Genomic DNA, 57,671 nt, shown 5'->3' with positions numbered 1-57,671 from the left:
GCAGAGGTTAGCGCAACACCCGCAATAACAAATGCCATACCAATGTGGCCCAACACCATGGCCCAATAACTAACACCTAAGCGTTTTAACCCTTCTTTTAATGAGCCATGCACTGCAGCTTTAGTCACAATGTCAATCAAGGTTGAAATGGCAACCCACACACCCAGCGTTGTTGCTAATAGCGTAAGTGGTGTGACTTCATCGTAAGCTGAAAATAACCATACACAAGTAATTGCCACACTGGCCAAAACACCCACTGCGATTTTATTTTGTAAAAACGCCCATTTGTTTTGCTTCCAGCGTAAAAAAGGGCCAATACCCATTAAAATAGCAAATGGCACCAGTAGTATTGCAAACATCTTATTAAAAAATGGTTCGCCTATAGAAATACTGCCTAAGCCCATTTCTTTATGCACCATAGGCAGCAGAGTACCTAGTAATACAATTAAGGTTGCCACAACTAAAAAGATATTGTTTAGCCATAATGCCACTTCGCGCGATACAAACTTGTATCGACCTTCGCTGTGAACCTGCGATACCCTAAGTGCATAAAGCGCTAAACCACCGCCAACAACTATTCCTAAAAAGGCAAGTATAAACAAACCTCTGTCTGGATCTGTTGCAAACGCATGAACAGATACAATAATGCCTGAACGCACGATAAACGTGCCTAGCAAGCTTAACGAAAATGCAGCAATTGCCAGTAAAACGGTCCACGATTTAAAAATACCGCGCTTTTCTGTCACGCTTAGCGAATGAAGCAAAGCGGTTGCAACAAGCCATGGCATTAGCGACGCGTTTTCTACTGGATCCCAAAACCACCAGCCACCCCAGCCAAGTTCTGCATAAGCCCACCAACTGCCAATTGTAATACCTAGGCTTAAAAAGCCCCACGCGGTCATTGTCCACGGGCGTGACCATTTAGCCCATGTATTGTCGAGTTTTCCAGTTAAAAGTGCTGCAATTGCAAACGAAAATGCAACCGATAAGCCAACATAGCCCATGTAAAGTAATGGCGGGTGAATAATCATACCGGGATCTTGTAAAAGCGGATTTAAATCTCGTCCTTCTACCGGAAAGTAAGGAAGTAAACGTTCAAATGGGCTTGATAGAAGTAAGGTATACATCATGAAGCCGACTCCTAAAAAGCCAAGTACACCTAAAACACGGGCACGTAAAACCCAAGGTAATGACTTTGAACGAGCAGCTACGACAGCAGTCCATCCAGCTTGCATCACTAACCAAAGCAAAATTGCTCCTTCATGGCCGCCCCAAGTCGATGTTATTTTGTAATACCAAGGCAGTGTGCTACTTGAATGATAAGCCACATATGACACGGTAAAATCATCAGTTAAACTTGCGTATATAAGCGCAGCAAACGAAATTAATACAAACGCAAACTGACCAATAGCTAAAGAGGGGGCTGCACGCATTAAGCGAAGATTACCTGTATGTGCGCCCCAAAGTGGAAAAATACATAATAAAACGCTCAGCACCATGGCGAGCGTTAAAGAAAAGTAACCAATTTCTGGGATCATAGCTAATTACCACTATCTAGGTTGTATTTTGGTTTTTCGTGCTTAATGCCTTTAACCGCCTCAGCAACTTCTGCCGGCATGTATTCTTCATCATGCTTGGCCAGTACTTCAAACGCTTCAATGACATTAGGTTCAATTAAAACACCTTGCGCAACAATGCCCTGCCCCTCGCGAAACAGATCAGGTAATATACCTTGGTACTTCACGGTAACTAATGGACCTGTATCAATTAATTTAAAGCTTACTTCTAAGCTTTTCTCGTTTCTATCAACAGACCCTGGGACGACCATGCCACCAATACGCAGTTTTTGGCCGATAAATGGTTTTTCTTTATTCGGGCCTTTGCCGTCAATCAATTCACTTGGGGTATAAAATAAGTTTATGTTTTCTTGTAAAGCGTAAAGCACTAAACCTATCGATGATCCCAAACCGAATAAAATAGCAACAATGACTAATAAGCGTTTTTTACGTCTGGGATTCATGATGCTTGCTCCTGCTTGGCTTGCTTAATACGCTCTTCGCGCACAATTTGTTGCTCTACTGAAGCCATAATACGTTTAGTATCTCTTAAAGAGCCCACTAAAATACCCAGTAAAATAAGTGCACATGTACCAAATGAAAGCCATACATAAAACCCATAGCCTCCCATTGCAATAAAATCAGAAAAAGAGTCAAACTGCATAATTACCCCCTATTAAGCAACTGGCGCACCCATGGGCGATGCTTTTCTCGTTGCAAAATTTCATTTTTAAGACGAATTAAAGTGACGGTGCCAACAAACGCTGCAAAGGCTAAAATATTTACCATTAATGGCCAAAACATGCTTGGGTCAACTGCATTGGTATTGAATTTAGTAATGCTTGCTCCTTGATGAAGGGTATTCCACCATTCAACCGAAAAGTGAATTATTGGTAAGTTAATCACCCCTACAATAGCCAAAATTGAAGCCGCGCGACCTGCCGCCTTTTTATCTTCAAAAGCGTGGTATAACGAAATGACGCCCAAATATAAAAATAATAAAATAAGCTCCGATGTGAGTCGTGCATCCCACACCCACCAAGCGCCCCACATAGGTTTACCCCATGCAGCCCCGGTTATCAGTGCTATTGCCGTCATACATGCGCCAACAGGGGCTATCGCAATTACGGCAAGTTCTGCATTTCTGAGTTGCCATACAAGTGCAACAATAGCTGCAATGGCCATAGAGGAATATGCCCCCATTGATAAAATGGCAGAAGGAACATGAATAAAAATGATACGGTAGCTGTCTTTTTGTTGGTAATCGGCAGGTGCAAAACCAAGCCCCCACACCCAACCAACGAGCATACTAACAACCGTAACTACGGCAAAATAAGGCAAGAACGTATTGCATAACTGGTATGCACGCTCTGCTTTAGCATAGGGATGTAACCACTTCCACATTAACTTATACTCACTTTTAAAGCTGACGATATGGCGATTGGTGCGCTAATAATAGCGATGACTAACATAGCACCAAGGATGGCAAGTTGCCCGCTATAATCCAGCGACATAACACTGGTATCGATAGCCGACGTTGCAAAAATTAGAACAGGAATGTACAAAGGCAGTACGAGTAAACTCATCAAAATACCCCCTTTTTGTAGCCCAACAGTCAGCCCAGCCCCTATTGCACCAATAAAGCTTAATAACGGTGTACCCAGTAATAACGTTAAAACAGTGGCCACCAGCGCATTACTGTCTAAGTTAAGTAACAACGCAAACAGTGGTGTCATGAGTACTAGGGGCAATCCCGTTACCACCCAATGGGCTGCTACTTTCGCAAGCACTGTGAGTGACAAAGGGTACGATGAGGCAATTAACTGCTCAAGAGATCCATCATTAAAATCATCTCTAAACAATTTATCTAAACCCAACATGGTAGAGAGTAAAGCGGCAACCCAAATAATACCGGGCGCCACTCTAGCAAGCAGACCGGGCTCAGGACCTATTGCTAACGGAAACAAAGAAATAACAATTAAAAAAAACAATATTGGGTTTACAATTTCAGCTCGCTGGCGAAAAGCAAGCTTCACATCTTTAATAAAAACCGCGCTAAATAGTAACCAATAAGAGTGTTGACGAGTCATCAGTGGCGATACTCCAATGTGACTGTTTGTAAATCACTAAAATGAGCGGTTAAATCTTGGTGAGTAGTTAATAGTATGGCGCCATTATTATTTAGATGTTGAGTAAATCGCTGCTGCAAAAATGCAACACCGCTTTTATCGAGTGCGGTAAATGGTTCGTCTAATACCCATAATTTTGCGTCGCTTAGCCACAGCCTAACTAATGCAACTCGTCGTTGCTGGCCTGCCGATAGCATTCTAACTGGCACGTCTTCAAGGCCCACCAAACCTAGCTTTGCCAAAATTGGATATAGGTCGGGCTCATTTGAATAGCCGTTGATGCGTAACCAAAAGCGTACATTTTCAACAGCGCTCAACTGTATGTTAACACCCGTTTTATGGCCTATAAAAAGTAAGTCGTGAGCAAACTCTTCATAGTATTTATTTATTGAGCGTTCTTGATACAAAACCTCGCCTTCATCAGGCGCAGAAAAACCGGCGATGATACGCAATAACGATGTTTTACCAGCCCCGTTAGGACCCGCTAATTGCATGATTTGACCGCTTTTAAGGCTAAAATTAAGGTCCGCAAACAAACAACGTTCTTGCTTGATGCAGGAGACGGACTTAATGTGTAACAAGATGACGATTCTCTCTGCCAAAAATTAGGCGTTAGTCTACCATAATGATAGGGTAATACGAATATTGCTTTAAAATCGATTCACTTAAAATAGAGAAAACTTGATTTAAAATAATGAATACGCCAACGCAAATAACATTATCTAATTCATTGGTTATCAATTCATCAACTAATAACCAAACCAATGAGTTACCACAATTACCAGGTGAAGTACTTGCGGCTAAAAACATTCAATTTTCTAAAGACTCCATCACTCTCGATGTACTTGTTAATAAGCATTGGCAAACTCTCAGGCTAGGTACAACCCATGCGCCTCAATCTTTAGACAAAATAGCCAGCGCTAATATTCAATTAAGTGCAGATGGTAAACAACTTGCTATTTTACCCAATGTAACAACACTCACAATTAACAAACCCGCTCAATTACAGCGCTTACTGAATTTTATTAGTACCGGAGCCGAGGTTGAAAGCAAACCACTTGCCGTTCAGGTTGCTTTAACGCCGGCACCCAAATTAATTATTGATAAGTTCAATGCCAGTATTGCCATTAATAAAGACGTGGCACAATTGCTCAGCACAGAGCAACCCTTAAAGCTCGTTATGAGCACCAGCAGTAAAGGGGCGCAGATTAATGTTATTAATCGCTTTGCTGATACTGTTCATACACAGCCGCTAAGCCAAACGAAGCTGGTTAAAATGCTAACAAGCTTGTTACCTAATGCACAACTACACGCAACACCAAAATTAGCCATTTTAACGCATCCTCAAAAATCAGGTTCTTTTACTACAACAGTATCGAACGCGCAGCTAGCTGAACTTCCTCGTTCGCCAGTAAAAGTAAGTCTAACAAATCAAGCAGACAAGCTAGTAATAAAAACACAAGCCGAAAACGTAAAAGTGATGCTAAGTAACTCTTTTTCCAAGCCCTTTAATGAATTACTGACTGCGCAACACGCTAATTTATCAACCTCACCCACACACAATAATAGCAGCATTAAAGTAAGCCCATTGGTGAGTACTCATAGCCCTATAAAATCGTGGCTTCAAACAAGTTTTAGTGATTTAAAAACACGAATTAATGATGCAGTTAGTTATTTTGAAAACAAATCGTTTGCAAACGAAAATAAAGCTCAATTCTCGCCATTACCCACTTTAAACAAGCAGTTAACAGCCGCCCCCCCCTTAACAAATAAAATTAATGTAATTGAGCATGCAGGTATACAAGTTGCTACTAATGCGCAAAAGCCCAGTGATGATCGTGCTAATATTTTACCTAAGCATTTCTCTCAAATGCCGCCTATTGTGCAGTTAACGCAGTTAATAAAAGCAAATGTCGCTGTTTGGCAATCTCCTAACGCCAAAGTTGTGAGTAGTCATTTGCAAATACCTAATGCAAAAACAACAAATACATCAGAAAATAAGCAGCCACAAATCGAAAAAGCCACTCAGCAAAGTAAAACAGCGGTAGGTACACAATCAGTTGCACCGTTAAGCACTCAAATAAAAGCAGAACACGCAGCCAAAAATACAGAGCAAGTATTAAAAAGCCCAACAGCCCAAGTTCAAACTACCTTGAATAACGAACTGCAAAAACAAACTAGAGTTAAAGAGCTAAATTCTCTGCCTCTAACAAAAGTGGGGCTTAGTCATATTGAACAAGCTAACACAGATAATAAACTGGCCACGCTGCCTATCACCAAACCTAATAGCCAAACAGCTCAGCAAACACACGTTGTATCTTTAACACCAACAAATGATAACCTTTTAAGTACAGTTTTTAATAACACAGCGACTATTGCTTCACAAAGCCAAATGCTTCAACCTATTGAAGCTAAAATATTAACACCGCTTTTAAAACTGCCACCATCGCATGACTCAACTCAAAAAATCTCAGAAGAAAACCCCCCATTGAGCAGTCAAATAGCCGATATTCAAGTTAAAGCCACTAAACAAACACCTGACCTTAATGCATTGGTTAATCAGGCTTTTAATCGGATGGTATCAAGCAGTAACGTCAGCCCGACTGCTGTGCAAAGAGAAATACTGGCGACATTGCAACCTCACACCTTAACGCATGACACCCTGCAAAGTAGCTTCACCAAAGGGCTTGAGCAGCTAGCCGTCAGTATTTTGGCCGCCCCTATTATTAACCAATCTGTAACCCCTATTACTTTTGAGTCAAAAACAGGTATTGATGCATTACTACAGGTGCTTATGCCTACATTTAAAACTGGCAAAACAAGTTCAAAAATACTCGAGCAACTGCAGCAATCACAAGTTCAAGCGCTTGCTGGAGAGCTTGTTCAGGTTAAAAACACGCTCACACAAGTTAATGCTTCAACACCTAACCAGCAACCTGAGAGTAACCCGCTGGCACAATTTTTATTGCCGATGAAATTACCGCCAGAAGCAGCCCAAACAGAAATAGCTCTTGGGCAATATAAAAAGCCATCGGCCGATAAACTAGAGCCGAAAAATGTATGGTTTGTTAGATTAAATTTTGATTATGCCGAGCTTGGACAACTGCAAATTACAGCCGAGCTAATGGACAAATCACTCGACTGTCAGTTACTCGCGTCAAGCCAAGAAGTGAGTGCTATTGCGCACCCTCACCTTGATAACTTGCGCTCAAAACTTGCTAAACACGGCTTACAAGTTGCCGAGCTAAACCTAAAACGAGGCGAAGCAACCCATGCTGCTTTTTATAAATCTCATGCAATTATTAATATTAAGGTGTAGTTATGAGTGCTCCCCCTAAAAGCAAATCGGCAATTGGCCTTTTATACGAAACCGGTAGCGCCCCCACTGTAAGTGCTAAAGGCTTTGGCGAATTAGCTGAAGAAATAATCGCGGCCGCCAAACAAAAAGGGATCATGATCCACGAAGACCCTGACTTAGCAAAAACCTTATCGCACCTCGAATTAGGTGAAGAAATTCCAAAAGAGCTTTATTTTGTGATTGCAGAACTGATTGCGTTTTCGTATGTATTACGTGGGCAATTTCCACCAGGATGGCAGGACTTTCAGGGTAAGTTGAATATAAAAGCTTAACATTAAGAAAGGCGCTAAGCGCCTTTAACGTTTACTTTGGTAAATTAGTCATTTTTTTCTGCTCAAGCATTTCTTTCCAATGCATTACTTCGCTTGGCAAAATAGGCGTTTTACCTTTAAAGCCAGCCACTTCAAGCATTTCTTCAATACTTATAACGCCTTTTTTGCTTTTAAATACACCACGCACGTAAGCTATAGCATGCAAACCTCGGTCAGAGTGGAATTTTTGCTCTATGTAAAAATACTTATGATCCCACCCTACTAACTTAGTGCTAATGGTGTATTTTTGCATCGGTTTTATATCACGAATATAAGTGATTGCTGTCGCATTAACGATAGGAAACCATCGGCGTTTCATTATTTGCTTAAGTAAACCAACCCGCTCGGTCATCCACGTTCGCGACAAGTCCATCATTGCCAAATAACGCGAATTAGTTAAATGCAGATTAATATCACAGTCAGTAGGGAGCGCTTTGTAGTCAATATCTACTGTATCGAGTAAATCTTGATAGTGTTTATTACGCTTAATCTTAAAAAATAATAATAGGAGTCGAATATATAAGTTCACAACAAAGGTCTTACCAGTAAAATTTAATTGAGTGTATCACAAGCACTTGCGAAGACGAATGTTCTCCCTTACTCTTAATTCACTCATATATATAAAAATAAAACGCTTATGAAACCTCTACTACATGTAATTACGTTTATTGGATTACTTCTACCAAGCTATTCGGCGCTAGCTGATTTTTCACTGCCAGGAAAAGGGACCATTACCTACTCCACTGGAATACAAAAAAACTTTGAATTTGGTTTTGCATGGCAGCAAAAAGCTGAACAATTTAAAATTGGCGCTAAAAGCTACGCTATGCAAAGCATTCCAAGTTCATACTCAGTGGCTATTACACTATCAAAAGATGAAAGCCAGGTATGGGTGCAAGAGTTTAACAATGGTTTTATTGAAGGGTTTAATTGGCAAATTGGCGAGCATACTGTGTTACTGAAAAAGCAAAAGTTTAGTGACCGAGTAAAAGGCGATTACGTTATAGAGTTAAATAACCGTAGTTACTTTTTTACCCGTAACAATGCCAGTATTGTTATAAACTTTAATGAAGACGGTATTGAAACTATTGCTATTGATGGTGTTACAAAAAATATGGGCACTAAAAACTAGTCCCATATTTTAATTTTAGAAAAATCTAAACCTTAACGGTTTTTCTATTAATACCGTAGTCGCGTAGCTTATTTGCCACTGCGGTATGACTAAGCCCTAAACGTTTAGCGAGCTGCCTTGAACTTGGGTAGGCAGGATAAAGCTTACGTAATAATGTGGCTTCAAAACGTTTTACTGCTTGATCAAGCGATCCCTCAAAGTCTGACTCCAAATACCCTAATTCATGGGTAAACGTAGGCAGTTGTAAATGCTCTAAACGTAACTCGCTGTCATCTAACAAGGACACTGCACGGTAAATCGCATTTTCAAGTTGGCGTACATTACCCGGCCATGGGTATTCTTGTAAAAAGCTTAAGCACTCTTGTGATAATAACGGAATGGCGTGGCCATTTTGCTGTGCGTATTTTTGAATAAAGTGCTCTGCGAGAGGCCCTACATCAGCTTTACGATCTCTTAATGGCGCAATTTCGAGTGTTAATACATTAATTCGGTAGTATAAATCTTCTCTAAAAACACCTTCTTGTACCATTGCGGGTAAATCTTTTTGAGTAGCAGCAACAATACGAACATTTACCTTTACTTCGTTCTCATCGCCTACTTTTCTGAAAGTCCCGTCTTGTAAAAAGCGCAAAAGTTTAGTTTGCAATTGGGTCGACATTTCACCCACTTCATCTAAAAATACAGTACCGCCATCGGCTTGCTCTAGTACACCGCGTTTAGGAGCTGCATTTTCTTCGTAACCTGCATAACCAAATAATTCAGACTCCGCTACATCGTCAGGTAACGACGCGCACGAAAGCGCAATAAACGGCTTAACTGATCGATTAGATGCATAATGACACGCTCGCGCAAGTAACTCTTTACCTGTGCCCGTTTCACCAGTAATGAGTATTGGGGCTTCTAGTTGCGCCATTTTTCGAGCTTCACGAACAACACGGCGCATTGCAGTACTAAAGTTATGAATGGTTGCAAAGCTCTCTTGTCCGTAGCGTCTGAATGCACTAACTTGCTGCCCTAAACGACTTTGCGACTTAATATTAATAACGGCACCAGCTAACACATCGCCTTCACTGCCTTGCGGCACAGCAATAGGCAGAATATCAGCAATAAAGTCTTCTCCAGCGACTTCAACTCGGGTGGTTTGCCCCAATACTTCTTTGCCTTCCAACCAACGAGTAAAGTTAAAGCCTTTGAGTAAGTTATTAATATTGGCACCAATTACTTCTTTTTCGCTTAACTGCAGGTCTTTACACGCAGCATCATTACATAAACGCACCCAGCCCTTAGCGTCAATAGAAATAACCCCATCAGGTAATGCACGTAATAAGGTATTTAATTCGTTATGCTCTCGTTCAGAAGGAAGAAATGCGGTAGTGCGTACATCATGCACACCATCAATAAGACGAATCGAAGGCATGATTTTTTGAAACTGCTCAAACTCAATTTCGGGAAAGCTCACATACATACGGCAATTAACAGAATCAACCTCAATACCTTTTAAATCAACACTGTAGTTAACTAAAATATTAAGGATTTCTTGGGCTATACCGATTCTATCAGCACAGTGAATATCTAGACGCATACATCCTCAAAGCAGGAAAAACTAAATTAGCCGAATAATACGCTAAGTCGCTTTGAGAAGGTAGCTTATTGTAAACATTTTTGGACAAACTTGCGTTTTAACTAAGGCGCAGGAATAACAGCCTAAATACGCTACGCAGCAGTGCTAGCCTACTGCATAGCTAAATTGTTTTTTAACCTTGAGGATAGGCAGACCATTCTTCGCCATCAAGTTGTATGTAAGGGCGTTTATTAACGTACATCATAATTGTACCCGCATTTTCGGCTACTTTTGATGCTTTAGGTAGGTTTTCTACTAAATTTGCAATGCTGTTGTTGCCACCAAAAACATTTGTTTCAAGTGCTTTAGCAACAATTTCAGACAGGGCAAAGTAGCTAGTCGATTCGTTAATCATAATTTGCGAGTAACTTTGAACATCCGGACCAATAAATTTAATAGCCGTCGGCACAGATACAATACTAGGGCTGGGTATTTCGCGAAGGCCAGCAAATTGAACTTTGTCACCTTTTAATGCTGCGCCATGCTCAGGCACTATCATTAACATGACGTTACGACCACGCTTTTCAAGGTTTTTAATAAAGCGGTTAATATCAGACAGTAAATTAGCGTGCCTGATTGGGTAACTTTCAAGGCTATTCATACGTTTTTGATTAGCTAACTGGTTACCGTCGTGCAAACTTGTTGTGTTGTAGTACATTGCACATGGCTTACAATCGTCAGCCTCATTTTCAAGCCAGTTGTTCAATACTGCCCCGTCAGAGTATATAGGGCTATTATCAAACCCATATTGAGCCACCGGCATTGAGCTGATATTAAGTGGTTTATTATTCAAACCACCAAATTGATCAATTAAACCTTTAAAGTTATCAAAATGCCCATCGTGGTTCATTACCACGCTACTTTGATACCCTAACTTTTCTAAGTTTTTGAATAAATAGCACTGCTCTGGTGCATCGTTAAATAAAGCGGTTTGACTGGTTTGCCCACAACTTGCTCGAAGCAACCTAATTGCGGCAGGCCCACTGTACGATGTAGCCGAATTAAAGTCTGAAAACACCACATCGAAGTCACTAAACATATCTTCAACACTGACACCAATGGCATTTAAATCATCAATTGCCATAGAGCAAATATTTAACACAATGACATCAAATAACTCACCATTTACCTGCGAAGGAAAGTGACTCACTAGGTGGCTTTGTTGCTGGTAAAAATCAGTGAGTTTTTGATCAGGTGTTTGAATGGCGCGAGTAATAACCTGTGTTTGTTGCTCAGGTTGATTATATGGGGTGGTATTCGCTGAGTTGTTTCCAGCAACAGTTGACGATTGTTCGCTATCTCCCTGCCAGCCAATAATAAGTAACCCCACAATGGTGATTGTTGTAAAGCGTAACCACTGCGATGTGTACCAAAAGCAGACTGTGATAACAAATAATGCTAATAACATATCAACACTAATTACGCGTGCTAAAAGCTCAATAAAATAGCCGAAGCTAAAATCTTGAACATTACCTGCTTGTTTAGTTAGTCTATTTAAAGGCGGTAACCACGAGTCTTGATATAATATTACAATTGCCAAAGAGCCGCCAAATACGTGCTTTGCTTTTTCGATTATTGTTTTTTTGAACTTGATTGCTAAAAAAGCAGCAAGTGCAGCATTGGTCAGTACATTAAAATCAATTGCACCATAGTAAAATAGGGCAAATTTAGCCAGAAAATAAAGGTTCCAAGCTCCTAAACCTGATAATTTCACTGCTCATCCTTTTTTTTGTTATTGGGTGTGTAAGGTTCAAGTACTTCATGTTTAAAAGTAAGCTTGTAATAATATTTTTTTACTCTGGCTAGTATGTAAGTTGCTGACATGCACAACATAATACCGACGAGCATAGCCAAAATAGCGGTAATAAAAAGCTGATCAATACTCATGGGTTAGGCCTTTAATCTCATCGCAAATGATACCGCATCGGGGCGCGCATCATTTGTAAACTCGGGCGTTTCTGATGCCTCTGTAATATTTTTTGACACACTGGGTTCAAATTTATAGCTGTCATTTTCGGTTAACTGCTTAGAATAATCAACAACGGGCTTACCGGCATAAAATCGTCTGAGTTGCTTACACTCTTGCTGTATATGAAAATGGTTTGAAATAACATTTTGCTGCACAAAAAAATCATTGGTTTGTAATTTAAACAAATGTTTAATTGCATTATTTACATCGTTTTCTCTACACGCATGCAAGTACAAATATACTGTGTTATCCGCAAGGCTAAAAACATCTCCTTCACGCTTAATATGGAACAAGTGTAAAGGATGAATCGGATCTATTCGTGGCAGTAACTCAAGCTTAACTAACACACCGCTTACCCCTAAATTAACCGCAGAGTCGCTATGAACTTCAACCTGGCGTGTAAACTCATCAAAAGGGAGATAGCCTTTAGAGAATGTGTTTTCAGTAAACTTTAAAACATGTTCAACAGATGGAGGTAATGGCCTCGAAAATTGAAAGCCTTGAATGGACTGGATCTGAGATAATAACCGCGAAGGCTCAGAAAAACTATACAAAATAAGATTTACGCCTAACGTTAAAAATAAGCATTCATCTTGGTGACGTATTACGCCATCTACATTTTGTATAACTAATTTTAACCAACGACCACAGCTTTTTCTGAGCTCAAAGCACTGTTTACCTAATTGCGCTAAATCAGTGTAGCGAGTAACGGCAAAAACAAGTGTTGCGGCTTTTAATTTTGGGCCTTTATCGAATAATTCATTGTTGTCTTTAGCGGTATAATAGTGTGTGGGTAATTTTGTGCCTATAGGCACCGCACTTTGCACTAACCATACGTCATCTTCATCGGGAAAATGACTGCCGTTTGGCATTTTTTGCTCGTTAATATTAGTCTCTGAAACAGCAAACTGATTGTTTTCAATTGCAAGCTGGAATTGTTTTTCAGCAAACACACCCGTGCTATGCAGCCAGTAATCATAATCTAAAACACGTGTGGCAGAGTCATTATCAACAAAAATTAAGCCATCAAAAATAGTATTTAAGCGCCTCATTAAAAATCGGTAATGTGTGACTTCTGGACCCGATATCAAAAACAACAAGGTCACCCCTGATTTTTTAGCAAACTCACTGTAATCACTCAGAATTACACCTATATTTTCTTCGCTCGTAGCACTGAGTAATTCAGTGTGCAGGTGAATAAACACAAGGGCATTTTTTAAATTTTTATAGGCGCTAATTTCTTTTATTATACCTTTATTTGTGCGCTCTGTTGAGTAGTGTTGGGTTTCAGATGAAAATGAAAACGGGTGAACCTTATTGCGTTTATAAGCGTTGTTAAGTGCAGCCGAATAGGGCGATTCAAAAAATGATTCAACTTCTTGAGAAACAATATAGATATCATTTGAGAGACTTTGGTTAACTGCATGTAAAGCAAGTTCAACAACAAAATTGTCTAAAGGCGCCAAAACAGCATAACTTGAAGCCGATTTTAACTCCTTTGCAGCTGGCTCTAATCCCGGGATGTTAAAGTTATGCACTTAAAAAGTCCTTAAAAAAAATACTTTTTTACTAGTTTTGCCCGCTATTCTATATATAATAGCTAAATATTGTCCACTTTTAATAAAATAAAAATTACGCTTACAAAGGTTGTGATGAACAATTTAGCTACAAAAAGCTCACAAATACTTACATCAAGTGACATAGAAAACCTAGCTCGCCGTTTTGGTGGGAAAAGCGATGACTACATTGAAATTATGAATACACAAAAAAACCAAAAAACAATAAACAAATACGCGCTATTAAAAGAAATTGATGACGCAATAAAAACAACCAACAATAAATAATATAAAGGTAGCATTCCATTGCAACGGATTTTTGTAAAAGGTATTAAAGGAGGAATTGGCAGCACATCGGTCGTTGCTAATCTTGCGTGCGTCTTAAAAAAATCAGATGTAGATGTTATTGCCATAGATTTAGATGCTAAAAGCGACCTTGGGTTGCATTTTGGTTTAAAGTGGACGAGCACTAAAGGCTGGAGTAACGAAAGTAATTTCGAAGATGCACTACTGCACTTTCGTAAAGACAGCGACGGCGTACTTTTTTTACCCTTTGGTGATAATGAGGCAACGTTAGAAGACATAGTCTCAACCATTAATCATTGTAATAAACTAGATTATAAATCATCAAGCTGGTTACTATTTGACTGCCCTGCTCATATTAATATTTCTCACTACCCGTTGGAAGAAGACGACATTGTGATTGAGCTTGTTACCTGCGATGCTATTTGCCATAGCCTTATATATAAACGCCTACAAACGTTAAAAACCGCCAAATCAACTTGGAAGCATTTTTTTGTAGTAAACCGCTACAACTCAGCCTCAGTGTTAGAGTTTGATCTATTTTCTCTTTGGCAATCTACACTGCCATTTATGGCGCCGTTTTTTATCAACAGCGATGAAGTTATTAAAGAAGCCACAGCAAACCGAAATGTTGCACTTAATTGTGCACCATACAGCGTTGCTAATGATGACTTTGAAACACTTGCCGGGTGGCTTGTAAGTAAAGCGGCGTTGTAACAATGAGCTTTTCTCTTTTTTACAAAAGACCCATACACAGTACTCTGTATTTACTACTGAGCATATTGTTTACTGATAAGCTTGTTCGCTATATTTTATTTAAATTTCATAGTTACTTTAATCAACACAAAGTTAATGTAATTGAAGCTTTTTTTATGCCTTTTATTACTTTGTTTAGCTCTTTATTTATAAATATAAGCAAAAACAGAGAGAGCTTTGAATTAACCTTATATAATTATTATCCCCACTTAAGGCTTCCTTACAGGACCTACATATACTCTAATATTGTGCGCTTTATAATTCAGACTATTTTTTTATTGTTTACCGTCAACAAACCTAAAAATAAATCTGTATCAATCAAAAAGCATGCAACAAATTATTTTTATGATTCGGTGAGCTACAGCCTAAGACAACTCCGCTGGTACGATCTTAAATTAGGTCGGTTAATAAGGCGCCTTTTTTCTAAAAACAGCAGCAGGCCTAAAAAGAGTGCTTTTAAAACAATGGCTGACGCTCGAATTTGGCAAAATAAGTTAATTAAGTACATTGTAGTTGCGCTTATATTATTTTTGCTCGCAATCTTTGTAACCATCCCATTTAGCCTTGAAGCGCAAGCCGTTTTTATTAGCTTTATATTACTGGTTGCTTACGCGCTAAAACGCGTAAAAGGTCATATGGCCACCATTATAATGGTCACGCTTTCTGTCACTACATCATCTCGTTACTTATGGTGGCGCTATACCGAAACACTCAACTGGGATGATCCACTCGCATTAACATTAGGTGCAGGTTTATTACTTGCAGAAACATATGCGTGGATGGTGCTTATTTTAGGTTTCTTTCAAACAATTAATCCACTTGAAAGAAAACCCGTAATGCTGCCAAAAAATACTGACTTATGGCCTACGGTAGATATTTACATTCCTACTTACAATGAGCCATTAAGTGTTGTAAGGCCCACTACCCTTGCTGCGTTGAGTATTGATTGGCCGGCAGATAAATTAAACGTATATATTTTAGATGACGGTAAACGCCCTGAATTTGGTGAATTTGCCAAACAAGTGGGTGCAGGTTATTTAACAAGGCCAGATAATAACCATGCAAAAGCGGGTAACATGAATAGTGCCATGCGCTATACCAACGGTGATTACATCGCTATTTTTGACTGTGATCACGTACCTGCTCGATCATTTTTGCAAATGACCATGGGGCAATTTTTAAAAGACAGTAAAGTATGTTTGGTGCAAACACCTCATCACTTTTTCTCAGCAGATCCATTTGAAAGAAACTTAAATAACCACAGTCAAATTCCAAACGAAAACATGCTATTTTACGGGCTTATTCAAGACGGTAACGATATGTGGGATGCCACGTTCTTTTGTGGTTCGTGTGCGGTACTAAAAAGAGAAGCGCTTGACGAAATTGGTGGGTTTGCTTTTGAAACCGTAACTGAGGATGCACACACTGCGCTGAGAATGCAACGCGCAGGTTACAAAACGGCTTACATAAATATTCCACAAGCGGCAGGACTTGCCACTGATAGTTTATCGGCTCATATCGGCCAGCGAATTCGTTGGGCCCGTGGTATGGCGCAAATATTTAGGCTTGATAACCCGCTTTTAGGCAAAGGCTTAAACATACCTCAGCGACTTTGTTACTTAAACGCTATGCTGCATTTCTTATCCGGCATTCCACGCATTGTGTTTTTAACTGCACCTCTGGCACTCATCTACTTTAATGCGTACATTATTTATGCGCCATTTTTAGCTATTTTTATCTATGTTGTACCGACACTTATTCAAATAAAAGCAACCAATTCGCGAATACAAGGTAAGTATCGCTATTCGTTTTGGGGCGAAGTTTACGAATCTGTGCTTGCTTGGTACATATTAAAGCCAACAACGGTTGCTTTATTTAACCCAAACAAGGGTAAATTTAACGTTACCGAAAAAGGCGGCTTAAACGACGAAGAGCATTATGACTGGGGAATCTCTAAGCCCTACCTTGTTTTACTCGCCATTAATTTATTAGGCATGTTGGTAGGTATTTTACGCCTGTTTTTTGGCGACCCTACACAGGTTGGTGTGTTGCTAATTAGTATGGGGTGGGCGCTTTATAACATTATTATTTTAGGGGCCGCCGTTGCGGTAGCTGCAGAAGCACGCCAAGTTAGGCACTCTCACCGTATTAAAGCAAACTTTCCAGCGGGCGTTCGTTTAGCAAATGGACATACGCTAAAAGTAAAAATTACAGATTACTCAGACAACGGCGTGGGTATAGAAACCGACCATGCGCATTCTTGTCGCGTAAACGATAAAATAGAATTATTAATGAGCCGTGGTAATAAGCAGTTTTCCTTCACTACCCATGTTTGTAACACTCGGGGTAACCAAATTGGCTTGACCATTAAAGATTTGTCTCTTGAAAAACAGCGCGCGTTTATACAATGTACATTTTCACGAGCAGATGCGTGGCTTGACTGGCAAAATAACTTTAGACATGATCGCCCATCTTACAGTTTTAAAGAAGTGCAGAAAACGAGCCTTAGAGGCTTTAGTAACCTGCTTTTCCATGCGCCAAGAGCGCTTCAACCTACTATTCAGTTCATAACTAATATAGTTATGTACGTAAACTCATTTACCCCAAAAAGACCAATAGTGCATAATAATTATGATTAAAAAGTTGCTAAATACACTCCTAACATTGTCACTTATTTGTAGTGTGCATATTGCACACGCGGTTGAGCCATTACAAAATAAATCAATGTTTATTAATGGCTATCCTGAAAGTGCTCAGGTATCGAGTTTACGTTTAGAGTTTGAAGCTTTAGGTTTTACTGGCTTTAAGCTCAACGGGGTAAATAACAATTCCCGCGTCGACTTCACAAACCGAATTGATAAATTAAGCACTAATTTAAAGCTGAATTTTTCGTATACAAACTCGCCTTCGTTAATCGCAAATGTATCGCATTTAAAAGTTTACTTTAATGATAATTTAGTGACTGTTTTGCCCATTAATGAGCAGCTAAGTATTGTGAAAAACACAGTGCAACATAGCCTCGACCTAAACGCTAAATATATCCAAGATTACAACCAAGTACGCTTTGAGTTAGTTGGTTATTATGACCTTCGTTGTCAAGATTATTTCAGCCGCACCATTTGGACTGAAATTAATAGGTCAAGCAACATTATGCTCGACCAAAAGCAGCTTGCTATTGATAGTCGTTTAGAATACCTTCCTGAACCGTTTTTTGATGAAAAAGATTACAATAAACTTAACCTACCATTTGTATTTGCTAAAACACCCAACACCCAAGCAATTGAAGCAGCAGCAACGCTATCAAGCTGGTTTGGCGCACAAGCAGACTGGCGCGGCTTTAATTTTCCAGTAACGCTAAATAAAGCACCAAACAAACATAGCGTGGTGTTTATTACTAATGATTCGAAACCTGATTTTTTAAAAGATTACCCAGATGTTGAAAAACCAACGATTGAAATCATTTCAAATCCATTTAATCGTTATTACAAGCTGCTGCTAATATTGGGTCGTGATGAGGCTGATTTAAAAACTGCGGTGACGGGTCTTGCATTTGGCCACAAAGTAATGACAGGCAGAAGTGCAAGCATTGAAGCCATTGATCAATTACCGCTGCGTAAAGCATATGATGCTCCGCGCTGGCTTAGAAGCGATCGCCCTGTGCATTTTGACGAACTTATTGACTACCCTACGCAATTACAGGCGCAAGGCCTTAATAATGGCCCTGTAAAACTAAATATTCGTTTTGCACCTGATTTGTTTACATGGCGTGAAAGAGGGATACCTATTACCCTACAATATCGTAGCACTCCAGAATCGGAAGCTATCGACTCTCGTTTAAATATGTTAATAAACCAAGAATTCATAAGCGGCTTTTTGTTAGACGAAAACAACGATTTATTACAAACAACACAAGCATTACTGCCGCTAGTAGGCAACACCGATACAACCCAAAGCACTGAAGGGTTTTCTGTGAACGGGATTAATTTAGCGAACAGAAATGAACTTAACTTTGATTTTAGATTTGGGGTCCTCAAAAAAGGGGAATGTGCTGTTGCACCTCCTGGCGGTGAATTTGGTGTTATTGATGGCGACTCAAGTATTGATGTAAGCGGTTTTGACCATTACATTGCTCTGCCAGACTTAAATGTATTTGCTAATAGTGGATTCCCATTTACCAAATACGCTGATTTACAGCAAACTCTTGTATTAATTGATAACAACCCAACACCTAGTGCACTTACCGTTTTGTTTAATTTAACTGGCGAATTTGGTGCAATTACTGGTTACCCGGCTCACAGAATGAGTGTGGCTCATTTAAATGAGGACGCTGATTTAGATGATAAAGACATACTTGTAATCGCAAAACCAAACAGTATTGCTAACGACTTAGACGAAGATGCACAAACAAACATTTTGCTTAATAATAATCAACGAGCAATAAAACAAGCTATTTATAATGGCGCTTATGATGAGCAAACTACCGAAAAAGTAGAAGTAAGCATTAAAAGTAGTGGTGATATGGCTGTAATCACGGGGTTTCAATCACCATTTGATTCAAACCGTTCAATTGTATCGTTAAGTGCGACAACTAATAATGCATTTACTCTGCTTGATGACGCATTGATGAACTCAGAAAAACGTGCCCTAATTAATGGCAGTGCAGCCGTTATTAATTCACAAGGTATTAAAACAATACAGGTAGATGAACAATATTATGTGGGGCATATTCCGGTCCATACTTTAGTGTGGTTCCACTTATCTGATCATCCATTTATATTGGCGTTACTGTCTATATTAACGCTGTTACTGATCTCATTTATTTTATGGCGATTATTACAAGCACTAACTTACAAGCGTTTAGCTGAAGGAGATAAATAATGAAATCACTCGTTAATGTATTTTTTACTGTGATTGCACTATTTGCTTTTAATGCAAACGCAAAAGCTGAACAATGTGGACCATGGCAGTCGTGGCAGGTATTTAAAAATCACTTTGTAAGCCAAGACGGACGTGTTATTGACTTAGGCAGTGAGGGAAGTATCACAACCTCTGAAGGTCAATCATATGCACTATTTTTTGCACTTATCGCCAACGATAAAGCCGCGTTTGACTCTGTTTTAAATTGGACTCAAGAGCACTTATCAGAAGGCGATTTAAGTACTCGTTTACCTGCATGGAAATGGGGCCTAAATAAAAACCGTGTAGGGGGTATTTTAGACTCAAACCCTGCGTCTGATTCTGATTTATGGATTGCATACAGCTTATCGCAAGCCGCTATTTTATGGGACGAGCGTCGCTATAGTATTTTAGCCGCTGTGCTTGCTCAGCGTATAATCAGAGAAGAAACAGCTTATATAACAGGCCTTGGTTTATCTTTATTGCCGGCACCTGCAGGCTTTGAGTTTGATAATGAGCGTTATAAGCTAAACCCTAGCTACTCGCCGCTATTTATTTATCAACAATTTAAAAAGCTTTACCCACATTCACCATGGCATCAACTTCATGAAGGCTCAGCAAAGCTTATTTTAGATACTGCTAAGCAAGGCGTAAGCCCTGATTGGGTTATGTTTGATTCAAACCGTGGATTTTACTTTGACAAAAAAACCACTGACATAGGCAACTATAACGCTATTCGAGTTTACCTTTGGGCCAGTATGATGGCAAACGACGCACCTTATAAACAAGAGCTGCTTACTCAATTTGCACCATTTATAGAGTCGATTAAAGAACGTGGCTATGTTCCTCTAAATACATATTCTCAATCAGGTAAATCTGATAAACGAGGCCCATTAGGATTTAACGCTGCATTACTCCCTTTATTAGCTGAGCAAGGTAACGATGAGTTAGTAATGGCTATTCAACAAAAATTGATGATTGATAAATCTTTTACACAAACACGTTATTACGACAGTGTATTAAATTTATTTGGTGAAAGTGCTGTAAATAAGCGCTTTAAAATCACGGCTGATGGAACGCTACAACCTACTTGGAGCACTGAATGTCGTTAAGGTTAGCCTTAGCTTGTACATTAGCACTAAGCGCTAGTTTAAACGCCAAAACCATAAATGACATTGATACACAATCTGTTGATTGGTTATTAAGTCAAATTAGTATTGGCGAAGCACAACAAAACAAAAAGCTAGTTGAAGACAGCCTGCAAAAGTTGGTTGCTATTGCCCCTTCTCGAATAGAAACACAATGTGCTTTGGCCCATTATGACTTTACAAATGGCAATGTAAATCAAGCAAACTTACTATTAAGCAAGCTTGATAACCAACTAATGCAACAAACACCTTGCGTAAAAAAACTCAAGGTGATGTCTCGTATACAAGGGCAAGATAAGGCTAGCGTTCAAGAGGCCAAGTTACTTGCTCGTGCTGGCAGGTATGAACAAGCACGTCAGATTTATAATAAAATTTTTAATAATATTTATCCGACCTTAAATTTTGAACTTGAGCATCTAAGCTGGTATGCCCAAGACACCGGCCAATGGCAAGGCGTTAAAAATAGATATAAGCAACTACTAAAGCGCTATGACAATATTGGCCAGGTAGAAGTTGCTTATGCAAGGCACTTACTCAGACGTAACCCACGTGATAAAACAGCTATGCGTATTTTGGGGAAGTATGGCTCAACATCTGGTTTTAGTGATGAAGTAGAAGGTATTTGGCTATCTGCATTAAGAAACATGCCGATAAACAGTAATACAGATAAACAGTTTCAGCAGTATTTTACGCTCTACCCTTTCAGTAACAAGGGTGAATTACAGTACCAAGATTTTAAAAAGCAATTAAAAGCACGACGAAAGTTGTTAGCCGATCCTGCTTATCAGCTTTGGTTAAAAGGTGAAAAGTTCCTTGAACAAGGAAAACTAAAATCAGCAGAGCCACACCTTTTAAACGCATTAAAAGGCCGCCCTACTGACGGTGCTATTATGAATAGCTTAGGCATACTTTATCTTCAACTAGGTGAAAATGGTAAAGCCTACAATTACTTTACACGTGCACAAAAATACACTGCCGACTTTGCAGAGCGAAATACCCTCAAAAGCATGGCCAAAACGGCTAAGTTTTGGTTTTATATTCGCCAAGCAAGAGACGCTATAGACAGCAGTGAATTTAGAGTTGCCAAATTAAAACTCGATTTAGCCGCCGCATTAGAAGAAGAACCGAACACTGTGTTAGCAAATCGTGGCACCTTACAATTTGCCCAAGGGTTATATTCACAGGCAGCACTTACCTATCAAGTTGTGCTTAAAAGCGAACCTTTAAACGAAGGCGCCCTATTTGGCTTATTTGAGATTGCAGAACTTGAGCAAAGTGAAAAAACCCTGACATCTTTTTTTAATCGACTTTCTTTTTCACAAAAAGAAATTTTAAGAGCGTCATATTTAAGTTCAATAAGTAGCGTGTATAGGGCTAAGGCAACAAAGCTTACCGAAGCAGGTGAATTAGAAGAGGCTGAAAAAATATTAAAAGAGGCTATTCAAGCAACACCTGAAGAGCCTTGGTTATATTACGACTTAGCATTTATATACCAACAAAAAGGGCTCACCGACAAAGCTCGCTCATTATTTAATAATGTATTGTGGCAATTTCCGCTAAATTCACAGCTTAGGTATAGCCATGCACTATTTTTGCGCGCGTTAGACGATTATCAAGGCGCGCTTGCTACACTTAAGTATATTCCTTTTAAATCTCGCGACGCTGATATTGTATCTCTTGAACAACAGTTGCAACTTAATGAGTCTTTAGCACAAAGCGAGCGTTTTATTAATTCTCAAAATAAAGCGGCAGCTATTTATCACTTAAGTGCGTTAGAGGCGCAAAATTTAACACCAGCAATGAAAGCTGAATTAGCACGAAGCTGGTTTAGCATAGATGAACAAAATCATGCCTTAAAACTAATGCGCAACGCGTTAGTTGAAGACCCCTCATTATCTGCCTATTGGCATATGTTATACGGCGAATGGCTTTTAGCACAAGACAATAAAGCACCAACTGTTGATTGGTTTAATCGTTATAGGCTTCCTGAAAATGCCTCTGAGAGTGAAATAAATCAGTTCGTGCAATTACAAAATGCTTATTATTCAGAGTATTTTAATGGCAGTGACCTTATTGCCAAGCTAAATCAGCTTGATCAAAAATACCCCAGCTCACCGGCTACAACGACTGCGCTAATAAATGCAAATTTAGCACTTGATCAAAACCAATCAGCCATTATTTTGTATGAACAAAAAGTAAAAAATAATCAGCTAATTGAACCCCAAGCTTTAATAGCAATATCTAAAGCCTACAGAGCACTTGGGGATGATTTCCAAGCGAAAGAAGTCACACAATTCGCCATTGAACAAAGCACAACGCAAGAAAGTTATTTTCAGCGTCAAATTATGGAATCGTTAAACGATTTTAACTACGCAGGTGATGCCCTTTACTTAGCTGAACAACTTATTCAAAAAGCACCTAATGATTTAGAGCTTCGTTATTTAGGCGCGCAAGTTGCTGCTAATTTTAATGAAACAGAGCAAGCACAAACGTGGTACGCACAAACGCTTTCACCTAATCGTCAACTAAATGAAAAAGAACTCTACGCATCACTTTCGCGCATTAATGAGAACGACCAGTGGTATATAAATGGTGCTAAACGAGAAATACTTAATCAGCAAAACAAAAACCAAGCCTACATTGCTGTTGGTGTTAATTTTAGTGGACAAGTAAGCACTGAAAGTGAAGCCACATTGGGCGCTGGTTTAGTCCCTATTGAAGCGTACTTTCCGCTTTGGCAAGGGCAAGGTTTTGTAAAAATAGACCCAACAAGCATTAGCGCTCAAACAACACGATTTGACGAACAATTTGCTGGTAGCCGATACGGACAAGGCGCTTTGTGTATATTTAACTGTGGTATTGATGAAGTAAGTCCTGAGCAAGATGGCGTTGATATTGGCATTGGTTGGCAAAACGAAAACTGGCGCGTAGATATTGGTACAACACCACTGGGCTTTTTAATCGAAGACATTGTATGGGGTGTTAATTACTCGGACGACTTTGGTGACTTTGGTTATAGCCTTGAGTTAGAAAAACGACCAGTAACTAGCTCAGTACTTGCCTATGCAGGTCTTGAAGACGTTAATACTGGTAAAATTTGGGGTGGTGTTCGTTCAACAGGTTTAACCGCTAATGTTTCCCACGATTTAGGCGGCGATTGGGGGTTTTGGTCTAGTGCTGACTTTACATTATATAAAGGTCAAAACGTAAAAGATAACCAACGCTACCGCTTGATGGGCGGCACCTATTATCGTGTAATAAGCAATCAAGAACGCGAATTTACAGTCGGTGCAAGTTTATTGCATTGGGCGTATAAGTTTAATTTAAGTGAGGAAACGTGGGGGCATGGCGGCTACTATAGCCCTCAAAACTATATTGGGTTATCGGTTCCCTTAACTTACGATGCACGTTGGGGTGATGACTTTGTGTACCGCGTAAAAACGGGCGTGTCGTATTCGCAAACTAAAACGCAAGCCATCGACTTTTTCCCTAATGATCCTGACCTTCAAGCAGAAGCCTTTACGCGCCAACTTGAAACCGGTGTAGACCCTGCCTTTGACTCAGATACCAGTGCAGGCGTATCGTACAATTTAGAAGGCAGTTTTGAATACAGAATAACGCCACATTGGTTCTTTGGTGGTTATTTAGCTATTGACCGCTCGGATTTTTACGAACCTAATTTTGGCCAGCTTTATATCCGCTATTACTTCAATCCCGTTTACGGAACACTCGAATTTCCGGGTACACCTATTATCCCTTATGCTGAGTTCTAACTTGGCATAAGGTGATACACCGCTCAGTACTTCCCCTCGCCTTGAGGTATATGTATACTTGAGCGCAATTGTAGCTAGGATAAGGGTGTGTCTCTTACCTTATGGTGTTATAGCCATACAGCAAATCATTATCTTAGCTACAAATAATATACTGATGGTCGAGCACTTTAACCTTATAAACGGGCTAACTTAGCTAAAGCAAAAAATTATAAGGCCATCACAACAATTCTTTAAGTTAGGAAGTAAATATGAGTTCAGCTCCAGATAGTGGCTGGTTTGGCCACCCTAAAGGACTTTCGACATTGTTCTTCACTGAAATGTGGGAACGAATGAGTTATTACGGTATGCGAGCTATGCTCGTATTATTCATGACAGCAAGCTTACAACAAGAAGGCCTTGGCTTTACTGTTGCATCAGCTGCTGCAATTTATGGTTTGTACACAGGTGCGGTATACTTTTTAGGTTTGCCAGGTGGCTGGCTTGCAGATAGATTATTCGGTGGCCAAAAAGCGGTTTGGTACGGCGGTATTATCATTATGTGTGGCCACATTATTTTGGCCGTCCCGCATGAATATTCGTTTTTTGTTGGTTTAATTTTTGTTGCTACAGGTACGGGCTTACTCAAGCCAAATATCAGTGCAATGGTAGGCCAACTATATAGCGATGCTGATGAGCGTCGTGATGGCGGTTACGCTATTTATTACATGGGTATCAACATGGGTTCTTTAATAGGTTACTACGTATGTGGTTACTTTATGGAGAACGTAGGCTGGCACTGGGCATTTGGTGCAGCAGCTGTTGGTATGGCCATTGGTTTAGTGCAATACAAAATTACACTTAATAACTTACCAGAGCACAGCGCTTTACCTGCTAACCCATTAAGCGCTAAAGGCACTTCACGTACATGGGGCGCTATCGCGTTGTTTGTGGCTGTTGTTGCGGGCGTTACCATAGCCGCTATGACGGGTGCCATTACTATAAACCCTTCGGTTGTAGCCGGTTATACAGCTGTTGCATTTACTATTATATTCTTTGTGTACTTTGGTCTTATTTATTTTAAAGGCAAATTAACTGGCGAAGAAAAACAAAGAATGTGGGCACTATTTTTAGTGTGTGTTGCGTCTGCGTGTTTTTGGTCTGGTTTTGAACAAGCCGGTTCTTCATTAAACCTATTTGCTCGTGATTACACCGACCGACTTATTGGTACTTTTGAAATTCCAACTACGTGGTTTCAATCTTTAAATTCACTATTTATTATTGTTTTATCGCCATTTTTTGCTGCGCTTTGGATAAACCTATCTAAAAAAATGATATCGCCTACTTACAGCGTAAAATGTGCATTTGGCTTGATCATCATGGCCTCAGGCTTTTTAGTCATGTTTATGGCAGCACATTATGCAGCTGAGGGCTTAAAAGTAGCGCCTTACTGGTTGGTTACTACGTACTTTTTACACACAGTGGGTGAGCTTTGTTTAAGCCCTGTTGCATTAAGTGCAGTAAGCAAGTTATCGCCTCGTCGCTATACGGGTCAAATGATGGGTGTGTTTGTTTTAACTTACTCTATTGGTAACATTATCGCAGGTTTACTTGCTGGTAACTTTGATCCAAATAACGTTCAAGAAATTCCTACCCTATACTTACAAATTGCATTATTTAGCATTGGTGTAGGTATTGTTTTAGTGCTTATGAGCTTTAAAGCGAAAATATGGGAAAAACAAGGATTAGAAACCTAATTCGGTTAATCCTTTTGTACTAATAATTATTTACTGCATATTCTAAATGTAGTAACAAATAAAAAATGCCCCCATAATTGTTTATGGGGGAATTTTTATACAGCTATGCTCCCATACTTTTAACTGATATTATGCATTAATAAATTGTTAAATTAGATACCCGAGGACTGCTGTATATGTTATTGGATAAGTTATTAAAAATAGCTGCAATACCATTTTTGCTCTTTGTATTAAGTGCATGTGGAGGTGCGAGTGATGCAGTAACAGTTAATCCAAATGATCCTGTTGAGCCCGAGCCTACCCTACTTTCTTTAACTGCTGCTAACGGCTTAAACTCAACGCTAGATAACGGGGGGTTTGAATTAATTATCCCTGCTAATACAGCCTCATCGAATAGCGAAATCACTTACGAAAAAACGACGTTGGATGACGCTAACGCACAGCTAAACATTATCTCTGATTTACATACTCTTATACCCGTTCCTGACATTACATTTTCAGATTCTATTACTATTAGAATAAAAATACCTGAAGACTACGTACTAGGTGGGCAATTATTTATAGCCAGGCAGTTGGGCCTAAATAGTTGGGAAACGATTACTAACTCAACCGTAAGCGATGATTACGTCAGTGCACAAGTGAATCAAGTAGGCACTTATGTAATTCAAATGCAGCGTAAAGAAGCATTCGCCGATATTGGCCCAACATGTGAGGCGAGCGCAACAACACAATCGGTACGGTTTGTTCATGTAGCAGACTTACATGCCCGTTTTGGGTATGAGGAACAATACTTTAGCCGCATTAAAGCGTATTTCAACCAAGTTGCCAACCAAACACCACATACCCTATTTACCAACGGTGGTGACGATTATGAAAAAGGCACGGTAGCAGAGCAACTTTCACAAGGCACAGCAACCGAAGAAGCCATTAAAGCGATGCAGTTTGATATCCGCGTTGTGGGAAACCACGACTATGCATGGGGCCCTGAAAAACTGCTGAGTTATTCGCAAGATGATAAAGCGATTGTGCTTGCAAGTAACACTCGCTATGAAGGGGAGCAACTTCAAGACTTTGCCGCTGTAAGCTTTGCAAAAGTGCAAGTTGGCTGTATTACTCTAGGTGTATTTGGCATGACGTCGGTGCCATGGAATGAATTAGATGAGCCACTTCAAGACGATCCAATTCCTGATTTTATCAAACAATTTAAAATGAGCTGGGAATGGCAACAAGTCGCACAAAGCATTGTAAGCCAATACCGTGATGATGTTGATTACATGGTAATGCTAAGCCATTTAGGCGTAGGCCTAGATACCGATATGGCAACTGACGTTGAAGGCATTGATTTAGTATTGGGGGGCCATACTCATGGCGGCGAAAGCTTTGATACACTAGAAAATGGCGCCATTGTTATTCAACCTGACTTTTATGCAAAAGGGATAACCGATTTAACGCTGGAGTTTAATTTAGCTGATAAAACATCCCCTGTTGTGAACTATCAAACAATTGCGACCGAAACAATTACAGAACGTGATGACCCAACAAAGCAAGCCATTGACGAAATTATGGGGCGTTACGCACCCGATGCGCAAACCGAAATAGCTATTTCAGAAAACTACCCAAGTGCAATTGAGTTAGCTGAAATAACAGCATTAGCCGCGCAGCACGCAAGCTCAATCACAGCTGCACTGTTAAACCCTGAACTGGTTCAAAAACGGTGGACACCCGGCACGCTTACACAAGAAGATTTCCACGAAGCATTTTATGTAGAAAGGCAACCTTCGAATACACCTGGCTTTAACGCCATATATAAAGTGACAGTTACGGGCACAGATTTAACATCTATGTATGCAAGCCAACCAGACTGGTTTTCACTCACACCCGATAACGTTCAAGCCACCAGCAATTATGATGTTGCCTTATTTAAAGGTGCAGCGCTTAATCCTGAGTTATTTTTTAATGGCGTAACATTTTCAAACGTAGAACCCATTGCTGAAGCATGGTGGTTACTAGATCAGTACGCCCGATTTAGAACAAGCCAGTGCTTATACCTCGATACCAACAATCAACTATTTTCATGTACAAACGAAGAAAACATAACGGTATGGAATTTTGATAATACAGCAAGCCCACTCACAGCAGATTTTGGACCTTCAGTGCTCAGTTACTTCGATCCTGAAGAAAAAGACTGGGGCCCAGAAGAAACTCAATATAAAACCACTACCGAACTCGGCATTAGCGATTTGAGTGACGGGCCGTCAGGTGTAATGGCATTTTCAAGGCATGCACCAACCGAAGGCCTACATATTAACTTAAACACCCCCGCTAACGGCGATTATGCCGCTGATGGCATGGTTTCAGACTACACACTTGTAATGGATTTATACTGGCCCGCTGAAGGCCAAGATATTTACCGTGCGGTTGTTCAAGCGGATACCGTTAACTACTTAACCGACGACGCCGACATATTTATAGACCCAAGTGGTGGTTATGGTAAATCAACCAGCGACAGTGGCTATTTTGGTAATACACAACCAGACACTTGGCACCGTGTCGCTTTAGTATTTTATACGGCACCTACCAATGGCGTATTTGAAGTATACATAGATGGCGAACTTGTAGGTGTAAAGGAAGATGGAGAAATAAACAACCGTTGGGCGCTCAAAAACGCCGTACTGTTATTTAACGATGACAATTTCGAAACCGAACCAGGCTACTTAAATGCCATGCTTTATGCCGGACGTGCGATGAGCCGCGACGAAATAAAAAGCTTAGGTAATGCGCAGCAAAAACTGACTTACGAGCAAGCAACACGCGTACTTAATCAAACTATTGAACGCCATTACCAAGCTGCCCCTGCAATAAAGCCTAATTTATGGTTACAACAGCGTAGCAAGTTTTTTGGTGAACACACCAAAAATGTAAACAATTAATTACACTTGCCACTATTTTATACCACTTCAAAAAAGAGAGTTTAACCACTTAAACTCTCTTTTTTATTATTTTAAATCATAAACTTAACTAAAAAAAAGTAACGTTAACCGCTTATTTTTACAGCGTAAATGTTCTCCTCTGTATGCACTAAAAGCAAGTTCACCTTAAACGTCCTATAAAATTTACACACAGCCTAAATACTAAATACAGCGCAACGCTTCCCCTAAACCTAATTCTGGTTAATTATCTTGCCATTAACACAACAACAAATAATCACAATGCTTACATTGTGGGAGTAACTAAAATGAGTGAAGTAACTAACTATTTAGGTTTAGTCGGTATTGAATTTACTGAATACGCCACGCCTGATGCAGATTACATGGACAAAGTATTTACTGACTTTGGCTTTTCAAAGCTTAAAAAGTTTAAAGGTAAAGACATTGTTTATTACAATCAAAACGACATTCACTTTTTACTGAACAACGAGCGTGAAGGTTTTTCAGCCGAATTTGCTAAAAGCCATGGCCCTGCAATTTGTTCAATGGGTTGGCGTGTTGAAGATGCCCAAAAAGCATTTGAAACTGCAGTAGAGCGCGGTGCAAAACCTGCAACCGATTCTACACACAAAAATCTTCCTTACCCTGCAATTTACGGTATTGGCGATAGCCTAATTTACTTTATTGACCAATTTGGCGATAAAGGCACCATTTACGAAAGTGACTTTGAAGATTTAGCAACGCAAACCATTGTTGAAGACAAAGGCTTTAAGCGTATCGATCACCTCACTAATAATGTTTATAAAGGCACTATGGAAACATGGGCAAACTTTTATAAAGATGTGTTTGGTTTTACAGAAGTACGTTACTTTGACATTAAAGGTCAAAAAACGGCGCTAATTTCATATGCGCTTAAATCTCCATGTGGCACCTTCTCAATTCCAATCAACGAAGGTAAAGGTAACGACAACAACCAAATTGACGAATACTTAGGTGAATACAATGGCCCAGGCGTTCAGCATTTAGCATTTTTAACTGACGATTTAGTTAGCTCGCTAGACAAACTAGATAAATCAACGATTGCTACGCTTGATATTATCCCTGAGTACTACGACACCATTTTTGACCGTGTACCGTGGGTTAAAGAAGATAAAGACAAAATTCGCGAACACCAAATACTGGTAGATAGCCAAAGCGAAAATTGTTACCTACTACAAATTTTCTCTAAAAACTTATTTGGCCCAATTTTTATTGAAATGATTCAACGTGTTGATGATGGCGGTTTTGGTGAAGGTAATTTCCAAGCGTTATTTGAATCAATTGAACGCGATCAAGAGCGCCGCGGCGTTTTATAACCTTTTTTGAGTAAATTAAAAGCAGCGACCTTCGCTGCTTTTTGTCGTTTTAATATTTAAAATGTATGGCTTAAAGTGCAAGTATGCTTAAATAAATACTCCATTGTTGCCATACAGTTAAACCAAAGGAAATGTAATGAGCCTAATTAACGAAACCCATGATATCAATTTAACAAGCTGGGTAGAGTCAGCAAATGTTGCCAATTGCGACTTTCCTATTCAAAACTTGCCATTTGCCGAGTTTCGTCGCAAAGGTACTAACGAAGAATTTCGTGGCGGTGTAGCGATAGGTGATCAGGTTATCGATCTTGCAAAACTAAGTGAGCTTAATGTATTTACAGGCGATGCTAAAACAGCACTCGATGCAGCTAGCGAGTCAACACTAAATGCATTTATGGGTTTGGGTCAGCAATTTTGGTCAGCACTTCGTATGGCTCTTTCTAAATCACTACGCGAAGGCGCTGATTGTCAAAAAGACATTGCAAACACATTAATAGCACAAGCTGATATTGAATTTGCATTGCCATGTCGTATTGGTGACTACACCGACTTTTACACTTCTATTTATCATGCAACAGCAGTCGGTAGTTTATTTCGCCCTGATAACCCACTATTACCAAACTATAAATGGGTACCAATTGGTTACCATGGCCGTTCTTCATCTATTGATGTGTCTGGGCAAACATTTCACCGCCCTAAAGGACAAACTAAAGCACCTGATGCTGAAGTACCATCATTCGGCCCATGTAAACGCCTTGATTACGAGCTAGAGCTTGGCATTTACTTAGGTAAAGGAAATGCGCTTGGCGATGCAATTGCAATCGAAAATGCAGAAAATCATGTATTTGGTTTTTGTGTGTTTAACGACTGGTCGGCCCGTGACTTACAAGCTTGGGAATATCAACCATTAGGTCCATTTTTAGCGAAAAACTTTGCATCAACAGTGTCGCCTTGGATTGTTACAACAGAAGCACTCGCACCGTACAGAACAAGTTGGACGCGTGATGAAAATGACCCACAACCAATGGAATACCTAGAGTCTGCAGCTAATCGCGAGCAAGGTGCATTTGACATTCAAATGGATGTAAAAATTCAAACCGAAAAAATGCGTAGCGAAGGACACTCTCCTACCCGCGTATCTACCTCTAGCTTTAAGCATTCGTACTGGACTGTAGCCCAAATGGTCACTCACCATACGGTTAACGGGTGTAACTTTATGCCGGGTGACATGTTGGGTTCGGGTACGCAATCGGGGCCTACACATGAAGAAGCGGGCTCTTTACTGGAGCTATCTCGTGGCGGTAAAGAAAAAATAACGCTAAGCAATGGCGAGCAACGCAGCTTTTTAGAAGATGGCGATAACGTTATTATGCGTGGCTGGTGTGAAAAAGAAGGCTTTGCACGTATTGGTTTTGGCTCAGTTGAGAGTACGGTTTTGGCCGCAAAATAATCTCAATCAAGCATAACCAAATGAAGAGGGTTGCTTTTAAAAGCAGCCCTTTTTTATTAATTTTTGAACAGTTACAATTTTTTTCTGGCTTTTTAAGCTCAGATTGATACATTATTCCGGTTAGTAGCCAGTGTTTATATGCCATGTCAGTATTTATAAAGTCTTACAAAAAACTTTTTCCAGCTCGCCAACTTCTTATTCGTCAAAATGGCGAGGTTAAGCATGTTGTTTTAGCGTCTTGGTTACAACTTTTCGCAATAATGCTTATTTTAGCAACAATTGCGTGGGTGAGCATTTCGAGCTTTCGTGTTTATACGCAAACTAATCATATCTCTGACATAGAAAAAAACCAGCTAAACAAACAAGCACTTTGGGAACAAAAAGTTACCGAGCAGCAACGTCTTCACGAACAGCAACTTAAGCAGCTTGTAACGCTTGAGCAAAAACAAGCGCTACTTCAAAGCATGATCGAATCTTTACCTGCTTCAATTAGCCAAGACGTTATTCAGTTAGGTGAAGAGCTTGAGTCCCCTATTAATGAAAATAAAAACGAATTCCATGAACCTTTAGTTGATGAAGATCCAAATGCTAAGCAAGTTAATTTAGGTCAACCTATTAGTTTTGAGGCGCGGTTGGCGCGTTTAAATGACCAATACGAACAAAGCTTTAACTACCTAGACACAAAAATAAACGAGCGACACAACGCCATTTTAGCCATGCTTAAAGGCGCAGGGCTTGATACCGCTTTAGAAAGCCACTTAGCAATTAACGCTTTGCACATTGCTCAAGGTGGGCCATTTGATGTGTTTGACGAAACAAATATACCCAGTCATTTTTTGGCAATAGTCGACAAATTAGTTGCGTTAAACAATCTAGAAAATTTATTAACTGAATTACCTAACACCCTACCTTTACCCGCTGCAAAATATTACATTTCAAGTAGCTTTGGTTTACGTAAAGACCCAATGAATAATCGTCGTGCATTTCACAAAGGCGTAGACTTAGCAGGTTGGCACAAAACCGAAATTTTTGCTCCTGCAGACGCTGTGGTTCTTCGTGCAGGGCGTAATGGCGGATACGGTAACTTTATTGAACTTGAACACAAAAATGGCTTAGTTACTCGCTTTGGCCACTTAAATAAAATAAAAGTAAAAAAAGGCCAGCATATCGCTAAGCACGATGTGATTGGTTTAATGGGGAGCACTGGAAGAAGTACCAGCACTCATTTACACTACGAAGTATTGGTTAATGGCGAACAAGTCAATCCTCTAAAAATAACAAAGGCGCTCTCTCGTGTTCGGTAAAAAAAAATCAGCAAGTACTAACCTAAGAAAGGTTAATCATACCCCCTCTATAATTTCTGAAGATGTGCGCCTTACTGGCACTTTAATAAGCCAAGGTGAAGTTCAACTTGATGGCCGAATAGATGGTGACATAAAAGCCGAACAATTAGTCATTGGTTCCTCCGGTGTTGTTGAAGGAATTGTCGAGGCCGTGGGTATTGTTGTTAAAGGCACGGTTATTGGCTCTATCAATGCAAGTGAAGTAAAAATACAAAGTGGTGCCCATGTTCATGGCGATGTGTTTCATGACTCATTGAGTATTGATGCTGGCGCTGTAATTGAAGGCAACTTAAAGCAACGCACTGAAAAAGAAACAGTAGAATTAACTGCTGAACCAATTGAAACAGAAGTAAAAACACTGATTGAAGAAGATGACAGCGGCTTGTCGTTTGTAAATAAACAAGCCACCGATAAAAGCTAGCGCTACACTAGCGGTAGGCTATTTTTTTTCAGTAATATACATTGTAATATCTGCAGTGAACACGAGTTCGTTGCGGGTATTATAAAGCTTCACGGGTACAACCAAGTCTTCTTTATCTATCCACTGGCGTGGTAAATCAATCTCAGCAATAGCCGTAACGTCTGTATCAACCTTTGCCAAATATTGTACTGTCATCCCCTTTGGGATCCAACGGTGGGTTTTTACCGGTACAGTCGCATCAACCATCACACCTGCACACAACTCAGCTAGGTTACACTGCGCAATTGCATGAATGGTTCCAATGTGGTTATGAACACTTCGGCGGTTTTTAACAACAGCACTGCAGTGCCCTTCTCGCAGGTCTAATACGTAAGGTTTCATAGAGCCAAAGTAAGGGGCTTTAAAACAAACAGCTTTAGTAAAAAGCCAATTTCCAAAGGGTAAGTTTTTAAATTTATGCCACGTTTTTACAAGTGGTGATTGATTTGCCATTATAGTTTTCCAGTTACAGTTACTTTATTAACGCTAACACATCAGACCAGTTTAAAAAAGCCGTTTTAATCGCTGCTTTTATCACGTGTTTAATAAAAAATACGAATGACGACGTATGCATAGGCCAAAAGCCCTTTCTTTTTTATGAGTGCCCCCCTAAAATACGCGAAAAAGGAGACTCAATGCATTCACAGCCCGCAAAACCTAATCTAACTTTATTACTTATCTTAGCGTTGCTTGTTATTTTTTGCCCTATGGCTATTGATATTTATCTGCCCGCCTTCCCTACCATAGCAGAGCAATTTTTGGTAACTGAGCAACAAGTGCAGCAAACCGTTGCCATTTTTATGTTAACTGTTGGATTAGGTCAATTAATAGCAGGGCCTTTAGCTGATAGATTTGGCCGAAAGCCTGTCGCATTAGTGGGTATTAGCTTATATGCAGGCTCTGCGCTACTTGCTTACTATGCCCCTTCGTTTGAAGTATTACTTTCTGCGCGTGCATTACAAGGGTTAGGCGCATGCGCCACATTTGTTGTTGCTTTTGCGATTGTAAGAGATAAATTTGGTAGCGAGCGCAGCGGCCAAATTATTACCTACTTAAATGGCATTGTGTGCTTTATTCCTGCGTTGGCGCCCATTTTAGGTGCTTGGTTAACGGTTAAGTTTGGCTGGGAAATGAACTTCTTATTTTTAACTGGGTTTGCATTAGTAGGCTTTATTTTAACGCTGTTCTTTTTTAGAGAAACACGACCAGCCGATAGCGTGTATCAGGGGCATATTCTCGACTTAAGACGCTTTATACCCATTATTTCTACGCCACTATTTTTATTTAATAGCTTACTTTGTATGGTCACAATGTCGGTTATTTTAGTATTTGTCACTTTAGCGCCAGGGTGGATCATTACTGAACTTGGCGGCAGCGTGGCTAACTTTACATTTTGGTTTTCACTTAATGCTATTTTAAGCATTATTGCCAGCTTTGTTATGCCGCTATACATAAAGCGCCACCCCAAACGTGCTTTGAAAATAGGGTTACTCCTATTGGTTAGCTCTGGTTTATTGATGCTCGTGTTTAGCCAATATAAATCGGCACTCGCGTTAATGATCCCCATGTTTGTTGCTGCATTTGGCTTTGCACTTACCCTTGGCTCTGCAGCAGGAAGAGCATTAAGCCTCTTTCCTAAGCAAGCAGGAACAGCTTCAGCGCTGCTTGGTGCAATGCAAATGAGTGGAGCAAGTTTGCTGGTGTTCATTACTCAATTTTTACAATTATCGACCCCGATATTAATTGGCGTCCACTTTTTATTATTGGTGCCTTTTAGCTATTTGTTGTTTCGCAAAGCACAGTTTTCATAACCCACCTTATTAGCACGAATTATTAGTGGGAAAATATTGCTTATTTTCCCACGCTTACTTTAATAACAATGCTTAAAAAGCGGCAGGTGAAACTGGCGTAATGAGAGGTTAATCAAGCGCTTCAACATTGATACAGTAAGCCATAGACTGCTTTTTATTTATCATTACGATTGGTATCATCCACTACCTTTAATTAATTCATGTATATGATGATTAACCCCGATTTTCTTTTCTCATTTTTAATTGCTAGTTTTTTAATGGCAGTGGCTCCTGGCCCTTCGAATGCATTTTTAATGGCACAAACATTTGCAAATGGCCGCACCGCAGGTATGCAAAGTGCATTTGGTTTTGCATTAGGTGGTGTTGTGCATACCTTTTTTGCTGTAATAGGTTTAAGTGCTATTTTAAAAGCATCCCCTACGGCCTATAGTGCTGTTCAATATGCTGGTGCCGCTTATTTGTGTTATTTGGGCTTTATGATGATTAAAAGCACGACAGCTGCCACACAACCCCAAAGTGAAGATAAGCCACACATAAGCACAGCTAAAAAGTCTAATGTGATGTTTCAAGCCATGATGACCGAAGTACTTAACCCCAAAGTCGCTTTATTTTTTATTGCTTTTATTCCACAGTTTGTAGATCCCAACTTATCATCAGCCACTTTTCAGCTCGCATTTTTTGGCCTGCTATACCCTATTTTTGCTTTTCCAATAGACTGCACGTATATTTATTTTGGCGACAAAATCGCACAGTTTTTTAGGCAGCATCCAAATAGTCAACTTTGGATTGATAGAGTAACGGGAATAATATTTATTGCCCTAGCTATTAATCTACTATTATAACTCTCCTAATTTTGCTAACAGTTGGTGTAACTATGAGCATTTAGGCACAAATAAAAAGAATTAATATGGAACAAAAAACACAATCTCTTCCTGCAAAAAAAAATATTGCCCTTGTTGCTCACGATGGCAAAAAAGCCGCGCTAAAGCTGTGGTGTGACAAACATAAAAGCACACTGAGTAAACACACCTTATATGGCACAGGTACAACGGGGCATTTAATTCAAAAAAGTACAGGGCTTGATGTTGTTCAGCTTTTAAGTGGCCCAATGGGTGGCGACCAGCAATTAGGCGCAAAAATAGCAGAACATGAAATTCATGTTTTAATATTTTTTTGGGACCCTTTAGCTTCACAGCCTCATGATCCTGATGTAAAAGCATTACTGCGTTTAGCCGCTGTTTGGAATATTCCCGTGGCGTGTAATGAGGTAAGTGCTGATATGCTACTAAGCTCTCCTTTAATGGACACCGAGCTTGAGCGCACTTTGCCAGATTACGAAAAATACCTCGCAACCCGACAAATAAGTCTATAAAGCCTTATAAGCTACTTATAAAGCATGCTGGCCCATTTTGTCAGGCCAGCAGTTACACTACCAAAGTGGTCACCATTAACCATATTAATATCACCTAAGTGCTCGCTAAGTGCTGCTTTAATTAGTGGAGATTGCGCACTGCCTCCCGTTAAATAAATAACGTCTGGAGTTGTTTGCGCGTCACTTATTGCTTGTTTTGCCAACGTGACTATTTGGCTAATACTACTTTCTACAGCTAAAGATAAGTCATGAACTGATAAATTTTTACTAAGTTCGGTATCTAAAAAGCGCAAGTCACAGTTAAAATCGTTTGTTGACGATAGTGCTATTTTTGCGGCTTCACCTTGTTGAACAAGTTGATGTCCTTGCTTATTTTGCTGTAAATGAATTAAGCGCTTATAAAGCGCTGGTGCACTTACATCGCGTAATTGTGCATTAAGCTCTCGCGCCTGACTTTCACTGTAAAATTGGCTTTGTAAATTAACATCGTTAATTTTACAGGCTTGCCAAAACGGCTGATTTGGCAAGGGTAATCCTGATTTAAATGTACTACCCAGCCCCAATAAAGGCATTAAACCATGAAAGCTCAATGCAATATCTAAATCGTTTCCACCAACACGCTTACCACTGTGAGCTAAAAAGTCGTTATCACGCTGACTATTTCCTCTAAAACTGGGGCCCATTTGCACAAATGAACAGTCACTGGTGCCTCCACCAATATCTATAACCAACACTTTCTGATCGTGTGTTAAATCACTTTCGTAGTCGATACCGGCTGCAAGCGGCTCATATAAAAAATCAACGTCTTTAAAACCAGCTCGTTTTGCTGCTCGCTCTAAAATACCAACCGCTTGCTGGTTAGACTGCTCACCACCCACCGCCTGAAAATTTACAGGGCGGCCAATAACAGTTTGAGTAAGCTCTTTTTCTAAAGATTGCTCTGCACGTTGTTTTATTTTTAAAATCATTGCCGTTGCAATGTCTTCAAAAAAGTTGATTTGCCCTTGCTTTAAACCGGTTGCGCCAAAAAACGATTTGGGTGACTTAACAAAGTACCCTTCTTCAGGAAATTGAACGTATTCACTAATTGCTTCTCGGCCAATAAATAAGGTTTCATCTGAAGGTTGTAAATCAAGGTCTGATTTAATTCGAGGCAATGAATTTAAGAGTGCTTGGCGCTGAGAGTTAAAATCTTGCTCGTGCGCGGTGGCTTTCAAATGCTTAGCCACAAAATCAACTACCAAAGCACTATGATGCGTATAAAGTGTAGAAGGTAAGTAATGTTTGCCTTGCTCTAAAGGCACTAACTGAACATTATTATCGTTCATTACACCCATAGCACAATTAGAACTACCGTAATCAAAACCTACAAACATATACCACCACACATTACCAAAAAGGCCGCGCAATTTAGCATACTTAAGATTACTTTTAAATTGCTATATGCTTTCTCTTACTCTCAAAAAACTAGCAAAGCGTGGAAGACCATTCTTAGTTAACCCGTGAAAACGATAGGTAACAGTGCTGCCAATGGCCGGTGGGTTTTGCCGTTGGGCATCACTAAACCCTGTACCAATTGAAAACAACTGCCCAGAGGCTGACTTAACGCGAAGCGCACCAAGCATCCCCGTGTATTTACCTTTACCCGGCAAATGAGCAATAACAACCGCCTCAGCATCAAGGTAAGGCTTTAGCTTTAACAAAGCACCACTTCGTCCACTTTTATGTTTTGCATCAGCTAGGTGCAGCATAACGCCTTCTGCACCCTGTGCCGTTATGCTATTGAAGTTATCAGAGAGCTGTTTGTTATCTTTAAATTGAACCTGCTTAACTGCTTGGATATGGGGCTGATTAATATGTGTAACAAGTTGAGAGTAATTTTTATAACGCTCACTGAAAGGTAGGGTTTTATCTGGCATATCAAATATTTTGTAAGTGACAGTTTGCCAGTCTTGGTTATTTGGTATTTTAGTTCTTACTATACCGCTTAATGCAGCAAAATGTGCCCGTTCAGTCCAAAGCTCGCCGTCTAACCATATGTTAGGCAGTGATGCGCTAAACCAAGGTGGTGCATTAATCACATTACCTTTGCGAGTAACAAACTGTGTGCCGGTCCATATGGCTCTTACACCGTCAAATTTTTCGCTGACTAAGTAGGCGCTAATATCGTCGTGCTTTTCTTCATCATACACTTTGGCTAATAATACAGAAGGCTGAGAAGTATAAGCCGAGCAGCTAAACAAAATAACCGTAATTAATAACATCCATTTTAGAGCAATCATTAGCGCATCCAAGCTAGGTAATAGTGACTTAAACTATAGTTGAGATTGCACCCATTGCCAAAACTCCTCAAGGTTACCCATGCAATAGGTCGCTTTGCTAAAGTCATGTTCTTTGGTGTGGCTATTTGCAATAGCAACCACTCTTAAGCTCGCATTATTTGCAGCGCTTACGCCTGTAAACGTATCTTCTACAGCTATCGCATTTTCTGCCTTTATGTTTATTTGCTTTAAAGCGAGTAAATATGGGTCGCCTGCCGGTTTGGGGTTAATCACATCATCTTTGGTAACAACGCTATCAAAAAACTCATAAAACCCCAACCCTTTTAGAATTGGCATCGCTTCACTTGTTGCACTTCCTGTTACGAGTGCCATTTTTAAGCTGCTATTTTTAACCGCTTTTAATGTTTGCACCACAAAAGGCATAAGAGGCGGTAAATTCGTTTTTACGTATTCACCAAATAATCGGTATTTCTCTGCGGCTAAAAACTCAGCACTGACTGATAAGTTATTCTCACTTTTAATTTCAATTGCCGCTTCAAGTGTAGGACGCCCTGAAAATCGCTGACAAAATTCTTCTTCTAAATAACTTACTCCAAATGGCGCTAACAGTGTGCTCCAACATACAAAGTGCATTGCTTCTGAATCGACTAGCGTGCCATCCATATCAAATAAAACGGCCTGTAAACTCATGATTTCTCCTTAAATTATAGTGCTAAAAAAAGGTGCTTCAGCACCTTTTTTGTTATTACATGATTATTGCGTTAAACCAGCAGGCGGCTCACCAAAAGCCTCTTCACCAGTTTCAATATCAACTAACTCATAGCCACGCGCTTTACGAACCACCTTAAGTACAGGTTTTTCAAAAGCGGTTTTTAAGCGCGCCGAGTCATCTTTTAATTCATCAAGCGTTGTACCGAACGGTGCTGCACCTGTTTCAGACCAATTAGTTACTTTACCATTAAGGTTATATTCTACTTCGTGTATTTGATATTGCGCTGCTTCATCTTTTGTTGCTTCACAAAAAATCACACGATAATTCCAAAATCCAGCCATTCTATTTCTCTATCAATAAACCAATTATGCGCTACTTTAACAGCTCTAAAAGGGATCACAAAATAAAAAGCCTGCACATGGCAGGCTTTTAAATGCATATTTCTAATCTACTAATTAGAAGAATTTAACTTTAAATTCAGCACCAACATAACGCTCTTCATTAACAATTCCCGTGTTATTGTTAAAGTCGATTGCGCCTATTGCTTGTTGCTCATCAAATAAGTTACGAACAAAACCAGCAACTTCGTATTCGTAGTCACCTTGTGCCCATCTGTAACCTGCACGAAGACCAACTTCAGTTAAAGGCTTGCCTTCAAACTCTACAGATTCATATAAGAACATGTTGATTTTGCTGCGGTAAGAAATATCACCATTTGCAAAGAAATCACCATCTTCAAGCTCTTTAGTGTAACGAAGTGTAAAGTTAGAAATCCACTCTGGTGCATGCGGTAAGCTGTTACCGTCTAAAATTGCACGAGCTTCAGGACCAAAAGGACCTGCAACTTGGAAAGTTGGATCTGTCACAGTACACTGGCCACACACAGCTACAGCTAGGTCATTATCTTTAAGCTCAGTTTTGTTATAGCTTAAGTTAAATGTTGCATTAAGCTCATCGCTTAATACCCACTCAGTGTCTAACTCAAAACCGTAGCCCGTCGTTTTATCTGCATTGATTAAGCGGTTAAAGTTTGCACCACCACCTACAGCAGTCAATTGCTGATCGCTCATTGTGTAGTAGAACACAGTTGCGTTTACGCGACCTTGTCCGTCTAACACGTCTGATTTAATACCTGTTTCAAATGAAGTTACGGTTTCAGAATCAGCTGTTGTTACTTCATCACCAAATAAAATACGACCTTGCAAGCTTGGTGCGCGGAATGTATTAGCTACGCGGCTGTACCAGTTTACGTCTTCGTTTACTTTGTAGTTTGCAGATAAATCCCAGCTTACATGGCTATCGCTAACATCTTGCTCGATAAATAAAGCACCACCGCCAACAGGGCTAAGTGTACGATCTGCAGAGAAATCTTTTTCATCATCAGAGTAACGAAGACCCGCTGTTACTTTTAAATCATCAGATACAACATAATCAACAGAGCCAAATACTGCCCATGCTGTTGTGTCTTGCTGCTGTTTTACATACCCGTTTAAGGCGCCAGCATTTGGTGATGAAAATGTGTCGTAGCTAAAGTTTTCAATTGTTAGTTCTTCATCAAAGTAAAAAACGCCCACTTGATAATTTAAGTCGCCGTCAAAGTTACTTGATAAACGAAGTTCTTGAGTAATTTGATCTTGCTCAGGAATACCATCGGCACTTTCTGAAGGGAATGGAATAAAGCCAGGGCCCATGTAATCAGGAAGGAAAACAGCACCGTAACCACCGTCAATATCACCACGAGAGTAAATTTCAGCGCTTTCCCATGCAGAGATAGACGTTATAGTGTGGTTTTTAAGTTCCCACTCAAGTCTTAAGCTCATACCTTCAGATTCTACTTGTTGAGTAGAACGAGCACCGGCATCTTGATAAACAACATCATGCTCGTAGTTATCAACCAATTCGTTAGAGCCAGATTCAATTACGTTTGCACGAAACGCAATAGGCGAACCATCTAAATCACGTGTGTGATAGTTTAAAAGCGCAGAAAAATCATCGCCTTCATATAAAAACTGAATACGTGCAGCTTTTTCAGTATAACCGCCCTGTTGATCTTTAGCTTCAAAATTAGGTGCTTGGTTATCAATGTAATCATCTTTATCTTGCCATAATAATGAAACGCGAGCAGATAAACGATCTGTTAGCGCACCACCTACAGCACCTTCAGTGTCTACTGCGCCACGGCTACCGTATGAAACCGCACCGTAACCGTCAAACTCTTGGCTAGGTTTAACTGAATCAAACTTAACAAGGCCTGCAGGCGTATTACGGCCAAATAAAGTACCTTGCGGACCACGTAATACTTCTACGCGCTCAATATCAAATACTGGAAAGCCTTTTAAAATCGCATTTTCTTGAACAACTTCATCAACAACTAACGATACAGGTTGAGACGCATTCAAATCGAAATCGGTGTTTCCTAAACCACGTACGTAAAAACGAGGGAAAGAACGGCCAAATGAAGATTCGATAGACAAGCTTGGAATTTTCGCATTCATAAAACGAATGTCCATACCCGCAGAGCTGTAGGCATCAAGGTTATCACCTTGCAATGCAGATACAGCTACAGGCACCTCTTGAGCATTTTCTACACGTTTACGTGCAGTAACTTGGATAACTTCTAGTTGATTACTTTTTTTAGCCGTTTCTTCTTCAGCAGCAAATGAAGAAACAGAAGTGCCAGCAGCAGAGATTAGTGCGGCATTGATGATTGTCGCTATTGCAGATTTTTTAATTGCTTTCATGTCGGGTATTAACCTTTTGTATGCACTCTTGTTCAACGGTTTTTTGTGTTGCGCAATGTATTCATTGCGGGTTCGTACAATTTTTCGCGACTTGGCTATATGCGCGCGGACCTTATTATCGAGAGTACAAAAACGAAATAATGAGGCTGAACGAACGAGTGAGATTATACCACTGTGTGATAAATTTACTGCATAAAATCTTTGTAATTTTGAAACTATTTTGCAACATTTAACCACAAGATAGCGGCTTTTAATTACTTTTTAGATGTAAAAACCCAACCATAAGGACATATGTCCTTATCAATAAAACCACAAATAAAGTAGCAATTTTAAAGTTTTAACTAAAAAACCTAACTTAGGTACGATTTTTGCTGGCGAAGAAAAAACCGCACTAGGAGGGTTTTTTCAATGTTTTATCAAGTACGCTTTATGGCTATTTCACCATCGATATGAATGTCACGTTGAGGGAACGCAATCACCACACTATGTTGCTCAAATATGTCATACAGACTAAAGCGAATATCACTGCGCACAGTTCTAAGCATGGTTTCAGATTCAGCACATACCCAAAAAACAGCGTTAAAAACTAGCGAGCTATCGGCAAAGTCATCAAACAACACTGCCGATTTTGGTGTTTTTAAAATTGCGCCATGTTCATCTAACACCTGCTGAATGAGCTTTTTAACTAATACCACATCTGATCCATACGCCACCCCAACACTCACCGATGAACGTGCATTTCCATCAATTAACGTCCAGTTGGTTACTGTGTTCTCTAATAATTGACTGTTGGGTATTAGCATATGTACCCCGTCATTTCGACGTATACGCGTTGAACGAGTATTTATAGTTTCGACGACACCTTTGGCACTGCCTACTTCTAAAAAGTCACCTATTCGAATGGGGCGTTCCCACATTAATATCCAACCGCTTATAAAGTTATTAATTATATTTTGCGCACCAAACCCCACACCTATTGCAATGGCGCCAGATACAAACGCAAAAGCCGTTAATGGGATGTTTAATACTTCCAGCGAGGTGAAAACTAAAATGGCGATACTTAAAATAAAATAAATACGCGTAAATAAATGAACAGCATCTTGGCTTATTTTTTTGGCAAGTAGGGTTCTTTTTATTAACTTACCAATGTGGGTCACCACAAACCACATTGCAAACAAAATAAGCGGCACCTGAATTATTTTTGCCACTGTTAGTTGGATGTCGTTGTAACTAAATACAACAAAAGAAAGGATTTCGTTTATTTGTTCTAAATTCATTTATTTTCCAATCAGGGAGTCTTTAACTTTATTATAAGGTGAATGTGTTTTAATTAACTAACCTTAACACGCCACAATGCAATTTAACTGACTTTAAAAATTGCGCTTTGTTATTTTATAGCACTTATGACTCCAAAAAGGGCATCAAAATAAACAGCTCAAGCTACTTTTACCTACCTAAACTCCTATTTTTAGCTAATTTGCGTTTAAATCCAGCTTAATCTCGATAAACTTTATTGTATATAAATCAAAATTTGGTAAGTTAAGTGGGTTTTTCGACTCGAAAAGCCTATTCCGGCTAATCTTTCTATGGAGTTATTATGCGTAAAACCCTAATCGCCACTACAATTGCTAGTGCATTATTACTATCTGCCTGTTCAGAAAATAAATCAGAAACACAAACAATGGCAAAAGAAAGCGCAGCACAAGTGCAAGACGTAAACGCAAGCAATGTGTTATTCAAACCAAGTCCTTTACAATACATGGCACCTGAGTTTGATAAATTTGGTACTAAAGATTACGAAGCCGTATTTGATGCAGGTATTGCAGAGCATACAGCTCAAATACAAGCAATTGCTAATAACCCAGAGCCAGCAACATTCAAAAACACGTTAGTTGAAATGGAACTATCTGGTGAGTTATTGAACCGTGTATCAACGGCATTTTATAACTTATCGGGCTTAATCTCAGATGATGAATACCAGCGCATTAGTAAAAAAATGGCGCCTGTATTATCGGCTCACTCTGATGACATTTATTTAAACGGCGCTTTATTTGAGCGCGTTCAAACAATATACGACAACCAAGCAACACTAAGCGTTGAAGACCAACGTCTTGTTGATTTTTACTACAAGCAGTTTGTAAAAGCCGGCGCTAAACTAAGTGACGAAGAAAAAGCAAAAATGCGTGAAATTAACGCACAACTTGCTAACTTATCTACTGCGTTTTCGCAAAACGTTTTAAAATCCTTTAAAGAAGATGTCATTGTTGTTACTGACAAAGCTAAACTTGCTGGCCTTTCTGAAGGTGAAATTGCAGGCCTTGCCGCTGCAGCTAAAAAAGCAGGTAAAGATGGCTACATGATCACGCTTGTGAACACCACGCAACAGCCTATTTTATCAAGCCTTGAAAACCGCGAATTACGTGAGCAAATTTTTACTGCATCAGCAAACCGTGCGGCACAAACAAATGGCCCTATCATCATTGAAGAAACTAACTTACGTGCACAAAAAGCAGAGCTGTTAGGCTACAAAGACTGGGCTTCGTATGTAATGACGTCGCGTATGGCGCAAACAACTGAAAATGTATATGGCATTTTAGATGACCTTGCCCCTAAAGCCGTTGAAAAAGCAAAAATTGAAGCCGCTGCTATTCAAAAAGTAATTAATGATTCGGGCGAAAGCTTTGAACTTAAACCTTGGGATTGGGCATTTTACGCTGAAAAAGTACGAGCAGAGAAATACGACCTAGACCCTGCGTTAGTTAAACCTTACTTTGAAATGAGCTCAGTAATTAACGATGGTTTATTCTTTGCGATGAATAAACTGTACGGTATTACATTCAAAGAACGTCAAGACTTACCGGTTTACCACGAAGATGTAACCGTTTACGAAGTATTTAATGCTGACGGCAGTGCAATTGGTTTATTTTACATGGACCCATACGCACGTGAAGGCAAACGTGGCGGCGCATGGATGAGTGCATACGTAAGCCAAAGCGGCTTAAAAGGCACTAAACCGGTTATTTATAACGCGCAAAACATTCCAAAACCTGCTGAAGGCGAGCCAACGCTTATGACCTTTGACGAAGTGTCGACTATGTTCCATGAATTTGGTCATGCGGCTCACGGTTTATTCTCAGATGTTAAATACCCAAGCCTTGCTGGTACTGCAACGGCGCGTGACTTTGTTGAATTTCCATCTCAAGCACACGAAGATTGGATGATTGAACCTAGCGTACTTGCTAATTACGCTAAGCACTACAAAACAGGTGAGCCAATTCCACAAGCATTACTTGATAAAGTATTAGCATCGCAAAAATTCAACCAAGGTTTTGGTACTACTGAATATTTAGCCGCTGCTTTACTGGATATGGAATGGCATTCATTTGGTTCAGATAAGAAAATCAATGATGTTCAAGAGTTTGAAAACGCAGCACTAAAAGCTCATGGCATTGATTACTACCCTGTACCACCGCGTTATAAATCAAACTACTTTAGCCATACTTTTGCTGGCGGTTACTCTGCGGGTTACTACGCCTACCTTTGGACTGAAGTATTTGCAGCCGATGCGTTTGCACATATGGAAAACAACGGCGGTTTAACACGTGAAAACGGTGATAACTTCCGTAAAGAAATCCTATCAAAAGGTAATAGCCGCGACTTAATGCAAAGCTACATTGAGTTTAGAGGTCAAAAACCAACAACCGACGCACTACTTAAGCGCCGTGGTTTAGTAGAATAATAACTTAACTTATTATTTTTAATATAAAAGCCCGCTTGCGGGCTTTTATTGTTTATACCTTTATTTATAACAGATAAACTTAGCCAATTAGTTATTACAAAATGATGGTTATGGGCTATTTATTTACAGTGACCCTACTTTGGGCATTTTCGTTTAGTTTAATTGGCGTATATTTAGCTGGTCAGGTTGATGCATGGTTTAGCGTATTAATACGTGTTGCGCTAGCCACATTGGTATTTTTACCGTTTATTAAACGCCTTCCTCCCGCCACCGCAATCAAGCTTATGTTAATAGGCGCTGTGCAACTTGGTGTTATGTACAGTTTTTATTACCACTCATTTTTGTTTTTAAGCGTCCCTGAAGTATTGCTTTTTACCGTAATGACACCGCTCTATATCACTTTATTAAACGACGCCATTAACAAACAGTTTAATCCGCAATTTTTTATTGTCGCTTTAATTGCCGTATTGGGTGCTGTCGCAATTCGTTATGAAAATCTCGACAATAACTTTTGGTTAGGGCTGTTGCTTGTGCAAGGAGCTAATTTAAGTTTTGCCACTGGTCAAGTCACTTACAAACGACTAATGCAAGGCAAGCAGCTTGACGGCAAAGCGGCATTTAGCTGGTTTTTTATTGGTGCGCTTATTATTGCCGGCTTATGTTACGCTTTATTTGGTAATCTAAGTAAGTTACCAAGCACGAATACACAATGGGGAATTTTAATTTATTTAGGAATTGTGGCCTCAGGCCTAGGTTATTTTTTATGGAATAAAGGCGCAACGCTTGTCAATGTTGGGGCGTTGGCAGTTATGAATAACTTACTTATTCCAGTCGGTATTATTGTTAATATTGTTATTTGGAATAGAGATGCCGATATTTTTAGGCTAAGTGTTGGTGCTGCAATAATGCTTTTAGCGTTAGTGATTAATCAAATAATGGCGAAAAAATAAGTTCACTTTCCTGTCGTTTAAATGTCATTAAGTGTGACTAAGGTAGTGCAACTTTTATTTTTTAAGGATAAACAATGAAACGCATTACCTTATCTGCCAGCTGCCTTCTATTTGTTGCACTTATTGGCTGTGACGACGAAGTTAAAGTAGTCGAAAAAGACGTGGTAGTAACGAACACTCACGTTGAAATTGTAGAAGTGCCGACCCCTGTGGTTGTAGAAGTTGCACAAGGAAGCAATATTCAACTAGGTGCTCGCCCAGATTATTTAATAAACGACATGGCGCCAAGCGAACTAAAAACACAATTAGCAGCTTGCCAAGATGGCCCATTTTATACGACAGACTTTTCAATTGGGCATCGTGGTGCGCCAATGCAATACCCAGAACATACTAAAGAGTCCTATGTTGCAGCAGCGCGTATGGGGGCCGGTATTGTAGAGTGCGATGTAACGTTTACAAACGATAAAGAACTCGTATGCAGGCACTCACAATGTGACTTACATACCACCACCAATATTTTAGCTATTCCAGAACTTGCTGCAAAATGCAGTGTGCCATTTACCCCAGCCAATCCAAATACAGGGGTTCCTGCTTCAGCAAAATGCTGTACAAGCGATATTAGCCTGAGCGAATTTTTAACCCTTGAAGGAAAGATGGATGGCGCCAACACAAACGCCACCACGGTAACTGAATACCTCAACGGCACCCCAAATTGGCGTACCGATTTATACGCAACAACAGGTACGCTTTTAACCCATAAGCAAAGTATTGAATTATTTAAAGCACTGGATGTAAAAATGACCCCAGAGCTTAAGTCGCCTCAAGTTAGTATGCCTTTTGATGGTATGAGCCAAGAACAATATGCACAAAAAATGTTAGATGAATACACGCAATTAGATGTACCAGCAAATCAGGTTTATCCGCAATCATTTAACTTAAACGATGTAGAATACTGGATTAACACCAACCCTGAATTTGCAGAACAAAGTGTTTACTTAGATGGCCGCGATAGCGAAGCAGGGTTTGATCCGAGCAATCCAGCAACATGGCAACCAAGCATGGCCGAGCTGGTTGCTAACGACGTTAAAATACTCGCGCCTCCCATTTGGATGATGTTAACCATCGATAACGATAATAATATAGTTCCTTCACAATACGCCATTGAAGCAAAAGCAGCAGGTTTGAAGCTCATAGCGTGGAGCCTTGAGCGCTCAGGGCCACTAAATGAAGGCGGTGGTTATTACTATCAATCAATTGCTGATGTAATAAATAACGATGGCGATATGATGACTGTAGTTGATGTGTTAGCAAAGCAAGTAGGCGTTATTGGTATATTTTCTGATTGGCCGGCCACGGTAAGTTACTACGCAAGCTGTAATAAAATGCCAGCCAGTATTTAAAAAACGCATTTCAGCGGTCGTTTATTCTGCTGCGCTCAGTTACCATAAAGAGAGAATCTAAACCTTTTTAACTGAGCGCTTTTATGATCATCCAACACCATAATGCTGATTTATCAACACCAACAGGCCTAATGCGAACCACAGTGTATCGTCCACAAGCCGATGGGCAGTTTCCTGCTATTATTTTTTACTCTGAGATTTTTCAGCAAACCGCCCCCATCGCCCGAAGTGCTGCACTTTTGGCAAGCCATGGTTTTGTTGTGTTAGTACCTGAAGTATTTCATGAGTTAAACCCTATCGGGACTGTACTTGCCTACGACGATGCAGGTAAAGATAAAGGTAATGCTGATAAGTGGGAAAAACCGCTTGAGCATCACGATAGCGACACACAAGCATTAATCGATTTTGTAAAGTCGCAACAATACTGCTCAGGTACAGTGGGTGCAATGGGGGTATGTATTGGCGGGCATTTAGCTTACAGAGCTGCACTTAATCCCCAAATAAAAGCGGCGTTTTGTTTATACGCAACCGATATTCATAGCGACACACTACCCGCTCAAAAAGGAAACAATTCATTTGAGCGCATGGCCGACATACAAGGTGAAATACATTTTATTTGGGGTAAACAAGACCCTCATGTACCACAGGAGGGTCGCAGTAAAATTTATCAACAATGTATTAGTAGCGGTATTAATTACCAGTGGCAAGAAGTTAACGCACAACATGCCTTTATGCGCGACGAAGGTGAGCGATATGACGGTGCACTCGCAATCACTATGTACCAACAAGCGGTGGCGCTATTTAACCGCACGCTTTAATGCAAAGCCATTGAGTTATTTAAACGCTTTTCAGCATACCCAGCGCGGTATGCTGCTTTACAAAGTACGCTTTTAAATAATCAATAAATAACCTAAGTTTTTTAGAGCCAGTGGCACCTGGCGGAAACACCCCATAAAGCTCAATATCTTTAGTTTTGTAATCGTCTAGTATGATCTCTAGTAGCCCTGCTTGGACTTTAGGCCACGCATCATAAAGAGGAATACGACCAAGGCCATGCCCCGCCTCTACAAATGCCGTTCGAGCTGCCGCATTATTAGTACTTAAACCACCTTGCATTGTAATGTCGTGTTTTTTGCCATCTTTTTGAAGTGTTAATGTTTTACTTCCTAATTGATACACGACCCACTTGTGCGCTTTTAACTCCGCTGGGTTTTTAGGTTTACCAAAATAATCAAAGTAATCTGAAGAGCCACAAATACAGGTGCTCATTGTGGTTAGTTTTGTCGCTTGTAAGTTTGAGTCACTTAACGCAACACCACGAATGGCAATATCAAAGCCATTTTTTATTATATCTACTACGTCGTCTGTCAGTTGTAGGTCGATGTCAATTTTTGGATATTGACGCTTAAACGTATTTATAGCGGGTACAATTAATTGCATGCCTACATTAACTGGACAACTCACTTTAAGTAAACCTTGCGGCTCGCTTTTTATATTTTCTATTTGTTGATTTGCGGCATTGGCCTGCTCAGTAATAACGCGACAGCGTTCGTAATACGCTATACCGGCCTCAGTGAGTGTCATTGTGCGAGTTGAACGATTTAAAAGCGTAACTTCAAGCTGGGTTTCTAGCTTTTTTAAGTGATAGCTTGCCACAGCACGCGTTAAACCTAGTTGCTTAGAGGCGGCAGTTAAACTTCCTTGCTCTACAATTTGTGCAAACACCACCATACTTTTTAATTGTTCGAATGACACTTTCATGGTTGTTTCCGCCTAGTTTAAAATTCAACCCACACATTGTATCAATTATTAAACCAATAAAGTCAAATTTATCATCGTTGTTTAAAGCAGTTTAAATGCATATAGTAAATACACGAGTTTGGTGAATACCAAATACTGATTAACTCAATTATCGAAGGAATATTGTTATGGCTAAAAAAATACTTATGGTACTTACTTCACATTCGGACCTTGGTAACACAGGTGAAAAAACCGGTTTTTGGGTTGAAGAATTTGCAGCACCTTACTATGCATTTGTTGATGCAGGCGCTGAAGTAACACTTGCGTCTCCGGCTGGCGGCCAACCGCCAATTGACCCTACAAGCACGCTTGCTGATTTTCAAACCGATGCAACTAAACGTTACGATGCAGACAGCGCAGCGCAAGCGCTAATGGCTAATACCCATGCACTAAGCGAAGTAAATTCAAGTGATTACGACGCAGTATTTTACCCTGGTGGCCACGGCCCATTATGGGATTTAGTAGACAACACCGATTCTGTATCGCTAATTGAAAATTTTATTAAAGAAGAAAAACCCGTCGCTGGCGTATGTCATGCAAGTGCTGTGTTTTTAAATGCCAAAGATGCAGACGGCAACGCATTGGTAGCTGGTAAAAAAGTAACCGGCTTTACTAATAGCGAAGAAGAAGCAGTACAACTAACCGACATAGTCCCATTTTTAGTAGAAGACGAGCTAATCAAAAAAGGCGGCGACTACCAAAAAACTGAAGATTGGGGTGTGCTTGCTTTAGAAGATGGTTTATTGATCACAGGTCAGAACCCTGCAAGTTCAGAGCTTGCTGCTAAAAAACTATTAACTAAATTAGGTTAATAGCAATTATACACTAAAGGCCAATACGGCCTTGATTAAGCACAGCATTTAAGCTGTGCTTTTTATTTGCTTTTCATTACTCAATACAATTTCTATACTAGCAACTGCTTAAGCTCATTAGGGAAAATATATGACAACCCAGTCTCTGTCATTAGTTACTACTTCAAGATTTGCAATATTTAGTATTGTTGCTGTTTGCTTTGTACTTCAAGTTATTAATAGCCTCCCTGGAATAAACCTCAATGGTTTAGGTATTTATCCTCGTAGCATTCAAGGTTTAATTGGCATACTTTGCGCTCCCTTTTTACACGGTAGTTGGTGGCACTTTGCCAGTAATATGCTGCCATTTGCGGTGCTCAGTTGGCTTATTTGCCAATACAGTGTTAAACGATTTTACACCGTGTTTGTTTTTACTGCGCTTGCAGGTGGTTTGCTTGTATGGACATTTGGTCGCAGTAATTTTCATGTTGGTTTGAGCGGCGTAATATATGGTTTATGGGGTTTTATTCTCTGCTATGGCGTGGTTAGGCGCTCGCTAAAATCAATCGTAATCGCTGTAGTCGTTGCCATACTTTATAGCGGTTTTATTTGGGGCGTATTGCCGCAACGTTTTCATATTTCGTTTGAAAGCCACTTATTCGGAGCCTTAAGTGGTTTGTTTTTGGGTTATAAATTAGCAAAAGCAGATAGACAAAAAGGTTTGTGAAAAAACTATTTTAAGTAAATCAATCTAACAGTGAGGTTATTTATGAGCAATAAAAACGATTACACACCACCCAAAGTATGGACTTGGGAAAGTGAAAGTGGCGGTAAGTTTGCCAGTATTAATAGGCCCATAGCTGGGGCAACGCATGACAAAACCTTACCTATTGGTGAACATTCATTTCAGCTTTACTCGCTAGCAACACCGAACGGCCAAAAAGCCGCTATTATGTTTGAAGAACTTTTAGAGCTTGGTATTAATGATGCGCAATACGATGCTTATCTAATTAATATTGGCGAGGGAGATCAGTTTGGTTCTGACTTTGTTAATATTAATCCAAATTCAAAAATTCCTGCGCTACTTGATCACTCAACAACACCGCCAACACGTGTATTTGAGTCGGGCTCTATTTTGCAATATTTAGGTGAAAAATTTAACGCATTTATACCTAAAGGTCTTGTAGCAAAAACCGAGTGTCGTAACTGGTTATTTTGGCAAATGGGTTCTGCACCCTACTTAGGCGGCGGGTTTGGCCATTTTTATAGTTATGCGCCCAGTAAAATGCAATACCCTATTGACCGCTTTACTATGGAAACCAAACGCCAACTCGATGTACTTAACCAGCATTTAAGTAACAATGACTATATGGCGGGCGAGGAATATTCAATTGCCGACATGGCTATTTGGCCTTGGTATGGCTCGCTTGTTTTAGGCGACTTGTACGATGCTGCAGAGTTTTTAGACGTTGCCTCTTATACGCATGTTGTTAAATGGGCTAAACAAATCGCTGAGCGTCCCGCGGTTAAAAGAGGTCGTCGTGTTAATCGCACATGGGGCCCCGAAGAAGACCAGTTAGCCGAACGACATAGCGCAGACGACTTTAAGTAAACTGTTGCTAACACTTCAAAAAACCAGCTTAAATGCTGGTTTTTTATGTTCAATTTTAATATGGCGTTGCTAAAGTGATCACACTCCCCTAACTGAGAGTAGAATATTTAATCATATCAACCTAGTATAAATTTACTTACTTCAAAATTTGTGAAAACACCGTGGTCAAACTAACAAAAGAGCAAATTTATAAACGCCTTAATAATGAAGAAGATGCTAAAGCCTGCAAAGAAATTGATGAATCTGCATGTAAAGAGGTACCCGGTAACTTCATTATTTTATTACTGAGCCAGCTGTTTAGTAAATTTGCAGATGCACTACTCAACCCTAAAGTAACGCTCCCTTGGTTAATGCACAGCCTAAATGTGCCTGGCAGCTTTATAGCGTGGCTTGTACCAATAAGGGAATCTGGCTCTTTACTTCCGCAGTTGGCCATTGCCGATGTGATCCGCAAACTATCTGTTCGAAAATGGGTATGGGTAATTGGCGCTATTGCGCAATCGTTATGTATATTTGCGATGGTAGGCGTTGCTTTTACATTAGAGGGAAAACAAGCGGGCTACGCTATTTTAGGTTTATTAATTTTATTTAGTTTAGCGCGGGGCTTTAATTCAGTAGCAGCAAAAGATGTACTGGGAAAAGTGATTCCAAAAAAACAGCGAGGAAACATTAGCGGCTTAGCGGCAAGTATTGCAGGTTTAGCAACCCTGACCTTTGGGCTGTTAATGTGGTTTTTTTCTCAGCAAAAAGAACAAAACACGGTATTAATGGCTTTGGTATTGGGCGCGGTAATGTGGCTCGTGGCGGCCTTTTTTTATAGCCGCATAAATGAATACAAAGGGGCCACTGAGGGAGGAAAAAACGGGTTACTGCACGCATTTACAAAACTTAAACTCCTTTACCACGATAAGCAATTTGCCCACTTTGTTGTCACACGGGCTTTTTTGTTGTGCTCAGCCTTAAGCGCACCATTTTATATTATTTTGGCAAGTCGCCAGTCGTTTGAGTTTTCATTACTTGCAACGTTTATTGCCGTATCGGGGTTAGCTAGTTTAGTGTCGGCGCCAATTTGGGGGCGATTAAGTGACCTATCAAGCCAGCGAGTTTTAGTGCTTAGTGCCATGCTAGTCACTTTCAATGGTTTAGCGGTTTTTGTTATTGCAACGTGGTTTAACCATTTGTTGAGTGCATGGTGGCTACTGCCTACGCTTTACTTTTTACTTTCTGTTGCTCACCAAGGGGTTCGCCTTGGCCGCAAAACGTATTTAGTCGATATGGCACAAGGAAACAAACGTACCGATTATGTTGCGGTCAGTAATACGGTTATTGGTGTGCTTTTACTCATGTTAGGCAGTCTTGGATTACTTGAGAGCTTTTTGTCTACCGCTGAACTTATTTTGCTCTATAGCATGCTTGGGTTTTGTGGCGCTATGAGTGCATTATTTTTACCTATAATAGAATAAACATCGCCATAACAATTCGTACTAACACCTAAAAGCACTTACTTTATTAACCCATTTAGTATAAACATTTTATTACAATTACTTACACCCTAACGTTAGTTTTTGCCGTAGGCTGAAGAGAATTAAATACTTGCCTACTTAAAACTACACAAAGGGACTTACCATGTTGAAACCGTTTAGTGCATTACTTATATTGCTTGCGCCTAGTGTTTTATCGGCACAAACTATGTCGATTAAAACCACCGAAGAGTTAGTAACCACCGACTCAACAACGTTATTTGCATTCAACAAAGAGCTTAAACAGCTAGAACATATTGATTTGCTATCGGCACAAAGTACTCAGCTAATTTTGCCTGATAAGGCCATTGGCTTTGACGTGGCAACACTTGCTAATTCGAGTGGTAAACAAGCGCTTGTTGTAGCAAGCGATGGCATTTACAAAGCAGGCAAGGATATACCTTCACTGTTATTTACATACACATCAGTAATAAACCAGCTAGAAGTCACCGAGTTTGAAAAAATAAACTTTATTATTGACGCAAACAAAGATGGACTGAGTGATATTTTGCTCCCTGACTTAAAGCAAACAACTCTGTATGTTCAAAACACCAACGGCCAATTTACTCCTCATACTTTTGAAAAAACAGCGCTATTTACCGGTGATTTTTCAAAAGAAGGGCTCATTCTTGAGGTTGATATTAATAACCAGCCTACTATTACCGACTTTAACCACGACGGCCTAAACGACTTAGTATTTTTAAATAAGCAAGGCGCCCATGTACTTTACGCGAATGCTAATGGTTACAATAAAACCATGGCTGACGTTAATTTTAATATTGAGTTGGGTGAGCTCAGTAACGGTGAAAAACGCAAAATAAAACAGCTTATTGATATAAACAACGATGGCTATTTAGACTTTATTACCAAGCAATATAAGCCAGTGAAAGGTATGGATTCGCTCGATATTGAAATAGCGCATAACCTTTATTTGGGTAATAAAACAGGTTTTAGTGAAACACCTATTAAATTGTTAAATACCAGCGGCCCTAGTCAGCTTGTATTTGAAACAGACTTTAATAACGATGGCTTGATAGATCTTCAAACAATGGACTTGGACATTGGCCTTGGCACTATTGCTTCTATGGCTATGGGCGGTGGTAAAACTGACGTAGATGTAGAAATGAATATTTATAAGCAACAAGCAGATGGCTCATTTGCCAGCAAATCAAGCATAGAAATTGATCTTGAGATGGAAATAAATATGAGTAATGGCGATGCAACCCCGCCTTTATACATAGGCGATATAAACGGCGATAAAAAAACCGATGCAGTCTATAAGTACAGCAAAAAAACGCTCTATGTTTACTACGGCGATGAGAACAATTTGCTGAGCAAAAAGCGTAAAAAAATAAAGTTAACTTTACCTAAAAAAAGTAAAGATATTTTGTTAGTTGATATTAACCAAGACGGTAAAAAAGACTTTGTGTTTAAATTTACCGAAGAAGATGGCACCAGTAAAATATCAACCCGCTTAAACTAACCACCTACACAAAAAGCCCAGTATTACTGGGCTTTTTGTGTCAGCTTTTACACATATTTACGCTTTAATACTGAGTAACGAATCAAATTTAGACAAACCAAACTTTTCTTGAACAGCCGAGAGTATAGCGTCTTTATCTTCATCGTTTATTTGGCTTGAATACTGCTCGAGTAATTCATCAAGGTAACTTACTACATCTTCTGTATTAACTTGCTCTAGTGAATTTTGTGGCGGTGGAGGCGGTCTTTGCCCTTCAGGGCGGCCAGCATCACCAATACTTTTAGCATCAAATTCAAGCTCGCTCATTAATTCTGCCAGCTCTTTAGTGGGTGAAATACCCTGCTCTTCAAACGCAGCTTGAATGCTTTTTGCATCTTCAGAGGTTAAGCTTTCGGGATCAAACTGCGCTAGCGTTTCTTTTACAAAATCACTTTGTTCTGACGTTAGCGATACAGCTTGGCTTTTTTGCTGCGGGATAAAACTAGTAGCGTTGTTGTTTATAGAGTTGATCATGTTAGTTTCCTTTCAACGTTCACGACGAGGTGGTTTATGTTCACTTAATTCTTGCTCGCTGATTTCCCCATTACCGTCAGCATCAATTTCATCAAAAATAGTCTGTGCGTCACCGTGAGGTGGTTTTTTAGTATTAAATTCATTAAAACTAATTGCACCATTGCCATCGGTGTCGAGAGTTGAGAAGTCTGGCTTAGGCGGTTTGTTATTACTTCCTTTTGCAGCAATATTGGCTGAAAAAACAATGCTAAGTAATACAATCATTGCCGTTGATGTTAAATGCTTCATAGTAATAACCTTATATTCAGGGCGTGTTGATAGCGTAAAATTACACTTTAAAAACGCAAAAAATGTGCAAACAACAAGGAAGTATTAAATAATTTAAAAAATTGATGTGTTCTAGGGCGTTCTGGTTGCTCAATTTACAATCAGCAGATAAGCTAACGCAAGCGTGTGTAAATGCGCGTAATACTGCCCTTAATTCTCAAAGCTGATATACTGCTTGAGCATATAAAACAACTAATTACAGAGCACTTTTATAAATAATGATTAATAACCAATTCCACTTAGCAGGCAAGCTGTGAAAACACCAAAACGCTTACAACCCCTTATCGATGACGGTTTAATTGATGAAGTACTTAGCCGACTAATGAGCGGTAAAGAAGCCGATGTATTTGTAGTTCGCTGTGGTGAACACATCCGGTGTGCCAAGGTTTATAAAGATGCTGTTAAACGCAGTTTTAAAAAAGCCGCACAATACCAAGAAGGCCGTAAAGTTCGCGGTGGTCGTCAAGCACGTGCCATGGGGAAGCGCTCAAGTTATGGGCGCCAGTTAGAAGAAGAAATTTGGCAAAACGCTGAGGTTGATGCACTTTCTCGATTAGCTAGGGCCGGTGTACGCGTACCCGACACATACTGCTGTGTTGATGGTGTATTACTTATGGAACTTGTGTCTGATAGCGATGGCGATGTAGCGCCGCAGCTAGGCCATGTAAGTATGAGCAAAGAAGAAGCTATAAAACAACATAAACAAATGATGCATTACATTATGCTTATGCTGTGCGCGGGTATAATTCATGGTGATTTATCAGAGTTTAACGTGCTTGTTGACGATAAAGGCCCTGTGATTATTGATTTACCGCAAGCTGTAAATGCGTCAGCAAACAATA

The 57,671-nt window shown here is 39.8% G+C and carries 49 protein-coding genes (2 of these 49 cut by a window edge); 28 read left to right on the top strand and 21 right to left on the bottom strand.

Features of this window, described 5'->3' with window-relative positions:
• The 6 genes in view from KZZ04_RS08495 to ccmA are tightly spaced (at most 2 nt apart) and all read right to left on the bottom strand, a layout consistent with a single transcriptional unit that may run on beyond the window.
• Positions 1–1,538: the 5' portion of a heme lyase CcmF/NrfE family subunit gene (locus KZZ04_RS08495; RefSeq protein ID WP_219422406.1), read on the bottom strand. Its footprint begins 433 nt before the window's first position; only the first 1,538 of its 1,971 coding nucleotides appear in the window; its start codon is at positions 1,536–1,538; its stop codon lies off the left edge, out of view.
• A 2-nt stretch (positions 1,539–1,540) separates the two neighbouring features.
• Positions 1,541–2,020 (bottom strand): cytochrome c maturation protein CcmE, encoded by a 480-nt coding sequence (ccmE, locus tag KZZ04_RS08490; protein WP_058405080.1) that lies wholly within the window; start codon positions 2,018–2,020, stop codon positions 1,541–1,543.
• Entirely contained in the window at positions 2,017–2,220 is a 204-nt protein-coding gene (gene ccmD, locus KZZ04_RS08485) for a heme exporter protein CcmD (RefSeq protein ID WP_058405079.1), read from the bottom strand. The genes ccmE and ccmD overlap by 4 nt, the downstream gene beginning before the upstream one ends.
• A gap of 2 nt (positions 2,221–2,222) precedes the next feature.
• Complete coding sequence (locus KZZ04_RS08480) at positions 2,223–2,960, bottom strand: heme ABC transporter permease (RefSeq protein ID WP_058405078.1); 738 nt, start codon at positions 2,958–2,960, stop codon at positions 2,223–2,225.
• Positions 2,960–3,646 (bottom strand): heme exporter protein CcmB, encoded by a 687-nt coding sequence (ccmB, locus tag KZZ04_RS08475; protein WP_219422404.1) that lies wholly within the window; start codon positions 3,644–3,646, stop codon positions 2,960–2,962. Before ccmB ends, KZZ04_RS08480 begins: the two co-directional genes overlap by 1 nt.
• Positions 3,646–4,266 carry a cytochrome c biogenesis heme-transporting ATPase CcmA gene (gene ccmA, locus KZZ04_RS08470; protein WP_138527445.1) on the bottom strand — a complete coding sequence of 207 codons (621 nt, stop codon included), beginning with the start codon at positions 4,264–4,266 and terminating at the stop codon, positions 3,646–3,648. The genes ccmB and ccmA overlap by 1 nt, the downstream gene beginning before the upstream one ends.
• A gap of 113 nt (positions 4,267–4,379) precedes the next feature.
• On the opposite strand from ccmA, the gene KZZ04_RS08465 reads away from it, so the two are divergent.
• Both KZZ04_RS08465 and KZZ04_RS08460 read left to right on the top strand, forming a co-directional pair.
• Positions 4,380–7,004, top strand: a complete 2,625-nt coding sequence (locus tag KZZ04_RS08465; protein ID WP_219422402.1) for a flagellar hook-length control protein FliK — start codon at positions 4,380–4,382, stop codon at positions 7,002–7,004.
• 2 nt (positions 7,005–7,006) lie between these two features.
• A complete protein-coding gene (locus KZZ04_RS08460) occupies positions 7,007–7,315 on the top strand; it encodes an EscU/YscU/HrcU family type III secretion system export apparatus switch protein (protein ID WP_058405074.1) in 309 nt (102 codons plus the stop codon).
• Between the two features lie 31 nt (positions 7,316–7,346).
• Here KZZ04_RS08460 and KZZ04_RS08455 read toward each other — a convergent pair whose 3' ends face one another.
• Positions 7,347–7,883: a thioesterase family protein gene (locus KZZ04_RS08455; RefSeq protein WP_058552256.1), complete on the bottom strand. Its 537-nt coding sequence runs from the start codon at positions 7,881–7,883 to the stop codon at positions 7,347–7,349.
• 108 nt (positions 7,884–7,991) lie between these two features.
• Here KZZ04_RS08455 and KZZ04_RS08450 point away from each other — a divergent pair, with 108 nt between their 5' ends.
• The gene (locus KZZ04_RS08450; RefSeq protein WP_219422400.1) at positions 7,992–8,486 is read left to right on the top strand and encodes a hypothetical protein; all 495 of its coding nucleotides are present in this window, start codon (positions 7,992–7,994) and stop codon (positions 8,484–8,486) included.
• A 25-nt stretch (positions 8,487–8,511) separates the two neighbouring features.
• On the opposite strand, the gene tyrR is transcribed toward KZZ04_RS08450, so the two are convergent.
• From tyrR to bcsE, 4 genes are all read right to left on the bottom strand, one after another.
• A complete protein-coding gene (gene tyrR / locus KZZ04_RS08445) occupies positions 8,512–10,068 on the bottom strand; it encodes a transcriptional regulator TyrR (protein WP_006791402.1) in 1,557 nt (518 codons plus the stop codon).
• 172 nt (positions 10,069–10,240) lie between these two features.
• Positions 10,241–11,821 carry a cellulose biosynthesis protein BcsG gene (gene bcsG / locus KZZ04_RS08440; RefSeq protein ID WP_219422398.1) on the bottom strand — a complete coding sequence of 527 codons (1,581 nt, stop codon included), beginning with the start codon at positions 11,819–11,821 and terminating at the stop codon, positions 10,241–10,243.
• Entirely contained in the window at positions 11,818–11,994 is a 177-nt protein-coding gene (locus KZZ04_RS08435) for a hypothetical protein (protein WP_201020874.1), read from the bottom strand. The genes bcsG and KZZ04_RS08435 overlap by 4 nt, the downstream gene beginning before the upstream one ends.
• Positions 11,995–11,997: 3 nt before the next feature.
• Positions 11,998–13,614, bottom strand: coding sequence for a cellulose biosynthesis protein BcsE (bcsE, locus tag KZZ04_RS08430; RefSeq protein ID WP_219422396.1), 1,617 nt, complete (start codon positions 13,612–13,614; stop codon positions 11,998–12,000).
• Between the two features lie 114 nt (positions 13,615–13,728).
• Between bcsE and bcsR the strand changes: the two genes are divergently transcribed.
• From bcsR to KZZ04_RS08370, 12 genes are all read left to right on the top strand, one after another.
• A complete protein-coding gene (gene bcsR, locus KZZ04_RS08425; protein ID WP_058405069.1) occupies positions 13,729–13,920 on the top strand; it encodes a BcsR/BcsP family cellulose biosynthesis protein in 192 nt (63 codons plus the stop codon).
• An 18-nt stretch (positions 13,921–13,938) separates the two neighbouring features.
• Positions 13,939–14,652: a cellulose biosynthesis protein BcsQ gene (gene bcsQ / locus KZZ04_RS08420; protein ID WP_219422394.1), complete on the top strand. Its 714-nt coding sequence runs from the start codon at positions 13,939–13,941 to the stop codon at positions 14,650–14,652.
• A gap of 2 nt (positions 14,653–14,654) precedes the next feature.
• Positions 14,655–17,330, top strand: a complete 2,676-nt coding sequence (gene bcsA, locus KZZ04_RS08415) for a UDP-forming cellulose synthase catalytic subunit (RefSeq protein ID WP_138527451.1) — start codon at positions 14,655–14,657, stop codon at positions 17,328–17,330.
• Positions 17,323–19,569 (top strand): cellulose biosynthesis cyclic di-GMP-binding regulatory protein BcsB, encoded by a 2,247-nt coding sequence (gene bcsB / locus KZZ04_RS08410; protein WP_138527452.1) that lies wholly within the window; start codon positions 17,323–17,325, stop codon positions 19,567–19,569. The genes bcsA and bcsB overlap by 8 nt, the downstream gene beginning before the upstream one ends.
• The gene (gene bcsZ / locus KZZ04_RS08405; RefSeq protein WP_219422392.1) at positions 19,569–20,699 is read left to right on the top strand and encodes a cellulose synthase complex periplasmic endoglucanase BcsZ; all 1,131 of its coding nucleotides are present in this window, start codon (positions 19,569–19,571) and stop codon (positions 20,697–20,699) included. The genes bcsB and bcsZ overlap by 1 nt, the downstream gene beginning before the upstream one ends.
• A complete protein-coding gene (locus tag KZZ04_RS08400; protein WP_219422389.1) occupies positions 20,690–24,508 on the top strand; it encodes a cellulose synthase subunit BcsC-related outer membrane protein in 3,819 nt (1,272 codons plus the stop codon). The genes bcsZ and KZZ04_RS08400 overlap by 10 nt, the downstream gene beginning before the upstream one ends.
• A gap of 248 nt (positions 24,509–24,756) precedes the next feature.
• Positions 24,757–26,241: a peptide MFS transporter gene (locus KZZ04_RS08395; RefSeq protein ID WP_219422386.1), complete on the top strand. Its 1,485-nt coding sequence runs from the start codon at positions 24,757–24,759 to the stop codon at positions 26,239–26,241.
• 176 nt (positions 26,242–26,417) lie between these two features.
• Positions 26,418–29,171 carry a metallophosphoesterase gene (locus KZZ04_RS08390; protein WP_219422384.1) on the top strand — a complete coding sequence of 918 codons (2,754 nt, stop codon included), beginning with the start codon at positions 26,418–26,420 and terminating at the stop codon, positions 29,169–29,171.
• A 305-nt stretch (positions 29,172–29,476) separates the two neighbouring features.
• Positions 29,477–30,523: a 4-hydroxyphenylpyruvate dioxygenase gene (hppD, locus tag KZZ04_RS08385; protein ID WP_138527457.1), complete on the top strand. Its 1,047-nt coding sequence runs from the start codon at positions 29,477–29,479 to the stop codon at positions 30,521–30,523.
• Positions 30,524–30,659: 136 nt separating this feature from the next.
• The gene (gene fahA / locus KZZ04_RS08380; protein WP_138527458.1) at positions 30,660–31,973 is read left to right on the top strand and encodes a fumarylacetoacetase; all 1,314 of its coding nucleotides are present in this window, start codon (positions 30,660–30,662) and stop codon (positions 31,971–31,973) included.
• 143 nt (positions 31,974–32,116) lie between these two features.
• Complete coding sequence (locus KZZ04_RS08375; protein ID WP_138527460.1) at positions 32,117–33,277, top strand: M23 family metallopeptidase; 1,161 nt, start codon at positions 32,117–32,119, stop codon at positions 33,275–33,277.
• Positions 33,267–33,737 carry a polymer-forming cytoskeletal protein gene (locus KZZ04_RS08370; protein WP_058552244.1) on the top strand — a complete coding sequence of 157 codons (471 nt, stop codon included), beginning with the start codon at positions 33,267–33,269 and terminating at the stop codon, positions 33,735–33,737. The genes KZZ04_RS08375 and KZZ04_RS08370 overlap by 11 nt, the downstream gene beginning before the upstream one ends.
• 18 nt (positions 33,738–33,755) lie before the next feature.
• Here the strand turns inward: KZZ04_RS08370 and KZZ04_RS08365 are convergent, their stop codons facing one another.
• Positions 33,756–34,229, bottom strand: a complete 474-nt coding sequence (locus tag KZZ04_RS08365; protein WP_006791419.1) for a hotdog fold domain-containing protein — start codon at positions 34,227–34,229, stop codon at positions 33,756–33,758.
• Between the two features lie 182 nt (positions 34,230–34,411).
• Between KZZ04_RS08365 and KZZ04_RS08360 the strand changes: the two genes are divergently transcribed.
• From KZZ04_RS08360 to KZZ04_RS08350, 3 genes are all read left to right on the top strand, one after another.
• The gene (locus tag KZZ04_RS08360) at positions 34,412–35,587 is read left to right on the top strand and encodes a multidrug effflux MFS transporter (protein ID WP_219422383.1); all 1,176 of its coding nucleotides are present in this window, start codon (positions 34,412–34,414) and stop codon (positions 35,585–35,587) included.
• Between the two features lie 209 nt (positions 35,588–35,796).
• The gene (locus KZZ04_RS08355; protein WP_058405105.1) at positions 35,797–36,429 is read left to right on the top strand and encodes a LysE family translocator; all 633 of its coding nucleotides are present in this window, start codon (positions 35,797–35,799) and stop codon (positions 36,427–36,429) included.
• A gap of 65 nt (positions 36,430–36,494) precedes the next feature.
• A complete protein-coding gene (locus KZZ04_RS08350; protein ID WP_058552241.1) occupies positions 36,495–36,959 on the top strand; it encodes a methylglyoxal synthase in 465 nt (154 codons plus the stop codon).
• Positions 36,960–36,970: 11 nt separating this feature from the next.
• Here KZZ04_RS08350 and yegD read toward each other — a convergent pair whose 3' ends face one another.
• From yegD to KZZ04_RS08320, 6 genes are all read right to left on the bottom strand, one after another.
• Positions 36,971–38,335 (bottom strand): molecular chaperone, encoded by a 1,365-nt coding sequence (yegD, locus tag KZZ04_RS08345; RefSeq protein ID WP_138527462.1) that lies wholly within the window; start codon positions 38,333–38,335, stop codon positions 36,971–36,973.
• A 63-nt stretch (positions 38,336–38,398) separates the two neighbouring features.
• A complete protein-coding gene (locus KZZ04_RS08340) occupies positions 38,399–39,241 on the bottom strand; it encodes a DNA ligase (RefSeq protein WP_138527463.1) in 843 nt (280 codons plus the stop codon).
• Positions 39,242–39,274: 33 nt separating this feature from the next.
• A complete protein-coding gene (locus KZZ04_RS08335) occupies positions 39,275–39,931 on the bottom strand; it encodes an HAD family phosphatase (protein ID WP_138527464.1) in 657 nt (218 codons plus the stop codon).
• Positions 39,932–39,994: 63 nt separating this feature from the next.
• The gene (locus KZZ04_RS08330) at positions 39,995–40,294 is read right to left on the bottom strand and encodes a hypothetical protein (RefSeq protein WP_058405052.1); all 300 of its coding nucleotides are present in this window, start codon (positions 40,292–40,294) and stop codon (positions 39,995–39,997) included.
• Between the two features lie 114 nt (positions 40,295–40,408).
• Complete coding sequence (locus tag KZZ04_RS08325) at positions 40,409–42,694, bottom strand: TonB-dependent receptor (protein ID WP_219422381.1); 2,286 nt, start codon at positions 42,692–42,694, stop codon at positions 40,409–40,411.
• Between the two features lie 416 nt (positions 42,695–43,110).
• Positions 43,111–43,971, bottom strand: a complete 861-nt coding sequence (locus tag KZZ04_RS08320) for a mechanosensitive ion channel family protein (protein WP_138527465.1) — start codon at positions 43,969–43,971, stop codon at positions 43,111–43,113.
• A gap of 320 nt (positions 43,972–44,291) precedes the next feature.
• Between KZZ04_RS08320 and KZZ04_RS08315 the strand changes: the two genes are divergently transcribed.
• From KZZ04_RS08315 to KZZ04_RS08300, 4 genes are all read left to right on the top strand, one after another.
• Positions 44,292–46,433, top strand: a complete 2,142-nt coding sequence (locus KZZ04_RS08315) for a M3 family metallopeptidase (RefSeq protein WP_138527466.1) — start codon at positions 44,292–44,294, stop codon at positions 46,431–46,433.
• A gap of 101 nt (positions 46,434–46,534) precedes the next feature.
• Entirely contained in the window at positions 46,535–47,383 is an 849-nt protein-coding gene (locus KZZ04_RS08310; RefSeq protein WP_138527467.1) for a DMT family transporter, read from the top strand.
• A gap of 74 nt (positions 47,384–47,457) precedes the next feature.
• The gene (locus KZZ04_RS08305) at positions 47,458–48,783 is read left to right on the top strand and encodes a glycerophosphodiester phosphodiesterase family protein (protein ID WP_138527468.1); all 1,326 of its coding nucleotides are present in this window, start codon (positions 47,458–47,460) and stop codon (positions 48,781–48,783) included.
• Between the two features lie 83 nt (positions 48,784–48,866).
• Positions 48,867–49,601: a dienelactone hydrolase family protein gene (locus KZZ04_RS08300; RefSeq protein ID WP_138527469.1), complete on the top strand. Its 735-nt coding sequence runs from the start codon at positions 48,867–48,869 to the stop codon at positions 49,599–49,601.
• 19 nt (positions 49,602–49,620) lie between these two features.
• Here the strand turns inward: KZZ04_RS08300 and KZZ04_RS08295 are convergent, their stop codons facing one another.
• The gene (locus tag KZZ04_RS08295) at positions 49,621–50,544 is read right to left on the bottom strand and encodes a LysR family transcriptional regulator (RefSeq protein ID WP_058552233.1); all 924 of its coding nucleotides are present in this window, start codon (positions 50,542–50,544) and stop codon (positions 49,621–49,623) included.
• A gap of 167 nt (positions 50,545–50,711) precedes the next feature.
• On the opposite strand from KZZ04_RS08295, the gene KZZ04_RS08290 reads away from it, so the two are divergent.
• From KZZ04_RS08290 to KZZ04_RS08270, 5 genes are all read left to right on the top strand, one after another.
• Entirely contained in the window at positions 50,712–51,395 is a 684-nt protein-coding gene (locus tag KZZ04_RS08290; protein ID WP_058405044.1) for a type 1 glutamine amidotransferase domain-containing protein, read from the top strand.
• 130 nt (positions 51,396–51,525) lie between these two features.
• Positions 51,526–52,101 carry a rhomboid family intramembrane serine protease gene (locus KZZ04_RS08285; protein WP_138527471.1) on the top strand — a complete coding sequence of 192 codons (576 nt, stop codon included), beginning with the start codon at positions 51,526–51,528 and terminating at the stop codon, positions 52,099–52,101.
• Positions 52,102–52,143: 42 nt separating this feature from the next.
• On the top strand, positions 52,144–52,986 hold the full coding sequence (gene yghU, locus KZZ04_RS08280) for a glutathione-dependent disulfide-bond oxidoreductase (protein WP_138527472.1): 843 nt from the start codon (positions 52,144–52,146) through the stop codon (positions 52,984–52,986).
• A 161-nt stretch (positions 52,987–53,147) separates the two neighbouring features.
• Positions 53,148–54,449: an MFS transporter gene (locus KZZ04_RS08275; protein ID WP_138527473.1), complete on the top strand. Its 1,302-nt coding sequence runs from the start codon at positions 53,148–53,150 to the stop codon at positions 54,447–54,449.
• Positions 54,450–54,612: 163 nt separating this feature from the next.
• On the top strand, positions 54,613–55,989 hold the full coding sequence (locus KZZ04_RS08270) for a VCBS repeat-containing protein (protein ID WP_219422379.1): 1,377 nt from the start codon (positions 54,613–54,615) through the stop codon (positions 55,987–55,989).
• A 57-nt stretch (positions 55,990–56,046) separates the two neighbouring features.
• Here the strand turns inward: KZZ04_RS08270 and KZZ04_RS08265 are convergent, their stop codons facing one another.
• A complete protein-coding gene (locus tag KZZ04_RS08265) occupies positions 56,047–56,502 on the bottom strand; it encodes a hypothetical protein (protein WP_219422377.1) in 456 nt (151 codons plus the stop codon).
• 12 nt (positions 56,503–56,514) lie between these two features.
• Positions 56,515–56,790, bottom strand: coding sequence for an EF-hand domain-containing protein (locus tag KZZ04_RS08260; RefSeq protein ID WP_219422376.1), 276 nt, complete (start codon positions 56,788–56,790; stop codon positions 56,515–56,517).
• A 292-nt stretch (positions 56,791–57,082) separates the two neighbouring features.
• Here KZZ04_RS08260 and KZZ04_RS08255 point away from each other — a divergent pair, with 292 nt between their 5' ends.
• Positions 57,083–57,671, top strand: the 5' portion of a protein-coding gene (locus KZZ04_RS08255) for a PA4780 family RIO1-like protein kinase (protein WP_219422375.1). Its footprint extends 266 nt past the window's final position; 589 of the gene's 855 nt are visible here — the first part of the coding sequence; its start codon is at positions 57,083–57,085; its stop codon lies off the right edge, out of view.

The sequence above is a fragment of the Pseudoalteromonas sp. CR1 genome, from assembly GCF_019392235.1.
Lineage (GTDB): Bacteria > Pseudomonadota > Gammaproteobacteria > Enterobacterales > Alteromonadaceae > Pseudoalteromonas.
This window is presented reverse-complemented; position numbering and strand designations above follow the sequence as displayed.

Excerpts from the sequence above, each read along its gene's own strand:
- ccmE (WP_058405080.1), bottom strand. The coding sequence starts at position 2,020 with ATGAATCCCAGACGTAAAAAACGCTTATTAGTCATTGTTGCTATTTTA.
- ccmD (WP_058405079.1), bottom strand. The coding sequence starts at position 2,220 with ATGCAGTTTGACTCTTTTTCTGATTTTATTGCAATGGGAGGCTATGGG.
- KZZ04_RS08480 (WP_058405078.1), bottom strand. The coding sequence starts at position 2,960 with ATGTGGAAGTGGTTACATCCCTATGCTAAAGCAGAGCGTGCATACCAG.
- ccmB (WP_219422404.1), bottom strand. The coding sequence starts at position 3,646 with ATGACTCGTCAACACTCTTATTGGTTACTATTTAGCGCGGTTTTTATT.
- KZZ04_RS08465 (WP_219422402.1), top strand. The coding sequence starts at position 4,380 with ATGAATACGCCAACGCAAATAACATTATCTAATTCATTGGTTATCAAT.
- KZZ04_RS08460 (WP_058405074.1), top strand. The coding sequence starts at position 7,007 with ATGAGTGCTCCCCCTAAAAGCAAATCGGCAATTGGCCTTTTATACGAA.
- KZZ04_RS08450 (WP_219422400.1), top strand. The coding sequence starts at position 7,992 with ATGAAACCTCTACTACATGTAATTACGTTTATTGGATTACTTCTACCA.
- tyrR (WP_006791402.1), bottom strand. The coding sequence starts at position 10,068 with ATGCGTCTAGATATTCACTGTGCTGATAGAATCGGTATAGCCCAAGAA.
- KZZ04_RS08435 (WP_201020874.1), bottom strand. The coding sequence starts at position 11,994 with ATGAGTATTGATCAGCTTTTTATTACCGCTATTTTGGCTATGCTCGTC.
- bcsR (WP_058405069.1), top strand. The coding sequence starts at position 13,729 with ATGAACAATTTAGCTACAAAAAGCTCACAAATACTTACATCAAGTGAC.
- bcsA (WP_138527451.1), top strand. The coding sequence starts at position 14,655 with ATGAGCTTTTCTCTTTTTTACAAAAGACCCATACACAGTACTCTGTAT.
- bcsB (WP_138527452.1), top strand. The coding sequence starts at position 17,323 with ATGATTAAAAAGTTGCTAAATACACTCCTAACATTGTCACTTATTTGT.
- bcsZ (WP_219422392.1), top strand. The coding sequence starts at position 19,569 with ATGAAATCACTCGTTAATGTATTTTTTACTGTGATTGCACTATTTGCT.
- KZZ04_RS08400 (WP_219422389.1), top strand. The coding sequence starts at position 20,690 with ATGTCGTTAAGGTTAGCCTTAGCTTGTACATTAGCACTAAGCGCTAGT.
- KZZ04_RS08395 (WP_219422386.1), top strand. The coding sequence starts at position 24,757 with ATGAGTTCAGCTCCAGATAGTGGCTGGTTTGGCCACCCTAAAGGACTT.
- KZZ04_RS08390 (WP_219422384.1), top strand. The coding sequence starts at position 26,418 with ATGTTATTGGATAAGTTATTAAAAATAGCTGCAATACCATTTTTGCTC.
- hppD (WP_138527457.1), top strand. The coding sequence starts at position 29,477 with ATGAGTGAAGTAACTAACTATTTAGGTTTAGTCGGTATTGAATTTACT.
- fahA (WP_138527458.1), top strand. The coding sequence starts at position 30,660 with ATGAGCCTAATTAACGAAACCCATGATATCAATTTAACAAGCTGGGTA.
- KZZ04_RS08375 (WP_138527460.1), top strand. The coding sequence starts at position 32,117 with ATGTCAGTATTTATAAAGTCTTACAAAAAACTTTTTCCAGCTCGCCAA.
- KZZ04_RS08365 (WP_006791419.1), bottom strand. The coding sequence starts at position 34,229 with ATGGCAAATCAATCACCACTTGTAAAAACGTGGCATAAATTTAAAAAC.
- KZZ04_RS08360 (WP_219422383.1), top strand. The coding sequence starts at position 34,412 with ATGCATTCACAGCCCGCAAAACCTAATCTAACTTTATTACTTATCTTA.
- KZZ04_RS08355 (WP_058405105.1), top strand. The coding sequence starts at position 35,797 with ATGATTAACCCCGATTTTCTTTTCTCATTTTTAATTGCTAGTTTTTTA.
- KZZ04_RS08350 (WP_058552241.1), top strand. The coding sequence starts at position 36,495 with ATGGAACAAAAAACACAATCTCTTCCTGCAAAAAAAAATATTGCCCTT.
- yegD (WP_138527462.1), bottom strand. The coding sequence starts at position 38,335 with ATGTTTGTAGGTTTTGATTACGGTAGTTCTAATTGTGCTATGGGTGTA.
- KZZ04_RS08340 (WP_138527463.1), bottom strand. The coding sequence starts at position 39,241 with ATGATTGCTCTAAAATGGATGTTATTAATTACGGTTATTTTGTTTAGC.
- KZZ04_RS08335 (WP_138527464.1), bottom strand. The coding sequence starts at position 39,931 with ATGAGTTTACAGGCCGTTTTATTTGATATGGATGGCACGCTAGTCGAT.
- KZZ04_RS08330 (WP_058405052.1), bottom strand. The coding sequence starts at position 40,294 with ATGGCTGGATTTTGGAATTATCGTGTGATTTTTTGTGAAGCAACAAAA.
- KZZ04_RS08325 (WP_219422381.1), bottom strand. The coding sequence starts at position 42,694 with ATGAAAGCAATTAAAAAATCTGCAATAGCGACAATCATCAATGCCGCA.
- KZZ04_RS08320 (WP_138527465.1), bottom strand. The coding sequence starts at position 43,971 with ATGAATTTAGAACAAATAAACGAAATCCTTTCTTTTGTTGTATTTAGT.
- KZZ04_RS08315 (WP_138527466.1), top strand. The coding sequence starts at position 44,292 with ATGCGTAAAACCCTAATCGCCACTACAATTGCTAGTGCATTATTACTA.
- KZZ04_RS08310 (WP_138527467.1), top strand. The coding sequence starts at position 46,535 with ATGATGGTTATGGGCTATTTATTTACAGTGACCCTACTTTGGGCATTT.
- KZZ04_RS08305 (WP_138527468.1), top strand. The coding sequence starts at position 47,458 with ATGAAACGCATTACCTTATCTGCCAGCTGCCTTCTATTTGTTGCACTT.
- KZZ04_RS08300 (WP_138527469.1), top strand. The coding sequence starts at position 48,867 with ATGATCATCCAACACCATAATGCTGATTTATCAACACCAACAGGCCTA.
- KZZ04_RS08295 (WP_058552233.1), bottom strand. The coding sequence starts at position 50,544 with ATGAAAGTGTCATTCGAACAATTAAAAAGTATGGTGGTGTTTGCACAA.
- KZZ04_RS08290 (WP_058405044.1), top strand. The coding sequence starts at position 50,712 with ATGGCTAAAAAAATACTTATGGTACTTACTTCACATTCGGACCTTGGT.
- KZZ04_RS08285 (WP_138527471.1), top strand. The coding sequence starts at position 51,526 with ATGACAACCCAGTCTCTGTCATTAGTTACTACTTCAAGATTTGCAATA.
- yghU (WP_138527472.1), top strand. The coding sequence starts at position 52,144 with ATGAGCAATAAAAACGATTACACACCACCCAAAGTATGGACTTGGGAA.
- KZZ04_RS08270 (WP_219422379.1), top strand. The coding sequence starts at position 54,613 with ATGTTGAAACCGTTTAGTGCATTACTTATATTGCTTGCGCCTAGTGTT.
- KZZ04_RS08265 (WP_219422377.1), bottom strand. The coding sequence starts at position 56,502 with ATGATCAACTCTATAAACAACAACGCTACTAGTTTTATCCCGCAGCAA.
- KZZ04_RS08260 (WP_219422376.1), bottom strand. The coding sequence starts at position 56,790 with ATGAAGCATTTAACATCAACGGCAATGATTGTATTACTTAGCATTGTT.